Raw genomic sequence first — 43,997 nt, forward strand, 5'->3', positions numbered from 1 at the left:
CCTACTTTGGAGCGATCCCCTTCCTAAGCAGTGTCGATTGGTTCCAGCAGTGGCTAGGCAGTCGTCCTGACCCAAAGGTCGATCGCTCTGCTATCTCCTACGGCACTTCTGCAAAAAACGCTACCAGTTTCTTAACTGATCCCAAATTAGGCAACATTCTGGTCGTGGGTGCAGCCGCAGCGCTGGGGCAGCAGGTGGTGCAGCAGTTGGTCGATCAGGGCTACCGGGTGCGATCGCTGTTCACGCCGACTGAGGAAGTCCCAACTCCATCCCAAAATCAAATAGAACCTGTGCAAGCAGATCTTGCCAGCCCTGAAGCAATTTCCGATGTTCTGAAAGGCGTGAGCGCAATTATCTGTGTGAATGGACCAGAGTACTCTTTGCCTCGCCTGATTGATGCAGCCGCAGATAGTCTAAATCGGCCGGGTCAGCTTGTTTTCGATTTCACTAACCCCACCAGTGACCTTAAGGAAGTTTGGGGTGCGCTGGATGATGTTGTCATGGGCGGTGCGAGTCAAAGCAGCATTCGTTTAGATACTGACGGTGCCGTATTTTCTGGAACCGTCTCAACTGCAAACTCTGGCGGTTTTGTCTCCGTTCGTACGCGCAACTTTGAGCCGCCGCTCGACCTGTCTCAAGCAGAAGGAGTTGAGCTGTGCGTGAAAGGGGATGGCAATCGCTACAAGCTATTGCTGCGGAGCGAATCGGGCTGGGACAGCCTTGCCTACAGCTATTCGTTTGACACGATCCCAGATACCCAAATGCTGATTCGGGTTCCTTTTTCAGCGCTGATCCCGGTATTTCGAGCTAAGACGGTAAAAGACGCTCAATCGTTTGATTCCAGCCGAACCTATGCCTTTCAGCTAATGCTCAGCAAGTTTGAGTATGATGGCGCGCTCAATCCTCACTTCTCACCTGGACCGTTTCAGCTTCAAGTGAAATTTATCAAAACCTACAAAATCTCTGAGTTGCCGCAGTTTATTCTTGTCAGTCCTGTGGGCGCTTCTGATGCAGAAGCAGAATCAAGATTACGTCAAAGTGAAGTCGCTTACACGATTGTAAAACCGTCCTCATTAACGGATGAAGCAGGGGGGCGATCGCTCCTCTTTACGTCAGACAGTCTCCCAGAAAACCTTGACCAGCAAAACAAAATTAGCCGTGAAGATGTCGCAGCCGTTTGCGTCCAATCGCTTTCCCACTCTCAAGCTCGTAACACTACCTTTCTGGTTACAGAAGCCGAAAACAATTGCGCTTCCCGTGACTGGGATTGCTTGTTCTCTCAACTGAAACCCAATCCGTAAACACTCCCAAAAAACAATTTTTTCCCGTTTTCTCGTTCTAAGGCTTTGCCTTGTAGTGCCTATAAACTGGTTGACTGACAAATCTTCTGATGTAGGTTGGGTAAAGCGAATGCGTAACCCAACAGAATCCAGGTGGATGTTGGATTGCACGTTGTTTCACCCAACCTACGAGCTAACCCATAGTTTTGGAAGTTTTGTCAGTCAACCAGGTCTATAAATGAGGCTCCGTCTTGTGGGAGTCCCAAGAAGCAGAGCCTCACTATGAAACATCTCCAGGCTCTACCTGCGGACGACATTGACAAGAGGTTACAGGCTAAACCCATGTCCCCTACTAGAAGGCGATTTTCTCCAGAGATGCAATGAACTGTGTTTCTCCCGAAGAGGGTAGAAGATGCTAGTTGCCACCAAAGTGCTTAACGATCGCCTCTGCGAATTCTGAACACTTCAGCGGTGGGTCTACCGGAGGTTCCATCAGTCGTGCTAGGTCATAGGTCACTTCACGGTGCGAAATTGCTGCTCCAATTCCTTGCTTGATCAGGTCGGCCGCTTCCTGCCAACCCATATATTCCAGCATCATCACTCCCGACAAAATGACGGAACCCGGATTAATTCGGTCTAATCCAGCGTGTTTAGGAGCCGTGCCGTGGGTCGCCTCAAAAATCGCGCAGTTGTCGCCGATATTTGCTCCTGGTCCCATTCCTAACCCACCAACGATCGCCGCTGCTGCATCCGACAGATAGTCTCCGTTCAGGTTCATGGTCGCCAAAATCGAATATTCATCAGGGCGAGTCTGAATTTGCTGAAAAATGCTGTCAGCAATTCGGTCATTCACCATGATCTTGTCTTTCCACTGCCCGCTGCCGTGGGTTTCCCAGATAGCATCCAGTACTGCCTGTACCTCTTTGCAAACATCTGCTTTTTTCTCAGCCGTCAGAGCATCGTAGCCTGGTTCAATTTGACGGGCATTATCCTCCACGCTCAGATCCGGGTTGCGCTCCTTGTTACCTAAAATCCAGGATTCTCGCTCAGTCACGCACTCATTCCGAAACTCAGTTGTGACCAACTCATAGCCCCAGTCTCGAAACGCCCCCTCGGTGTATTTCATGATGTTGCCTTTATGCACCAAAGTCACCGTCTGCTTGGACTTGGGCAACCGAAGGGCGTGTTTCATGGCACGGCGCACTAATCGCTGAGAACCCGTTTTGCTGATGGGCTTAATGCCAATTCCCGAATCGAGGGGAATTTTCTTCTTGCCATGCTCAGGTGTAGCCGGGATCAGGTCTTCGTTGAGTAGCTTGATCAGGCGATCGCCCACCTCGCTACCCTGCCGCCATTCGATCCCCAGATAAATATCTTCTGTGTTTTCCCGATAAACAATTACATCTAGCTTTTCGGGGGTCTTATGAGGGGAAGGCGTACCTGCATAGTATGTGCATGGACGGACACAGGCGTAGAGGTCATGAATCTGCCGTAGGGCCACATTGAGCGATCGAATTCCGCCGCCAATTGGAGTGGTCAAGGGCCCCTTGATTGCCACGCCATACTCCCGGATGGCAGTTAGCGTATCTTCTGGCAAGTACTGATAAGTCCCGTAAACCTCACAGGCTTCGTCCCCAGCATAAACCTTGAACCAGACAATCTGTCGCTGGTCGCCATAAGCTTGTTTGACAGCAGCATCAAAAACTCGTTGAGCAGCAGGCCAAATATCTACTCCCGTGCCATCTCCTCGAATAAAAGGGATGATCGGGTTGTCTGGAACAATGGGTTCGCCATTCTCAAAGGTAATTCGCGATCCAACATTGGGAGGAACAATTTTTTCGTACATGGTTGCAGCAACTCCTGCTTGCTAGCGATTCTGTAGCTTCCCTGGCAGATTAGCAAACTTCCTGCCCCACAACGGTGTTAGACTTGATTTTTTCGTCTGCCTTTTTGCTGTATCACCAAAGCTGTAAAGCTAAAAGGGTACTTTTGCTCAGAATCAGTGGTTTGAATTAGAATTCAGATCTTTGACTAAGGTGAATATTGCCGCGTTGCTGTTTAAGAAAGACTAGAAAGAGAAGTTTTACGATTCGTGATCCTAAGATAAAAAAGAGTAAGGCTAGTTCTATCGCTCTGTGCTGTGACGGCTGTGTAAATCTGCATGAAGAAAATTCTGATTGTTGATGACGATATCACCTTAAAAACTGCCTTGATCCGCTATCTGGAGAATCGGGGATATTCGGTTCAAAATGCTAGCTCTGGCGTTGAGGCGATGGAGCTGTTTGAGCAAAATCCGCCTGATTTGGTCGTTTCTGATGTCATGATGCCAGAGATGGACGGGTTAGAGTTTTGCCGCCGCTTGCGAAATACTCGCTTTGGGCAGTTGGTGCCGTTCATTTTCCTGTCGAGCCGTAAAGATATTGACGATCGCATTCAGGGGCACAAGATGGGGGCAGATGACTATCTGGCAAAGCCCTTTGAGCCGCGAGAGTTAGTTGCCAAAATCGAAGCTCAGTTAGAGCGATCGCGTCGAATTCATTCAGAAATCGTGCGGTTGATGCAGCAGTCCGAAAATAATACTGCTGAGCAGCCCAGTGTCGCAACACCTTCTCCCCTGCCACTAACACCAGCCGAGGAAAAGGTGTTTTGGGAAGTGATTCAGGGCTTTACCAATAAGCAGATTGGCGATCGCCTATTTGTTAGCCCTCGCACCGTACAGACGCACCTCAGCAACATTCTTAGTAAACTCCACCTGGAAAACCGTTCCCAACTCATTCGCTTTGCCTTTGAGCGAGGCTACAGTTCTCCAGGCGAACAAACACCAGAGGAATAGCAAATTCCTTACCCCTAATGCATTTTAGGGGAGCTTATAGCTCGCCACCCGTAGCACTAGCTCTCCCTCCTCAGGATTGCGGCTAAAGACAAAAGCTCCTTCCTCAGTTTCACCACCAGAAAGAAAATCGATTTGTTGTTCACCCGATTCTTCAACTTCGCCATCAATGCGAAGTTCAGCAATCACTTGCACTGATTCAGCTGTTCCCCCGCCAACATTCTCAATTTCAAACGGCACGTAGAATTGTCCCGAAGCTTCTCGCACCGCACCCTGCCTAGAAACTGTAATGTCAGGAGGCTGCTGCTTTTGTTCATCAAACCAGATATACAGCACGAGTCCCACAATCATGGCTAAAATCAAACCAGCAATGCCAAACGTGGTCTGTTCTGCAAGCGATCGCGGACGTTTCTGTGGCGAAGCTTCAGAGGGTTGTTGGTCAGGAGAATGGGCTGGGGTTCGGGTCATACTGCTAACCTTCCCGCTGCACCCCCAACTGTTGCAGGCAATCCTAGGATGAGTGTGTATTGTAACCACATTGTCCAGGGGTCGCCAAAGCTCAGTTGGTGGAAGAACCACAGCATAAATGCTGCTGCTGCCAATGAAACTAAATAGCAAGCAAGCGTTTCACTCATTGGGCGCTGGAAGACACCCTGTTGCTGCATCCGTTTTTGCTGATCAGCAAAACCCGACTGAAACACAATGCCATAAGAAATGATCAACGAAGCCGCGATGATAGCAAGCAGCCTTCCTCCTGAGACGGCACTGGCTAACATTACAACTTCATCAGTGGGAGCAATATTCAAAGCAATCACAGCAGCACCGATTAAGGTCGCTCCAATGTCGCTAAAGGTGGCGTTGATTTCGCTTTTATAGGAGCGTTGCCCCTCATTACCACCTCGATCTCCCCTTAGAAATTGATTTGCTAGCGCCACCCCTAGTGTGAATGGCAAACTCTCGAATAGCACTTTGCCTAACATTTCATCTAGAGAGACATCAGAATTGATTTCACGGAGTAAAGTCAGCATTACCGTTGCACAAACGATGCCAATAGAAATGGCTTCAACACTGTTTCTAGCTGCATCGATCGCCCGAATTTTCTCAATTTTACGAAATCCTGCAGTGCGATTAAGTAGAAATATAACGATGTAGGTAATTGCGATCGCCAGTAGCATCAGGGGTGGCTCAACAACCGAGCCAATCCACCAAACTTCCATTGTATAGAGCAGTGGAATACCAAACAGAAAACCACCGCAAGCGCCGCGAATAATGTCGTCAAGCTCGTTGAGCCAGACATTTTTGCGGTGTTTTTTTGCTGTATCCATAACCCTTTCTTAACTGGTTTTCCTATTGTGTCATAGATAGGAAAACCATTTGATACTTAGTAATAGAGAAGCGATCGCCCTGTTCAGTTTCTACTAATCCCCTTCTCCTCCTTCCCCAGTTTCCCCCTCTTCAGCTTCTCCCTCTTCAACTTCTCCCTCCTCCGCTTCTTCCTCAATTTCCTCACCTAGTCCACCACCCTCTTGAGCTTCAGGTGCATTAGGCGCGCAGCCCACAGCAACAACCACTAGAAAGGCAGCCACAACCCAACCCATCAGGGCTTTAAAGGGACTGCGGGTAAAAGTGTTAATCATAATCGGTCTCTACATGCTAGCTAGAATGAAACGTTGCAGTTACATGAGCAATTTTGGAGGCAAATCCGTGCCCCCTTCATCTATCGTGAGTTTAGTTTCCTGATTATATGGAAACAAGCGAGCTAGCGCTTCTCGAACGTCCACTCCAATACCTCAATCGGTGCCTGTTGAAGTGCCTGCCTCAACTCTGTATTACTGTCAAACTTCACCTGTGACAACTTACAGGTTTCTACATTCACAGTAAACTCCCCATCCTCAAAGGGCCAAGGTCTAATCGTGACGCGGTTATCACGAAACTGAATCACGTCATACCGCTTTCCATCTGGACCTTTACTCACTTCCAATGCCCGCTCATCTTCAGGAAGCTTTTGCTGGCAGAGGATGAGCGAGAGGCGATCGCACCATTGCATAAAGGCGTAAGCCGCATCCACATCCTCCTTAGGAATTTCCAACTCCTTTTGATACTGCTGCTGAAGCTCAAGTTGTTCATCTAAGAACTTGTCTAGTTCTTTTGATGTTCCACGGCTCGGCTCTGTCAGCCGGCTGATGTGCATAGAAGTCATCAGAGTAACCCACCGCCCTCGATAGCGCGAACTTTCGATCTGCTCAGACAACTGCTCAACCGAAGTTCCCTGCTCAAGGGTAAAGTCCAACGGTGTGCCTGCTCTAGTTAGTTCATTTCCCTCCCATTCACGCTCCAAGTCATCGTGGTGAGAAATTGCTGCCACAGTTTCATACAGACGAGGAGGTGCATCTTTTCGTCGCCACTGCCCTGCTAGCTGTGCTGCCAGCAATGCATGGGCACGGTGATAAATCACTTGCCATCCGTCCTGCTCCAAATTCACAATCATCACTTCATCCTTAAAGCCGAAAGCACGCTCAAAAGGCACTCAAAAACTGCCTTTCAAGAACGTCAAGAAATATAAAGCACTGTTCAGAATAGCTTTTGTGTTTCAGTTCATCACTCCATCGCTTGGCTGAAATCTTTGAGTATTGCGGAATTTCCTGTTACTCCCCAAGCAAAATCTCAGTACGCACTTAGCTAGTATAAATTTATACTCTAATTGCGTAAGTAAAGCTTCCTGATCTAGAAGAGCAAACAGAAACTCAAGTATTTTTCTGGTTATTAGGAGGGGGGTGACTTTATTACCTTAAATACGAAGTTTCTAATTCCTGGTTAATTCCTATGGCTCGCATCAAAGGTAACTCTAAGAAGAACTCTCTCAAAGGCACTGAAGGCAAAGACAACCTTCGCGGATTCAGCGGTAACGATCGCTTAATGGGGCAAAAGGGAAATGATGTCCTTGATGGTGGCACAGGTAAAGATGCTCTCCTCGGTGGCTTGGGCAACGACACTTATGTCGTGGATAATAGTGGCGATCGCTCCATTGAATTGGCAAATCAAGGAACTGACATAGTTCAGTCATCTGCCAGTTACAGGCTGGGTAAGCACGTTGAACATCTCACTCTAAAAGGCAACAAGGCAATCAGAGGAATAGGCAATTCACTGAATAACTATCTCACTGGTAATGCAGGCAATAACCTGCTCAGCGGTTTAGCAGGAAAAGATCGTTTAAGAGGTGGTGCTGGTAATGACCTTCTTGATGGTGGAGCAGGTCAAGATGTAATGATTGGAGGAGTAGGCAACGATACTTACGTTGTCGATAACCTCAAAGACAAAGTCGTAGAGGGAGGCAATCAAGGGATTGATAACGTTCGCTCCTCGATCAGCTATGGTTTGGGCAATCATGTAGAAAATCTAGTTTTGACAGGTACTCAAAACCTGGATGGGAGAGGAAACAGCCTCGCCAACACCATCACCGGCAACAGCGGTCATAACGTGTTGAATGGTGGCGTAGGTGCAGATACTTTAACGGGTGGAATGGGCGATGACACTTACCTGGTTGACAACGTCGCAGATGCCACAATTGAACTTGCCAATGGTGGTATTGATCGGGTTAGAACAGCTTTAGCTGATTACAAATTAGCTGATAACATCGAGTATCTGGAATTCACGGGTACCAAAAACTCCAACGGCATCGGAAACGACTCAGCTAACACTATCATTGGCAACGTTGGCAACAACGTTTTGGACGGTGCAGCAGGAGCAGATAAACTGATTGGTGGACTTGGTGACGACCTCTATATCGTCAGTGATGCAGGAGATTTAGTCGTTGAAGCCGTAGGAGAAGGGGTTGATCTGGTTAAGTCTAGCCTCGCTGATTACACTCTCACCGCTCAGGTGGAAAACCTGCTTCTAGTTGGTAACGCTATCAAAGGTACGGGCAATGACCTAGTAAACACGATTACTGGAAACGCCGCTGACAATGTTCTAGATGGTGCAGCAGGAGCAGATAAACTAATTGGTGGACTCGGCAGCGATACCTATTTAATCGATAATGCTGGAGACCTTGTAGTGGAGTTAGTGAATGAAGGTATTGACGTAATTCGCTCTACTCTCACTGACTACACCCTGACCGAGCAGGTAGAAAACCTGGAGTTGCTTACTGGAGCAGTCAATGGTGCAGGAAATGATTTAGCAAACACGCTTATTGGCAATGCCGCTGACAATATTTTGACTGGCGGTGCTGGTGCTGACTCTCTTGTTGGCGGTGCTGGCGCTGACAAGTTAATTGGTGGTTTAGGCATTGATACGCTTACGGGTGGCGCTGGAATTGACACCTTTGCGCTCTTGGATACGAGCAACGATATCATCACGGATTTCAACGCAGGAGAAGACATTATTGCTCTGGGGCAAACTGCCTTTGGGTTGGTTGATCAGGTAGTTGGTTCAGTCTTAAGTGCAGAGCGGTTAGTAGTAGTTGATAGTGATGCATCAGCGTTGCAAGGTGCTTCTGGTGTTTTATCTAATTTGTTGGTTGGAGCAACTCGCCTCATCTATAGCACTGAGAGCGGCAAGCTGTTCTATGATGCGAATGGTACGAATGCACTAGGATCTGTGAATGGTCTTGGCGAGAATGGTGGGCTAGTTGCCACCCTTGATAAAGCACTTGGAACTGTACCAACTCTTACCAATGCTAGTTTTGTGGTTAGCTCAATCGTATAAGTAATAATGTTTCTCTAAAAAGAGGCTACAGATGGAAAGGTACCCTTCCATCTGTAGCCCTAATTTTTGAAATTGGTATAACAGTCATATACGACTAGATTGGGCTGAGTAAGTAAACATAAAGAGCCTCCATACCTGAAGGTATGGAGGCTCTTTATGTTTAAGAGGTCTGTTCATCTGGTGGGTCCCGTTTGTCCTAGCGTTTTAAGTTGATTGGAGTAGGGAACTCTATGATCAGGGGTCATTTCTTTAGGGAAAATTAGACACGGGCGATGACTACAATTCTTGTAATCGAAGATGAAGTATCACTTAGGGAGGAAATTTCTGAACTGCTCGAACTTGAGGGCTTCCAGATTACCAGTGCTGAAAATGGGTTGGCTGGTCTTCAGATGGCAAAGGAGCTACTACCCGACTTAATCGTTTGTGACGTAATGATGCCTGAGTTGGATGGGCATGGCGTCCTATCCCAGCTTCGTCAAGAACCGGCTACAGCTTTAATTCCTTTTATTTTTCTAACCGCTAGGAACACGGTTGAAGATTTCCGGCAGGGGATGAAGTTAGGAGCCGATGATTACATTGTTAAGCCCTTTAAGCGAACTGACTTATTAGATGCGATCGCCACTCGGCTTACCAAACAAAATTTAATCGTGCAACTACAGCAAAAGATTGCAACGTTGAACCAAAGTAATTTAGAGAAAGACGACTTCCTCAATACTGCATCCCACGAGTTACGTAACCCAGCCACCAACATTCTGATGGCAATTCAAATGCTGAAGAAAGCTCCCACTAAGGAGCGGCTACAGCGCTATCTGGAAGTTTTGCAAGCAGAGTCTAACCGTGAACTGGAACTAATTGATGACTTATTGGATTTGCAGCGCTTGGAAACTGATTCGCACCCTGCTAACGTTGAAACAATAAAATTGCAAGACTGGGTTCCAGCCGTTGCAGAACCTTTTCAAGTTCGTACTCAGGCTCGTCAGCAGACGCTGCAAATTAATGTGCCGCCTTACTTGCCTACGGTCACAGTAGATTCTGCCAACTTAAAGCGTATGTTAGCTGAATTACTCAACAACGCCTGCAAGTACACGGCTCCTTCTGGAAAAATTGCTCTAGAAGTTTATCGTGCGCCACAAGCTTCAGCGACGCTCAACTCTAGTTTAATTATGCTAGTCATCAGCAACGAAGCTGATATTCCTGATATTGCGCTGCCACGTCTGTTTGACAAGTTTTACCGAGTGCCAAATGCCGATCGCTGGCAACAAGGCGGCAGTGGTTTAGGGTTAACGTTAGTTAAAAAAATTGTTGAACGACTCGACGGCAATATCGAGGTCACGAGTGAAGCAGGATGGGCTCAGTTTACGGTTCAATTTCCCACTTCTTGAATACTAGTCAAGGGGCTGAAACAGTTTAAGCTACTCCATTTGAAGGAGGTATGATTGTCTCTGTTTTCCTAGCATTATGATAGAAAAGACAACCATATCAACTCATTAAAGCTTCTGTTATGGATAAGCAAAACAACAATCAAATTAAACAACCAACACAACCAGAAGACGTTAAACCAGAGCAGAAAAAAGCGATTAAGGAAGAGATGCGTAAGGGTGGAAAGCACCTGACAGCTAACCCTGGCGATCGCATTTCCGATGAACCTCAAACCATTGAAGAAAAAGCACAACAGGTCGCTGTAGATACTGCAGATATTACAGGTGATCACATCACCGTTCCAACTTATTTCATCGTAGATGAACCGGATGGCGAAAAGAAAGCTCTACATCATGTAAAAGATGCAGAAGAGATTTCAGATGTCATTCGTCAAGCTCGTGTCGATGAAGATGGTAACCGTGTCTGGTGGTAAGTAAAGACAAGTAGTCCTGAATTACTTAGAGTTTCAGTAGTGAGTTTAATTTGCACTACTGGAACTCTTAATTGGTGTGCATGCCAAAGTGAATGTTTGAATAAATTGCAGTTTAGTTCCCAATAGTTAGGATATAAAACAATGCCTCAGAAGCAGAAAACTAAGGAAAAAGCGCAGCAACCCCCTCAGCATCAGGAGCAGCAACCTGGAAGCGAGGAGGCAATGAATCCTAAACCTCAAGCTCAAGATCCAAGCTATCAAGGCAGCAATAAACTCAAAGATAAAGTTGCTTTGATTACGGGTGGTGATAGCGGGATTGGGCGTGCTGTTGCACTTGCTTTTGCTAAAGAAGGAGCAAAAGTCGCGATTGCCTACCTAAATGAACACGAGGATGCTGAGAAAACAAAACAGCAAGTTGAGCAGGAAGGTGCTCAGTGTGTCTCAATGGCGGGCGACATTGGAGACGAGCAGTTTTGTCAGCAGTTAATTCAGCAAACTGTCGACGAATTTGGACAAATCGATATCCTGATCAACAACGCTGCCGAACAGCATCCGCAAGATAGCATTGAAAAGATTAGTGCAGAGCAACTAGAGCGAACTTTTCGGACTAACATCTTCTCAATGTTTTATCTCACCAAAGCTGCTCTGCCTCACCTAAAAGAAGGCAGTGCGATCGTTAACACAACTTCTGTCACCGCATATAAGGGAAGCCCTGAACTGCTGGACTATTCTTCTACAAAAGGTGCCATTGTTGCGTTTACTCGCTCTTTGTCTCAAGCATTAGTCGAGAAAAAAATCCGAGTGAATGCAGTTGCTCCTGGTCCGATTTGGACACCTCTGATCCCTGCGACTTTCCCTGAAGATAAAGTAGAAAGCTTTGGGCAGCAGGTGCCGATGAAGCGAGCCGGGCAGCCAGAAGAAGTTGCTCCAAGTTACGTGTTTCTAGCGTCAGATGACTCATCCTATATTACTGGACAGGTGATTCATCCCAATGGCGGTACTGTGGTCAACGGCTAATTCATCTAAGGATTAGTAAATTTGCGAACTTAGGGTTTGACGGTGCAGTAGTTCGGTGAATGCTTCTGCTGACACTGGTGGACTAAACAAATAGCCTTGCGCTAGATCGCAATCATGTTGGCTGAGAAATGCTAGTTCTGCGGGGGTTTCTACGCCTTCTGCAATTACCTGTAGCTGAAGTTGGTGTGCCATTTGAATGATTGCAGTTGTAATTGCACCGTTTTTGGCATCCTGGCTAATGCTTTTAACAAAAGTGCGATCGATTTTTAGAGTATTAAAGGGAAATCTTTGTAGATAACTTAGGGAAGAATAGCCTGTGCCAAAGTCATCTACAGAGACTCTAATGCTTAGCGATCGCAATTGTTTTAAGGTTTCAATAGCGGAGTCAACATCCTGGACTAAAGCACTCTCAGTCAACTCCAAGTCCAACAGAGCAGGGTCAAGCCCAGTTCGCTGAAGTGTTCGGGCGATCGCCTCGCACAATTTGGGTTGCCCAAACTGATGTGCCGACAAATTAACAGCAATTTGGAGATTGTCAAATCCCTCAGCCTGCCACAACTTCGTTTGCTGGCAGGCTGTTTGTAGAACCCATGCCCCGATTGGAACAATCAGACCTGTAGCCTCAGCCAAGGGAATAAATTCGGCTGGTGAGATCATTCCTCGTTGAGGATGTTTCCAGCGCAGCAAAGCCTCTGCACCTGTGATCATTTTTGTCTTGAGATTAATCTGAGGCTGATAGTAGACTTGAAGCTCTGAACGTTTTAACGCATAACGCAAATCGGCTTCAATCGCAAGTTGGTCAGATGTAACTTTGGTTATTGGTCGATAAACTTTGAACTGACTACTGCCCTGGCTTTTAGCCTCGTGCATGGCAATGTCTGCATGGCGAATCAGGGTATCGATATCATTCCCATCTTCGGGATAGACCGCAATTCCTAAGCAACCTGTTAAGAAAACTGTTCGCTCCTGTACCGTAAAAGGCTGGCTCATGGCCCATAACAAGTTTTGAGCAACACGGGCGATCGCTGAATGAATGTCTTGGGTTTGAGATAATTCCAAGCCCATTGTCCCCAAAACGATGGCAAACTCGTCATCTCCCAAACGAACAACTAAGTTCCTAGAGCCAACAAAAGCTTGCAAACGTTCTGCCATCGTCCTAAGCAGATAATCGCCTAGTTCATATCCTAATGTGCTATTGACTCGGCGGAACTGACTGATATCTAGATATAAAACTGGAATGGGTAAATGAACTCCATCAGTTTCAGCTAATACCTGATGAAAGCGTTCACTTAGCATCAGTCGGTTAGGCAAACCCGTTAGGCTGTCATAGTAAGCGAGTTGGTTGAGAGACTCAGTTGCTTGACTTAAATCGGTTGCATATCGATGAGAAAAGGCTTTTCGTTTAGCCAAGCGTGTGGCGATCGCACCCAACAGTTCCGAACGAGTAAAAGGTTTAGTTAAATAATCATCAGCACCCAATTCCATACCATACCGCAAATCAGACTTGGTTGCCTTTGCTGTGAGAAAAACAAACGGTACTGTCTCTGTTATGGGCTGCTGTCGCAGAGCCGTTAGCACCTCATAGCCATCTAGCTCTGGCATCATGACATCGCACAGAATCAGATCTGGTAACAGTTCCCGAGCAAGCCGTATTCCCTCAGGGCTGGTTTCTGCGGCAATTACCTCAAAACCCTCTACTTCAAGTAGCTCAATGATGCAGGCTCGGACATCTAGTCCGTCTTCAATCACCAAAATTTTGGCCATAATCTTTATCCTGTTTACCTTCCAACTGATTGACCCAAAGGAAGGCGAACCGTAAATGTTGTTCCCACTCCTACCTCACTTTGTACCGCAATCTGTCCACGGTGCAAGTCTACACACTGTTTAACAATAGATAGCCCTAACCCAGTGCCGCCAATTTTTTCAACATTGGTTGCTCGATGAAAGGGCTCGAACAATTTAAGTTGATCTACTAGAGGAATACCAATGCCTGTATCCTGCACCTTAAAAACCGCTTCTTCTACTTGAGTTAAAAGTTCAAATCGAATCACTCCACCCTTCGGCGAGTACTTGATTGCGTTGCAGAGCAAATTACCAAAAATATGTTGAAGCAATTTTTCATCCATATAAACCTGCTCCCCATTTCCCTGACTTATGTAGGCAATGGAGTGTTGGCTACCCTCATCGGGTTGTAGCTCCTCTACCAAATTTTGGCAAAAGTGCCCTAAGTTCACCAATTGGGGATTAAACTCTAGTCTTCCCGATTCGGATTGTCCCAGGAACAACACATTTTCTAATAGCTGGGTAATACGTTGAGTAGAGTTTTGAATTCGCCGAAAATAAATTTGCCTCTTTTCCTCGGTACACCGTTGCCCATAGGTTTCTAGGAGCTCGGCTGACAAAACAATGCTGCTCAAAGGTGTACGAAATTCGTGGGACACCATCGAGATGAAGTCAGATTTGAGTCGATTCAGTTCTCTTTCTTTGAGCAGCGATTTACGAATTTCGCCTTCTGCCTGTTTGCGTTGAATGAATAAGCCCAACTCTGCTGAAGCAGAAATTAACTCAATGAGTCGTTGGTCTTCTTCACGTGCTTCAAACATGTAAAACACTAGAACTGCTAGCACGCGATCGTTTGCCACAATCGGGATACCTAGAGCAGCTTTGAGTCCTGCATTCAAAGCGAGCTTAGCCCGCAGATAAACGTTGCTAGCTTCAGTTGAAACATCCCGGCACCACTCTGGGTACTTGGCTGCCCAAACTCGACCTGGGAGACCAACTCCAAGTGGAAAAACAAACTCCCGACTTATAGTTCTAAACTCAGTCAAACCTTCTACTTTGCTGTACCAGACAGGACTACATTCGAGGACCGATTTTTCCGCATTGGGAACCCATGCTTCTCCAATAGCCCAAGTTGTTGCTTCACAAACTTTTTGCAGCGCTACCTGAAGCGCCGAGTGAAAGTCTTCTGACTCAAGAATCGCTTGAGTCATAGTTTGGAGTAACTTAGACTCCTGCTCTGCTTGCTTCCTTAAGGTAATATCTTCTGCAATACCAGCAAAGCGATAGACTTCACCTAATTCATCTCGAATGGGAAAGGCGCGATCGCGGATCCAACGCACAGTCTGGTCAGGGCGAACCACGCGATATTCTGTTTCCCAGTCCTGTAGTTCTTGCTCTTGAACTAAGTTTGCTACGTGCTCACGATCTTCTGGGTGGATAGACTCTATCCAAGTCTGCGAGTTAGCGTAAAGGCTTTCACAGCTACGTCCCCAAATCATCTCGTAAGCAGGACTGACATAGATGAGTTGGCTGCGATTTGAGCTAGTGATCCAGAAAACTTCACCGATATTCTCAGCGAGCTGACGAAACTGTTCTTCACTTTGGCGGAGGGCTGATTCTACCTGTTTTAGGGCGCTGACGTCGCGACAAACCGTAAGGACAAACTCAACCTTGCCTTGGCTATCAAACTCTGGAACTAGACGAGACTGGTGATATTTTGTACCTACTGGTGTAGAAAACTCAAATTCAATAGTTTTGGATTGCCCTGTTGAGAAAACGTCCCTCAAGGACCTCTCCCACATCGCTATAGTGTTCTGAGATCCCCATACTTCTCGGTTTGTACGACCAATCAAGCAAGCGGGCAACAAGCCAGTTGCTTGAGTGACAGCAGGATTAATGTAAAGATGTCGCAGGTCTCGGTCAAAGCGAGCAATCACATCGGGGGAATGCTCAACCAAAGCTCTAAATTCTTGCTCTCGCCGACGTAGCGCAATTTCTGTTTGCTTACGCTCTTCGCTTTCTCTCAGGGCTATTTCTGTTTGCTCTGCTTGTTCTAAACGCTTGTGTAATTTTGTTTGATAGAGGGCGATCGCCATGTATTTTGCAGCTAGCTGCACTAAATCTAATTCTGCTGCTGTCCATTGACGAGGACGGTTGCACTGATAAAGGCTGATTTCTCCTAGATAAGATTGATGACAGACCAGCGGGACTATAACTGTGGCACCAATCTCACTAGTTTGAATAAATTGCTGAATTTCTGGGGAAAGGATGGTGTCGAGGCGATCGCACACTACTGCATCTCCCTCAGTTAGCTGTAGCTGAAAATGAGATTGGAGGCAGTGGGTATCCGCAAAAAGATCGGTTTTTGGGGTGGCTTGACTAATAATTACTTGTCCAGCACCCGGTCTAACTAACAGACAACAACTAACATTTAGAGCTAGATGTAGTTGATTGACGGTAGCTTGCAGTGCCTCGTCTGTTTTTCGTAAACCCTGAAGAGCTTGAAGAATAGGTTGAGTAATTGCTGTCTGTTGTGTCTGGTTCATAACCGGATCAAAAGTAAAGCTGCCCTGTTAGGGAAGTTCAGAAAAATTGAACAGGTTTTGAGTGCCATTGAGCATTTCTACTTAGACCTCTTTGCACTTGAGCATCTGGAAACCGACAAAACTTGTTGAGTCCTAATCCTTCACTTAGTTATCCCAAATATTGAGCAAAGCTAACCTCTGAGCTCTGCACTAACTAGATGACTAATCACTATGTTGAAGAATGTCCTAAAACGGAATCTGCTCGTAGTTTGGGGTTAAGAATTTTTGGATTAAAGACTTAGAAAAGACCTGGACGGAACGAAGGCAGCGATCGCCCATCCAGATAGCCAAAACTTACTCTTCCACCTGTACTGAACTGATGTGCGAGAAGGATGTGACATCTATCACAAAGTCTCATATTTTTAGACGTTTCTCTTAAACAAACTTTTTTGATGTGAGGGGTAATTTTGCTAGGCAATATTCGTATCAGAACAAAAAGCTGAGAAATTTTAGAGTTTCTTTAGAAATGTGCTGAACTAGCTTGGTTTTATGAACGAAAATGTACTAACTTTTATAAAGTTCCTTAACCGCTCTTAAATGCTTTATGAGTCTAGATATCCCTGAGTCTATTAAACCCTGGCTTAACTTTGTTCACCCTGTGATTATGTGGGTGCTGTTGGCGATCGCCATCTATGCGCTCTACTTAGGCTTTCAAATCCGTCGTACTCGCAAAGCTGAGGGAGATGCCAAAAAAGAACTGATTAAAGGAAAATTCAACATTAAGCACTACCAAATCGGTTCTGCTTTACTTGCCTTTATGGTCATCGGTACGATTGGTGGGATGGCAGCAACTTACATCAACAACGGAAAGTTGTTCTTTGGACCCCATCTACTGGTTGGTTTGGGAATGACGGGTTTAGTCGCTACCTCTGCTTCACTCTCTCCTTTCATGCAGAAAGGGCAGGATTGGGCACGCTACACTCATATCCTGCTCAACGTTGGGCTGTTAGCTTTGTTTGGCTGGCAGGCTGTTACAGGAATGCAAATCATTCAGCGCATTTTGGAGAACATGACGGCATAGAGCATCTCTAGCGTTCTATCAGCGCTGGCGATACCGATTTAAACCGATTCCGCGACACATTAATCTCTCTAGGGGCGCACTACGGTGCGCCCCTCCCGTATCTGCAGTATCTTTAAATCAAATCAGTATGAAAACGAAGTCCTTAAATTCTTGAGTGAAGAAGTGAAGGCAGCTGTGTCTCCACTTTTTAATGGCAGATCACTCCAGAAATAGGAGTTTCAGGTAGTCGGGGTCAAGGCTGTACCGATTAGACAAGCTCCTGAAAAGCTAGTGCCGCTCAAGTTCGTTCCCTCTAGGTCAGCACAAAGCAAATTTGCCTCAGTTAAATCAGCACCAGCTAGATTAGAACCTCGCAGATCGGCCTCTTCTAAATTGGCTGCACTTAGGTTTGCACCGCGCAGGTCAGCTTGATTGAGATTAGCACCTTGAAGATTTGCGTTACTTAGGTTCGCGCCCCGTAGATCGGCACTCCGCAGATCAACTCCTTGAAGGTTGACACCCATCAGGTTTGCGCCACTGAGGAACGCTCCGGCAAAGGTTGTTCGGGCTAGCCGAGCTTGCATTAGATTGCAACCACGCAGATTGCTGCCCCGTAAATCGGCTTCGGTCAAGTCTGCTTGCATCAGGTTTGCGCCCAGAAAGTTTGCTCGCAGATCCGAGCCGATGAGCTTAGCGCCAACCAGATTTGCTCCGTCGAGCCGCCCTCCTCTGAGATCAGCGTTGCTAAAGTCAGCGCCTACGAGATTAGCACCTGCCAAGTTTATCCCGCTCAAGTCGGCACGAGTCAGGTCTTCATCTTCCAGATCAACTCCTGCTAGCTGTTTAAGTTTTCCTATACGAACTGCTTCAATATCCATGGCTATTTACACTTTGCTATTCACAGGAACTGGGTTGACAGGTAGGTTAATGCAGGGAATGCATCCGTAATCTATTGACTGACTTTAAGGGAGGCATTCTGTTCTGCTTCGCTGTAGCTGTCTAAGTTGAGCAAATTTTCTTCAGAGTGGGAATCTAACATCCACAGTCCTGCAGCAATTTTAGGTAGAGAGATGGGCAGGTCTATGCCTTGATGAAGTCCACTGACTAGAAGCTGCAAGGCTTCCACAATTTTAGGGTCCCAGCGATCGCCCTGTTGGGTCTGACATTCACTCAATGCCCTCGATAGGCTGTCTGAGCTATCCTCTGCTCGAAATCTTGCTAGGTAGTGCTGAAATTCTGCTACCAGTCCCAAAATTCTGGACTCAACCGGAATTTCGTCTCCAGCTAGTCCGGCAGGTTGACCAGAGCCATTCCACCACTCGGTTTGATGCGTAATGATAGTGGCGATCGCTCTGAGCCGCTGCATTTTTCTTAGCACCTGTGTTCCAGGCACGAGTGGACAGCTAAGCGGTACGCCAGGAGCGTCATCGTAGTGAACTGTTCCAGATATCAGGTCACTCTCAAAGGTTTGTAGAAAGGCCATTCGATGCAGCAACCCCGCTAGACGTAGTCGGTGTAGTTGCCATGCGGGAAGATCTAATAATTGACCCACTACTTCTGCAAGGGTCGCTACCTCTGCTGCTGCCATGGGATTATTCACATCTGACTGGTCGATCAGTTGTGCAACCCGCAGGTAGGCCTGCAATTCGTTAGAAACTAGATTGTTGTCTAGCCCCTGCTGGGCATTTAGAGCATAGCTAGTGGGCTGTGACAAGTTTTGCTGGCTAGTTTGCAGATAGTCCACTACCCGGAAAACAATTTCACCCAAGTTGTCAGCGGATGGCTGGTTCCAGCGTGCTTCCTGGTTCTGAGCCAAGGTGGCGATGGCTTCAACTTGACTGGCCAGAGCTTGCTGTAGCTCTGGATCGTAGCGGTAAATGTGAGCGATCGCTAGCTCTGCTGTTTCTAGCACCAAACTCGGCTCAAACGTCCAAAACCCATAAAACTTGCGCTCTAGATCGTTCTGGGGCACTCCAGCAGCACCATAGTCTGCCTCGGATAACTCCTGACACAGCACCATCGCTGTGTAACTGGGCGACAAAATGATCAGGTGCCATTCTTGCGCTACTGGGTCGGTTTTGTCTAGGTCTACCAGAGCGACGTTCGATCGCTGGCTAGTCGGGTGCTCCGCAAAACCTGTGCCAGCCGCCGCCATAATTACGATTTGACTGGCTTGATCGGCAATTTCGCCGTAGCGATCGGCTTCTTGTAAATACCACTTTCCTTGCTGAAACGCTGTAATCACTAGGGGCGCAGAGTCAGAATCAAGGATGGCATCTTCCAACGCATGGCAGAGTGCTACCAGTGTATTTTTGTAATACACGCCAAAATTGAGTGGTCTTTTCCCGGTTTTTTCAGATTGGTGGGCCGATCCTAGCTTTTGTAAAATTGAGCCTTGTAACATGCCAGCGGTTAAATGAAGGATTTACAACGTTGAAATATCTCTTGATCTACGATATGGCAGCTAATTGTCGATCGGAAGTGGCGATCGGTGCACTCAAAGCCTCTTCTAGATCAGCAACTCCTAACCGTTCTTCTAAGATTTTCATGACCTCTCGTCCAAAATCATTAGGATTGCGCCGCCAAGCTTGCAGGCAAACTTCCCCGAAAAAAGAGCCAAGTGGTTCTGGGTTCCAGAGTAGCTTTTTGGCTACCCAAGGTAAATGAATTGCCAAAGGGTCATAGCCTTTCTTAAGGATGTCGTGTTTAAAGGCGTAATCTTCTAAGTGAGTGTGAGGTTGGAGTCCGATAAAGAAAATAGCAGGCTCTACTTTGTCTACTCCGAAAATGCGCTCTAGCTCACGGTGATAGGCGATCGTCTGCCGAATCGTGTCAAAGGTTTCGTCGATCACATTAAATGAGTAATTTACAGAAACCAAATCGTTGAATCCGGCCGCTTTCAGGTCACGGCAGTTTTGCAGCACAGTTCGCAGGTTGTAGCCCATCCGCATCTTCCGAACAAGCTCCTGAGAACCGCTGGTGATGCCGATCTCAAAGTAGTTCATGCCTGTTCTTGCCATCAGGTCGCACAGTTCTGGGGTTAGGTTATCTGCTCGAATGTAAGCAGCCCAATGAATATCTGTCATACCCGCATCCAGGATCTTTTGCAGTAGCTCGACTGCGTCATCCATAAACCGTCGTGCTGGAATGAACTGAGCATCAGTAAACCAGAAGTTTCGCGCACCCCGGTCATAAAGCTGGCGCATCTCCTTTACCACTTCATCGGCAGGATTGATCCGCACTTGCTTTCCTTCAACGACGGTATAAACGCAGTAGCAGCAGTTGTGGGGACAGCCACGCTTGGTTTGTACGCCGACGTAGAAGTCGCTTTCTTGCAGGTAGTATTCAAACTCTGTCCAGATGCTTGCGATGTAGTCGTAATTACAAGCAGTTTTCTCAATGGGATCAGGCTGCTCGTGAACCATCCGTTCACGGGGAGTTGTCTCGCCGACGACATAGCAACGCTGATCGGAAAAGTCTTGACCTTGCAAGAGCCGCTCCAGCAGAACTTCTCCTTCACCGACTGAGATGATTGAGCCTTTTGGCAGCATTGTACCTAGCTGCTCATAGAAGACACTAACAGCTCCGCCACCCACGACTATACGAACGTTGCTCTGGTGTTTCCTGGCTCGCTGTAAGCCCCGCCTGATCAAGTTTGAGTTGCGCTGAAGCTCTACAAGATAGGAGGTTGCCATCCGTAGCCCGCCGATCGCCCCTCGTAGCCTGAGTAGCGGGTTACGAGCGTAATAAAACTCAAAAGCGTTTTGCAACGGGTTTCCGCCCCGCCCACCTACGGGAGCATAGATCTGGATGTCTCGCCAGGAGAATACCAACAGCGTTGGCTGAAACTCATCGATGCAAGCATCTAGAGCGGAGCTGAAGTCTAAAGGCGGTACAGTGCCTAAGTCAAAAATTCGCTGGGCGACGGTTGGAAACAGTTTGTGAACGTGGTCAGCTAGGTAAACTACACCAACCGGAAAGATTGGATTACAGGGTAGCCGCACGTACAGAATTCGATCTTCTGAGAAAACTTTGCTTAACGGTAGCTCTTGCGGGTTCATTAGCAGTCTAAGGCGCTATTGACAGTAAACAGAGGAGAAATCAGCAATGGAGAAAAATAACCAGGATCTGAAAAGTTTGGATCAAGTGAGAGCTGAAGATTTTGATTGGTGAGTCTAGCCTAAGAGCGATCGCTTCCCATCTTCACGACCAGAGTTTGTTTTGGTAAGATTCTGAAAACTAATTTATATAACTTTACGATACCACTGACTCTCGGCTGTTGCATGATGCTCAAAAATAATCCCGAATTGGAGTATGCTCATCCTCGGAGGCAAATTGCAGACTCAGCCAAAGCTCAGACGAATTTACCCTTATTAGATAGTTGGTTCGCGTCTGGGTCGAAAGAATAGCCGAAGATCGTTTGGAACCGCCAAACTCAAGCACTTTAGGTAACTTGACTTGAATCTGATCTGTGGAGCATCAGGCACTGGGGGGTTGGTAGTCGGGTTTACAGCAGCAGGGATCGCGGAATGTTAATGTTCCGATACGACCCTTAGTTCCGGTGCAAAGCTCCTCCCACAGTCATGGCACAAATCTTTGATCCCCTACCTTCCGATAGCTCAAGCCAAATCCTTTGCTGCTACGTGAATGCAACGAACAAGATCCAGATTGTCCGCGTGACCAACGTTCCTAACTGGTACTTTGAGCGCGTAGTTTTTCCAGGACAGCGTTTGGTGTTTGAATCCCTACCTCACGCTCATTTGGAAATTCATACTGGCATGATGGCTAGTGCGATTTTGTCTGATCGCATCCCGTGCGATCGCCTCCAAGTCGAAGAAGAAATAGAAGAGGAACCTGACCTAGTAGAGACAGAGGCGATCGCCACCCTGGCGATTGAAGAGCCTTTGGCAAAAGTTACGTGTTGATGAAAAAATCTAGAAAGCCAGTAGAGATTTAAGCAAACGTATCCCTACAGTGGGTTTTGAAAGGTCTGCTTAGGTTAGGTGTGCTTTCGCAATTTTTTTAGGATCATTATCTATAAAAGCAGGCAGAAATAGCAGTTTCCTATGCATGTGAGGTGTTAGGGTATCCATCCTCCAAGATTCATGCTTCGGTTTTAGTGCGAATACGAACCGCTATAAGATTATAGGAAGCTGTCTCTCGAATCCGTCCCTTGAATCTACCCTCCTTCCTTTGGTTGTGGCGCATTGCAGCTTGGTCAATGGGATTATCCCTGTTGGCTTATGTTCTGCTAGCGGCAACTGGAACCTGGCTTTTTTACAGTCGTCAGCAGCGGCAAGGACGACCTAAGTGGCTGCGCCCTCTCCATTACGGAATAGGAGGGACGATGGTTGTGCTAGTCTTGCTGCTGCTGGCGGTCGGTTTAGTTGGTACAGTTGGTTACTACGGCAATCTAGGACATTCTGTACATTTACCAGCCGGACTGACTGTGGTGGCGTTAACACTGCTCTCAGCTTGGAGTGCAACGCAAATTAGTCCAAAACACCCCTGGGCACGCCCGCTCCACATCGGTACTAACATCACTCTCCTACTAGGTTTCGTTGCCGTTTCGCTGACGGGCTGGAACGTTGTGCAAAAGTATTTACCCTGACCCGGATCTCAAATGGTTGAGGGCGAGACGATTAACCTCTCACCCTCAATCACTGAATGTGTATATAGGCTTTATTTGCGGCGAAAGTGTTTTAATACCCCTGCCATTTCTAAGACAACTTTGACTTGAGGGCTAACCCCGCGTAGCGTCATTCGAGCGTGACGCGCCCTAGACTTGATCAACCCTTCAAGCAAAACATTGGCGCTACTGGGTTCAATGAACTGGGTTTGAGTCAGGTCAAGCACGATGGAGATGCCTTCTTGAATCTTCTCTTCCAAATCTTGTGCAAGAAAAGGAGCTGTCCAAGCATCAACCCGTTTTGGTACACGAACTGTCACTAATGCATAGGTAGAGGTCATAGGAGGAGTAAATAGGTAATGAGGTTAGATAATTCGATATAACTGGATGGACCGCTGATCTAGCATCGGTGAGATTCTGTCTTTCTTTGCTGGGTGAAGTAGGGTGTTCTGGTGAAAATACTAGTTCGTTAACATCAGAACTCCGTAAATCTGCTCGTTGAGTTTCGGAGTCTTGTTAAAGTTTGCTCTTTTTTCCTCATTGTGTTGTGCTTCCATGAATCAGCCTCAGCTTGATCCAACTCAACCCCCTAACCTTCAAACCTCTCGCCAAACTGCGGCTAATCAACAAGCCGAATTAGTGCTAAGAATTTCACCATTAATTCGGCTGACGCTAACGTTGCTATACCTGGCACTCACCTTACCGCTGCCGTTTTTAGCACAGGTAACAGCGTCTCCTGTGCCGCCCCAACTATTGATAATAGGGCTGGTAATCGGCTGGCTAGGACTCTACGCAGCCTTGAGTGAGGGCGTGATTTTGAACGATCAGGGGATTCAAGTTGCATACCCAGGCTGGGTCCCCAATTTTTGGCGAAAGGGATGGTCTCTGCCTTGGTCAGAGGTGAAAGCGTTAAAGCCTCGTTCTACCGGGCAGGGTGGGCTAGTTTATTATTTCTTGAGTCAGTCGGGAGAAGCCTATCTACTGCCTATGCGAGTGGCTGGATTTGCCAAGCTAGTTGAGCGAGTGCAAGCTGAAACGGGAATTGATACGACGGATGTTCGCCCTCTGGCGCAACCCTGGATGTACCTAATTTTGTTGGTATTTACGCTGTTGTTGCTGATAGTCGATGGCTGGACAATCTGGACTGCCTTGCTTCAAGGAAACTTAATTTAATCGCAATTATTACGGATGCCCAGTTCAGCTCGTTCAGGTTCTACTCAACTGCGACTACAGCAAGTCAGTCTGGTATCTGGCATAGGTTCACAATGTCTTTTACAAGATATTTCCTGTGAAATTCTTCGCGGCGATCGCATTGCTTTAATCGGCCCGTCCGGGGCAGGCAAAACGTCTTTGCTGAAGTTGCTCAATCGGCTAAGTGAAGTTACTCAAGGGCAAATCTATTTTGGCGATCGCGAGATTCGACAGATCCCGGTCTTACAGTTGCGGCAGCAAATTATGCTGGTGCTGCAAGAGTCTAAACTTTTGGGAATGACTGTGCGAGAGGCGCTGATGTATCCGCTGCGGCTGCGGGGCATGGAGCGCTCCCAAATGCAGCAACGGGTTGATGAGTGGACTGAGCGCTTGCACATTCCTCTAGAGTGGCTAGACCGGACGGAGCTACAGCTTTCTGTAGGGCAACGACAGCTTGTAGCGATCGCCCGGGCTATGGTCGCTCAGCCTGAAGTGCTGCTGTTAGATGAACCTACCTCTGCCCTGGATGCGGGTCGAGCGGCTTACGTGGTTAGCGTTCTATCAGACTGGGCTAAATCTGGTCAAATGACGATTTTGATGGTGAACCATCAGCTAGAGTTAGCTGAGCAGTTTTGTACCAGAGTGCTATATCTGCAACAGGGCAACTTAGCTCAAGACTTGGATGCCGAAAAGGCAGACTGGAACGACCTGAAACAGACTTTAATTCAAGCCGAGGCTGAGATAGCTAAAGAATGGGAGTAGTCCTGTTTCAGCGGCTTTCCACTACTTTTGATAGCGGACGTATGGCATTCTTTGAGACGGAGTGGCGATCGCCCGGTATTCCGTTGGAGCCCACTACTTCGACGTTGAACCGATAGCCCACGTTACGAACTGTCTGGATCAGGTTAGGCTGCCTGGGATCGACCTCAATTTTTTTGCGTAGCGAAAGAACATGGGTGTCAACCGTACGATGGTTGTCGATGGCGTCAGGCCAGGCTTTCCGCAACAGCTCTGAACGGCTGAGCGGCAAACCTCCTGCCTGGGCTAAAACATAGAGCAGACTAAATTCCTGAGGAGTTAACTCAATTAGATCGCTTTTAAAGCGAACTCGACGCTGGATCAGGTCTATCTTTAAATCGCCGTAGTCAAGCAAAGCTGGAGCAGCAGTTGTGCGGCTGCGTCGAGTCAGAGCTTCGACTCTAGCTAAAAACTCCTGCATCCCAAAGGGCTTGGTTAGGTAGTCATCGGCACCCGCACGTAGCCCATTCACGATGTCTGCTTCAGTATTTCGGGCAGACAGCATCAATATTAATGCCTGCTGCTGCTGTTGAAGCCAGCGACAAAACTCTAACCCATCTCCGTCCGGCAGCTCAGAGTCCAGGATCACCAGCGTTGGTTGACGATTGTGAAACACCTCTCGGGCTTGATGAATGTCAGCCGATTGATGAACCCAATAGCCTACTTGCTGCAAGTGCCAGCCGAGCAGCGATCGCAAATGAGGATTTCCCTCAACAATTTGGATGCAAACAGATCCCACAATGCTAAGCTTTCCTCGAAGTCAGCGGATTTAAGGTTATCAGAGCAACTGTCAAGGTTTTGTAACTGCTGCTACCCTACCCGTCACTGTATCTCCGAGCTATTACGTTCTGTAGCTTAAATATTTGAGCTGGAGATGTAATGTCCATTTGGGCATAATCCAATTGAGGGACGGTGGATAGAAGCACCTGAGGTTAGAATGAATTTAGTGGATTAGCTCTACCAAGGTTACTTAATCTCCGTTTTGCTGGCGCTCGCGCCTCACAACTCATCCTACTAGCTGTCAAAAAAGTGTGTTTCTACCAGTCCGCCAATCCCTGTAGTTTAGATAGTAAAAAATCAGCTTATTAGCGGTTACTTGTTTACGATTGCCTATTTACGATACATTCAAAGGACCAAGTCAGTGCCCGCCCTATACTCTGACCTCTGCTCCGTCAAGACCTGCTTAAGTATCTGTCTGAATAAATTTTGTGTTTACAAGGTATAAGAATCCTCACCACTAACTATGCTTCGAGACACTCAAACTATTCGCTACTACCAGAGAATCACTGATGCTCTGGCTGAACAGTGGAACCGGGGTTATCGTTTTGACGACCTGCGGCTCTACCTAGACGGCTACCTGGCTGCCTTACGTCATAGCAACGCAATTGAGCCTTATTTAATTCACCGTTTAGAAGAAGAAGCCACTCGATATCTGTACGATCCGTCTAATTTTGAGGTTCCACAGTCAGAGCCAGATTATTACTAAAAAGGTCCTCAGATCCTAAATCTGCAAAAATTAAGCGGGAGTGTAGCACTGCTACACTCCCGCTTAATTTTGCGGCAGAATCTAAGGCATTTGTAAAGTAGTGAAAACAAACAGTAACTTTTAAGTACTTCCTTTACGTATTCTCTGGATGTCATCGCATAATTTGATCACAGCTTCTTAAAAAGTTCAGCAAAAGTTAACTTACGCTCTAAGAAATTCTCAAGCAATCCTCTTTCAAAGAACGGTCTTCTTAAATAGATTCTTTGTAAACGAACTTTGATGGCTAAGGGGCTGAAGGAGCTGCTCACATTGGCAAAAAGCAGTCTATTTAGGAATTACAGGTGGGTGTGGGAGTGAGGAAATGTAAATTGTTTCCTTCCTTTTTAGGAGTGCTTGGTTAAGGTTACGTCTCAGTATCACAAGCAACATTCGGAAGCAATTTTATTGGCTTAACCCCATTTGATTTGGAGTTGAAAGATGAGTAAAACAATCGTCAATTTAACTTTACCTGTAGTAGTGGAAGAAGCTGAGGATGTACTTGATACTTACCCTTATCATCCTTATCAGCAGGCATTTTCAATTCCTGATTTACGGAAGAAGCTAATTTCTTACGTACTCTGTCGGGTACCTGGAGTGTACACAGTAGTTGAAGAAGCCGACCAAGCAGCGATGAATCCTAAGTCCTTGTGCAATTCTTTGGAACAGCGAACTCAGATCGAGAATTTGGTTCGTCAAGGGATTGAGCACATTCTCCAGGAGAATATGGATTGGATCGAGCGTCATATTCCCCAGGAGACAAATTCTGCTTTTGCCCCGTCTAATTGGTTTGGTTGAGGTTTTGCTGAAGCAAATGTAAATTAAGTGCAGGAGATAGTTCGCTTGCACGGGGATTGCGACTAACTCAGTTCGGTTTTGCGGGTACACCTAATCAGCACATGCCGTTATTGTCGTAACAGAGGACAACGTAATGCATTTATGTGTTCCTAACGACTATCTGGGTAAGTCAGGTGTATAAGTGGTATTTGCCAACTCTAGGTGAAATTTTAGCGGTGAGTGGATCAGCTCAAACCGCTGAAAGATCTGGTTTTGAGGCACAGCGACGAGTTAGAGCAGAACGAGAGTGGTGTGGTGCGATCGCCGCTCTCAACTCTTTGCTCCAATCTAGATCGGTAGCTACTCCTGATGGTTTAGCTGCTTCAGCTAATTCAGCTAATTTAGAAGAGACAGCTTCCCTTAAGCAGAAGGAGCAAGGGCTAGTTTTGTCGGGTCCTTTGCCTGTACTAGACCAGCCAAATCTGGTTTCAAGTTTCTCAACCTGGACATTTACAACTGAGCCCATGGGCGCTTTGAGCCTGATGCCGTTTCAGTTGCTTCCGGCGGCTGGCAAGGTGACTCAATCTCGCCCTACTTCTTCGACGCTGCCTCTGTTGCCCAATGATCCGCTGGCAGCAGAGCAGTTTTGTCTGGTCTTGACTTCTGAGTTTAGCCTGGTGATGGTGTTGGGCGAAGATGCAGATGCCAAGCCAGCCTTTTTGTTTTCGTTTGAACCTGAAGTCGTCTGGCAGTCTTGGCGATCGCTGCAATCACGCTTGCTGCTGACTAACCCTCAATCTTTTGAACATCTGGATACGTTGGTCAAGCAATTTTTGCCTAAGCCACCGGACTACCGATTGGTGATGCAATTTAGCCAACTGATGTTGGCACACCTGCCTGAGCCGCTGGATTGGGAGATGGGAGGCGATCGCGCTGGCGTACCGATTCGACAAGTTTCTTACACCCTGTCTTCTGCCAACCAATCGTCTACATCTCAGGGGCAGAACGACAATCTGACAGTCGGGACAAAGCCAAATACTCGTCATCCTCTGTCAAAACCAAATCAGCCCTTGAAGATAGCTACTAAAGGGCGACCGTATGATTCTTCATTAGAGAAACTGGCTCAAGCGAAACTTGGCTCAGACGCAGAGCTGTTGCAGGCGATCGCCCATGAAGTTCGCACGCCTCTGACCACCATCCGCACCTTGACTCGGCTGTTGTTAAAGCGAAAAGACCTCAGCCCAGATGCGGTTAAACGGTTGGAAGTCATCGACCGGGAATGTACGGAGCAGATTGACCGCTTTAGCTTAATTTTCAGGGCGGTCGAGCTAGAAACATCCGCTGTTAAGCATCCGTTAAGTCCGTTGGCAGCAATTTCCCTGACTCAGGTGTTTCAGGACAATGCACCTCGCTGGCAAAAGCAGGCGAGTCAGCGAGGATTGACGCTAGAAGTCATCTTGCCGCAAAAGCTGCCACTGGTGGTCAGTGATCCAACCATGTTAAATCAAGTGCTGACTGGGCTAATGGATCAAATCACCCATAGTCTGCCGTCTGGAAGCCACATTCAGGTGCGAGTTATGTTGGCGGGACACCAGCTCAAGCTACAGCTTCAGTCTCAGCCTAAAGACGACGTAGAAAGCTCAAACGGAAGAGGCTCTAGGAAAACGGTACAGTCGAGCTTTGCAACTGGGCTTAAATCTGTGGGTCGATTGCTGATGTTCCAGCCAGAAACAGGTAGTCTCAGCTTAAATATGTCGGTTACCAAGAATCTGTTTCAGGCATTGGGCGGTAAGCTGATTGTGCGACAGCGTCCTGAGCAGGGAGAGGTGTTGACGATCTTCTTGCCTTTGGAGACTAAAAGGCTTGAAGAGTGAGAAGTCCAAAATTTAGGGCTACAGATGGAAGGGCACTCCGCTCCGCGGAGTGCCCTTCCATCTGTAGCCTCTTTCTAAAGCAACGTTATAACTTTTCCCAGAAATTGCTCTAGCAAGCACCAGAGCGACGAGAGAATAGGATTTGAACCGTTTTCCAGATGATCACCAGGTCATACATTGGGTTCCAGAGGCTCTGGTAGCGCAGATCCAGGTCTACGATGAGCTCAAAATCTTTGATTGAAGAACGACCGCTGACTTGCCATTCGCCCGTCAATCCGGGTTTGACGTTAAGGCGCTGCCAGTGGCGATCGCCATAATGCTTAACCTCATCAGAAGTAGGAGGACGAGTTCCTACAAGGCTCATTTCGCCAACCAGCACATTCCAAAACTGGGGCAGCTCATCCAGGCTGGTCTTCCGTAAAAACTTCCCAACTTTGGTAACTCTGGGATCTTGTTCGTTTTTGAAGATCATTCCCTTAGCTTCGTTAGCAACCTGTGCCTTGAGGAGGTCAGCATTGTCAACCATTGAGCGAAACTTGCGGATTTTGAAGCGGGAACCCTGCAAGCCAAAGCGCTCTTGCTCATAAAAGACTGCACCGGGGCTGTCTAGCTTGATGGCTATCGCAATTGGAACAAACGCTACCGCCAAAATTAGCAACCCCACCAGGCTACCTACGATATCAAGCAACCGCTTGAAAACGGAATAAGCTGACGGATGAACGTCTCTTCCCAACTGAATGGAAGGTGCTAGAGAATTTGAGAGGGTTGCCTCTGAGACTGTATATTGGGTCATCCTAACCTTCCTGCCATCAATGCTTGAAAACAATGACCGTGTAAATACTTAAGAAGCTATCCAAAGAATATAGTCTGCTCTCCAGAACGGAGGAGAGGGTGACACCCAGTCTTTGCAGAAACTTGTCATTGAGAATCAAGATGGCGGAAGTTTGTGAAGTTTATGTAAAGCTTAGGAATCAGATTGGTATCATTCAATCCAATTAGAAGTTAGAAGAGCCCTTAGAAGATTCGTGCTTTTGGCAGGAAGTCTTTTACGCTATTACAGGAAGTCTTCTACGCTATTAAATGAAGCGTTCTTGATTCTCAAGCTTTTTCATATCGGATTAACCTCATGGCTGAACCCATTTCCCCTCAGTTTTCGGCAGACTCATCAGAGCAAATTCAGGACAGCCCCCTTGATGGCGTAGATCCGAATTCACCCCTAGAGGCTGCTACACCCGCTGCTGTAAACCGTAGTGGCAAAGCCCGTCAGCTTTTAGGCATGAAGGGTGCAGAAGCTGGAGAAACTTCGATCTGGAAGATCCGGCTGCAGCTAATGAAGCCGATTACCTGGATTCCATTAATTTGGGGCGTAGTTTGTGGGGCAGCTTCATCGGGTGGCTATACCTGGACGCTAGAAAACGTGCTGCTGGCTGCTGCCTGTATGCTGCTGTCTGGACCGCTGCTGACCGGTTATACTCAGACGCTAAATGATTTCTACGATCGCGATATTGATGCGATCAATGAGCCTTATCGCCCCATTCCTTCTGGTGCAATTTCCGTGCCCCAGGTGGTGGTTCAAATTCTTGTTCTGCTGGGTGCTGGGTTGGGTGTTGCCTACCTCCTTGACGTATGGGCAGGTCATGAATTCCCTACAATCGCAGTGCTGGCGCTGGGAGGATGTTTCATTTCTTATATCTATTCTGCTCCGCCGCTCAAGCTCAAGAAGAATGGCTGGTTGGGCAACTATGCATTGGGAGCTAGCTATATTGCGCTACCTTGGTGGGCAGGTCATGCTCTGTTTGGCGATTTGAATCCGACAATTGTAGTGCTGACGCTGTTTTACAGCTTGTCGGGGTTGGGCATTGCGGTTGTGAATGATTTCAAGAGTGTGGAAGGCGATCGCCAACTCGGTCTCAAATCCTTACCCGTGATGTTTGGCATTGGTACGGCTGCTTGGATTTGCGTCTTGATGATCGACGTATTTCAATCTGGGGTTGCAGCTTATCTAATCAGCATTCACCAAAATCTCTATGCTGTCATCCTGATTTTGCTGATCATTCCGCAAATTACGTTTCAGGATATGTATTTCTTGCGGAATCCCGTAGAAAACGACGTAAAGTATCAAGCTAGCGCACAGCCATTTTTGGTTTTTGGCATGTTGGTCACGGCTCTAGCACTTGGACATGCAGGGGTTTGAGGGCGTTGGGGTGCAATTCATACCATCAGTTCTGGTCAAATTCGCTTGTGGAATTCAGGCTTTAGCCCTTAGACTTTAGACCGACTAAATTCTAGTTTCCAGGTTTCATTGATCCGAGCCAATTCTGAGCAGCTAAGGATGAATTCATTTGTTGATGCACTAGACTTAACGATAATTCGTCCGGAGGAACCAGGAAATTGTGCTGTAGCTGTGAAGGGAGCGATCGCCTTCCAACCCAAAGCTGCAACCTGGAACGGACTAGATACACTGGGGTGTAGATTCTTCCCAAGCCCTATAGATCGACAGAAGCGGCTTGGCTTGTGGTGGTGCGAGAGGAACTGAAGTGGCAGATTTTATTTCCAAGCTCAAAGCCATGTCGGCTAAGTTCAACAATTCTGGTTCAACTCAATCTAATAGAGCATCTGACAAGTCTGGCAGTTCGCGTCAAAATCCTTCTGCTAGACGAAGTAGGCGGCGCTCAAAGTCTCCTACCGCGCCGTTGTTTGCAAAATTGCAGTCAATGACCAACTCTAAACTTCGTCGCCGCTCGGAGTCTCCAGGGCAGGGTACTCCCCAGCCTGGGCACAAAAAGCCGCTCTATCGGCGTTGGTGGCCCTGGGTATTGCTGGGACTTGGCGTCGGCGTTGTTGGTAGCGGAGTTTATGCCTATCGAACGGTGCAGGCTGTTGATCAAAAGCTGCCTGACACAGGCAACATCTTGACCTTTGTCCGCGATGGAACGATGACCATCAAAGCAGCGAATGGCACTATCTTGCAGCAGCTTGGTCCCGCAACTCGCGATAAGCTGACTTTTGACCAGATTCCGCCGCAACTGATCGAGGCATTTTTGGCGGCTGAGGATCAGGATTTCTATGAACACAACGGGATTGATTATCAGGCGATCGCCAGAGCGGTTATCGCCAACGTTTCAGCAGGGGAATTAGTAGAAGGTGGTAGCACCATCACCCAGCAGTTGGCCCGAATTGTTTTTCTCTCTCAAGAACGCAGCTTTCAGCGAAAACTGCGGGAGGCCTTACTGGCCCAAAAGATTGAGCGCGATTTAGATAAACAGCAGATCTTAGAGTATTACCTCAACCTGGTTTATCTCGGATCTAGTGCCTATGGGGTAGCGGATGCAGCCTGGGTCTATTTCAGTAAAACTGCCGATCAGCTAACGCTGTCAGAGATGGCGATGATTGCAGGCATGGCTCCGGCTCCTAGCGTTTATTCTCCGTTGGTTGATCCGGTAGCGGCCGAGCAGCGGCGCAACGTGGTGCTAGCCCGAATGCTAGATTCAGAATTCATCACGCAAGCTGAAATGGATGCGGCGATCGCCACTCCGCTAACGGTTAACCCCAGTATTCCAAAGCGGCTTTACAGCGAGATTCCCTACTTCACCTCTTATATTCAGCAACAGCTTCCCCTGCTTATTCCCGAAGAAGAACTGAAAGTTGGCGGTCTTACCGTTGAAACAACCGTGAATCTGGAATGGCAAAGAATTGCTCAAAATACGGTGAGAAATGCGATCGCCAACTACGGTCCGGGGCAAAACTTTGAGCAAGCAGCCTTGGTTTGCATCGACCCACGCAATGGCGAAATCAGAGCCCTGGTTGGGGGTGATGATTTTGCTGAAAGCCAGTTCAACCGAGCGACTCAAGCGCAGCGGCAACCTGGTTCTACCTTTAAAACCTTCGTTTATACAGCGGTGATCGCCTCTGGTTCTTCTCCATACAAGAGTTATGTAGATGCCAAATTTGTTGTAGACGGCTACGAACCGCAAAACTACAGCAGGGGTTATAGAGGCAGCGTTTCCATTCGAGATGCTCTAGTTTCTTCGATTAACATCGTTGCAGTCAAAGCCCTGATCGATGTTGGGTTTGACCCCGTGATCAGGATGGCAAGCAACATGGGGATTAAATCAGAATTGTTGCCCACCTATTCGCTGGCTCTGGGAGCCTCTGAGGTTAACCTGCTAGAGCTAACCAGTGCCTATGGCACCCTGGCAACGCAAGGAAATCATGCTGAACCACATGGTGTTGTTAGAGTCATCAATCGCTCTGGCGAAGTGATTTATGAATCGGAGGTTGAACCCAAGCGCGTGGTGGACGAAACCAGTGCAGCCATCATGACCTGGATGCTGCAAGGAGTCGTCCAAAATGGAACTGGAGCACGAGCTCAACTGGGTCGCCCGGTCGCTGGAAAAACGGGCACTTCTGAGGAAAGAAGAGATCTCTGGTTTGTCGGCTACACACCTCAGCTTGTAACTGGCGTTTGGTTAGGAAATGACGACAGCCGCCCAACGTACGGAGCCAGCAATACGGCTGCTCGTACCTGGCGGGACTTTATGGGTACGATTGTGCAATGGCTACCGGTTCAAGAATTTCCTGAACTACCTCGATTAGAGGGGCGCAGGGGCAGTATTGAAGCTGACCCTGTGCGACCGGGACGCGTTTCGGCGAGTAGTGCTAGGAATAATAATGATGACGACGAGGGCGGCGATCGCACCGAGAGACGATCTGAGCCTTCGCGGAGAGAGCGATCGCGCAGCAATGAGGAAGAGGAGAAGACCGAGGATTTGCGAGAGCGCTTGCGAGATAGTGGCGATTCCGGTGACTCTGGTGGTGACTCAGCTCCTGCTCCCGCTGCTCCGCCAGAGGCTGCTGCCCCTGAACCTGCTCCCGCAGCAGAACCCGCCCCACCTGAACCATTACCTCCTGTAGTTGTGCCAACTGAGCCCGTCTCCGAACCTGCACCGCCACCAGAAGCCGCAGCAGAGTAAGCGTATCGGTGGATACCTAGAAAGGTGGATGTATTCTTTAGCGTTTTTTTGTATGGTTATCTAATGTTTTATAGAGGAGCTGATAGCCAATGACTTTAATGACGGAAGTTGCCGGACCTCATTTTCCAATTTCCGCTACGCTAGTTTACGTCGTCGGGTTTATTGCCGCTGTGACCATTGGTTCGATCGCCTGGTATAACTCGAAGCGTCCTCCTGGCTGGGAAGGCAAAGAGCGTCCAGACGTTGTACCTAAAGTTGACAAAGACCAAAACCCTGGTCTCTAAAGTCGGTTTCGCAACCGACGGCTAAGTTCGTAACTTATATCAATTTTTAATCGAGGAAGCAGTGGCGGAAGTGTACATACTTCCGCTTTATTTTTAAGTCACACTCACGTTATACCAATTCCAAGAAGGGGCTACAGGTGGAAGTCACCCTGCCAAGCGGGGTGCCCTTCTACCTGTAGCCCCTTCTTAGAGAAACGTTATTACGGATAAAGTCCTCGGTCGATCAGAGCTTGAGCAACCCGCCCTACCCCTAGCATGTATGCGGCAAGCCTGATTGGCACCTGTCTCATCTGGGACTGCTCCATTACCTGCTGGAAGGCATGGACAATCAATCCTTCCATTTCTCGGTTAACTCGTTCTTCATCCCAAAACACGTAGGAAAGTCCTTGCACCCACTCCAGATAACTCACCACTACTCCGCCTGCGTTTGCCAGGATATCTGGAAGAACGGTTACTCCTCGTGCTTCTAGCGCCCGGTCTGCTTCTAAGGAAACTGGTCCGTTTGCCGCCTCTGCAACGATGCTGGCTTTTACCTGGTCAACATTGTCCGCAGTAATTTGGTTTTCTAGAGCGGCTGGAATGAGAACATCGCACGGTAAAGCCAGTAACTCAGCATTGCTAATGGGAACGGAGCCAGGAAAGCCTTTCAGGTTTTTGTCATGTTCTGCAGAGTAGGCCTTGAGCGCTAGAATGTCGAGCCCATCTGCCGCAAAAATTCCGCCAGAGCCTCTAGATACTGCCAGGATTTTAGCTCCAGCTTGATGTAGCAATAGAGCTGCGGCACTGCCAACATTTCCAAAACCCTGAATGACAATCCGGGAATCGGCGATCGCCCTTCCCTGTTTTGCCAACGCTTCCCGTACCACAATCATCACTCCCCGTCCGGTAGCCATTTCGCGCCCACGCGACCCACCAATCGAGATGGGTTTACCCGTTACTACTCCTGGCACCGCATGTCCCACATTCATCGAGTAGGTGTCCATCATCCATGCCATTTCGCGGGCTGAGGTTCCCACATCAGGAGCCGGGATATCAACAGATGGGCCAATGTCTTTAATTAACTCACTGGTATAGCGGCGCGTAATCCGCTCCAATTCATTCACACTATAACGATTGGGGTCGAGCGCAATTCCTCCCTTGGCTCCACCATAAGGAATGCCTAACAGCGCACACTTCCACGTCATCAGCATGGCCAGCACCGAAACCTCTTGCAACGTTACGGCTGGGTGATAGCGAGTCCCGCCTTTATAAGGTCCAAGAATATCGCAGTGCTGAACGCGATGTCCCGCAAAAACCCGCACTTCGCCATTATCTAACTTGATGGGAATGGAGACAGTGACGACCTTACGCGGATTGCTCAGAATAGTTAGAACACCTTGATCTAAATGCAATTCTCTAGCTGCCGCCTCAAGATAGCTACAGGCTTGATCGGCTGGGCAAATGTGAGCTGGAGAAGGTGCTTCTAACGGTACCAGCGGTGATAAAACCATAAATCTTCTCGCAATCGTGGAATTCCACGAACTGAATGTCTATTTATTGATCCCTATGGCCAGACTAGCCGTTTTTCTAAAAAATATTCTATTTTGTAATCTTTGTTACTGTTTATTTTTTCAGTTTGTCCATTTGTGGTCGTGGTAGACCTTCAGCATGAATGGTAGCGCAGCGGAGCCGCGCTACCATTCACGCCTTAAGAAGTGATTCAGAGGTCTACTGAATACAGAGTGAATACAGAACAGGGCAAAAAAGGGGCTACCCGATCAACAGTCAGAACAATGATATTTGTGGGATATCAAACTTCCTGGATAGATTGAGAAGGTGCTTTTGACAATTGTTCGATCGTGTTCCACCAGCGATCGCGCCCATTTTGTTGATGCCAGTACCAGTATTCGCACCCCCACAGCAAAATAGTGCGATAGCCTAAATCCACTAACAGGTTTACAAGCCCAGAAGTTTGTTGGGGAGATGAACTGGGATACTGAACAGCATCCAGGGCAACAAGGTGATTCGGTTCCCAAGGTTCCGCTTGTGCTTCCGAAACCCATGCTTCTTTGCCGCTCGTAGACAGTTGTTGTTGCCATGCATTGAGTTTGTACCAGTATGCAGGGGATGGTTGTAGGTAACTAGATAGATTGCCATCTGGAACCTGTGTGTAAACATTGATTCCAACTGCATCAGCAAGCGATAGGCTTTCCTGGAATGCTCGATCGTCCTCATTCGAGCCTGCATCGGGTAGTGTAATTGCATTAGTTAGCAACAGTTTCTGTCTCGGCAGCGCTAGTGTACGGGCTAACTCAACCTCTTGACGCACAAATTCATAGCTCAAATAACGCCCCGATGTAATGGCTAGTCGAGTGAACGGTTCATTCTCAATCTGCCAGTATTTAAGATTGGGCGCATCGCGGGTATGTTCAATGACTTTTTGAATGAAGCGTAATGTGTAATTGGCGATCGCTGCATTGTGATCAACAGGTTGAGAAGTGATAGAAGTATCCTGTTGGGCAGCTAGCCAACTGGGGAAGTGAAACTCTGGCCAGCGTGGTGCTTTCATGCCAACTGTAAGTATCACTTCGATTCCGTGTCTGTGGCTTTCATCAAGTAACCAATCAAGAGTCGTGAAATCAAACGAGTTCTCTAATGGCTCAATCTCATGCCAGTAACTACATAAGCGAATTCTCTTAAGTCCAAGAGAGCAAATCTGACGAAAGGCTTCTTGATAGTTCAAGTTAATGTATTGGCACTGAAGTTGGCTAAACGTTGTTCCAACTTGAGTTTGACTTTGAGTTAGCAATTGCTGCAAATAAGGCAAGGCAACTACTTTACCTGTATCAGATACTACGAACCCAAGCAGAGTAGACACCGAGAGTGCCATAAACTGTCTTCTATAAGTCAAGTTGAACTACCTCACTCTCGAAGAAATATCTTTTATAGATACTCACTTATGGATACTCATTTGCAATCTGTGCCCTGTTGACTGCTCTTCTACTGAATGGCTTTATGATAAGGGATAATTCTGAGCAGGAAACCGCATTTTCGTGCTCAATTAAACGCAGCGACCGAAGAGCACAACAGATGTGAGACAGACGTTTTACGGAGCCTGAAGTAGACCTGTGAAGAACTAAGTTGAACCAATTTTTGCGACTTCTCTTAGCCGCTCCACATCGCGCATTGGGGGTGCACCGAACTGCCGCTTATACTCTCGGTTAAAGTGTGAAGGATCGTCATACCCCACCTGGTACGCCGCAGTGGTCGCGTCCAGATTTTGCCCCAGCATTAGACGGCGAGCCTCCTGAAGCCGCAGTTGCTTTTGGAACTGCAAAGGACTCATGGCAGTAACCGACTTAAAGTGATGATGAAAGCCCGAAACACTCATGCCAAGCTCTCGTGCAATGTTTTCAATCCGAAGCGGCTGGTTAAAGTCTTTACGAAGGCGATCGACCGCTCTGGCGATGTGGTGCGTGTAGCCACCGAGAACGGCAATCTGACGCAGCCGAGCCCCTTGCTCTCTCATTAGAAGTCGATAAATCGCGACGGATAGTTATAGTCAGTGATCTCCACGTCGAAGGTTCGGCTTGCCAAGCAGATTGTAGAGTGATGCTTTATTTGTCTAAATAAAGCATCACTCTACAACCTTAAAGCCGATGGCGGGATTTGAACCCGCGACCGCTCGATTACGAATCGAGTGCTCTACCACTGAGCCACATCGGCATAGACAGTAGACAAGTATAGCAGTCTTCCTTGCCAAGTTTCTACAAAGCGCGTTGAGAGATTGAAGAATTTGTAGATGAAGCTTCCATAACAGTTAGTCAACGTCCGATGACCCACATCTTTGTCTATGGTGCTATAGTACGTATGTACTGATGGGGACAAACCTGCACACCTGGAAACAGGGGGAGACATATGACTATAGGTACCAGACAGAGAAGAGTTAGTAAAGATCCAACTCCTGTGACGGCGACTCGGACCCTGGCACTGGATGCGGGTAACTATGACCTTAAGTTTTATGACGGCACGGGGCATCCAAAAGCGATTCGATCTGTACGTTTCCAGTTACCTCAAGGTCGAGATGCTGTTCGTTATTCTGAAGCCTCGCCTCTCATTGCGCTACCTGATGGTACACGGTACCACTTTGGCGCACAGGCTTATAAATACAGAAGGCAGCAGCAAACTGTAGTCGAAAATAAGGTTGAACTGGCAAAGCTACACTTGTACGCTTGTCTCGAACCTACAGGTGCAGAAGTTTCTGAGTTCCCCTTAAACCTTTACGTTTCTACTCCTGAACCTGCTAGAAACGAAGACGCGATTCGAGAGCAACTTTTAGGACTGCATGAGTTTGTTCGGAATGGCGTTGAGTTTCGGGTCAATGTAGAGCAGGTTGAGGTTGAGCGGGAAGGCATGGGGGCTTACCACTACGCGCGTAAGCAGGGACACATTCCCAACAACGGATACACGATTGTGGTTGATATTGGGGGAGGAACTTGGCTAACTCGTCTGGTTGATGCAGAAGGTGACGTGATTGATGAAAACGTCATGGATCGGGGCGGAACTTATGAGTTAGCTGCGTCGATTAGCTTCGACAGACGATTGACCGATATTCTCGGCACAACCGCAGACCCCAGCATTGTAATGGATGGCTTTCGGGTAGGACATACCTATGCAGATACCGAGTTAACTTGGGCACCCTGGCTGGAAGAGCATTTAGATTCCTGGTTTAAAGGAATTTTTCAAACCATCAAGGCTCAATATACGCCCTACATGGCGAGAGTGACCCGATTTTTGGTGACAGGGGGAGGTTCTCACCTGATCGCAGAGCGGTTGGCAGGGCGGAAATTGTTTGCTGTGATGGGTGATCCTCAGTTTGCAAATGTTCGTGGTTTGTTTCTTTTATCTAACGATACACAGCTATGTATGACAACAAAGTAAGGCTAAGCCAGGATGTCCTTGATAAGGCTGAACTCATTGCTGCCGAGTGGGGACTCAAAAATGCCCGTGCTGCTGTGGAAGCAGTCTTCCGTCGCTACTCAGATGAGTATCTGTATGGACGCGGGAAGTCCATGGATGAAGCGTCAAATGTTCACTTTTTGGACTCGACTACGTTTAACCAAGGACCGAGCAGCGGATGTGAAGCACTGAATGAGTTAGAAGACTTATTGGCAATGTAAGCCACAATTTTCAATTTTGTAGAGACGTGATTAATCTTTGCCTTTGGATTAATTGCGTCTCTACAAGAGGATTAACTGGTGGCAACTGAACCGTTTCGACGGCGATCGCCCGCTCCACTAATTGTTCCATCAGGGTGTTGCATCACAGTATGTACTCCACCAAAAAACATATTATGGTTTTCCCATAACACCAGTTCTCCATTGAAAGGAAAAGATGTTTTCTCAAAGTCTGAGTGATGAAAGCCAGGCTCTAGGCTGAGCACATCGTTCTCCCAATGCATCCGAGAACTGTTGACTGCATCATCTACCGACATATCAAAATCAATGATGTTGGAAATGACTTGAAGGATAGCAGTCCTGATTCGATTGGAACCACCAGAACCTAAAACAATCTCAGGCTGGTTCTGTTGTAGCACCATTGTAGGTGCCATCATTGAAGAGATTCTTACATTGTTTTGCCACTGATGAAACCCAGTGGGATGTAAATCTGCTTCGCCCAACATGTTGTTTGTCATCACTCCAGTTCCAGGAATGACATGAGAAGAGCCTTCCCCATTGGATGAGGTGACGCTAGCGGCATTTCCCTCTGCATCAACAACACTCAGGTGCGTTGTACTACCCCACTTATTGGTTACAGGAGTGAGTTGGTTAGCGTATTGGCTGATATGTTCAGAAGACAGAAAGTTTTGTGCTACATCGGGTTGATATAAGTTGGCATCATATCCATCTGTTCGAGCTTGATTGGTCAAGCGTATTGCATTGGATAGAATCTTCAGGTGTTCGGTTGTGCCAAAGCCAACGGTAGATAAATCTAACTGAGATAGTAGTGATAAGGTAAATGCGATTAGGCTACCGCCAGAACTAGGGGGAGGATTCGTTAAAAGTGTGTTGCCTCGGTAGCTAGTCTTTAAGGGTTTCCGTTCAATCACCCGATAATTTTTGAGATCTTCTAAAGTTAAATATCCTCCGTTTTCCTGACAATCCTTAACTAGTTGTTGAGCAATTTCGCCTTCGTAGAAGGCTTCAACTCCTTCTTCAACCAAACAATTTAAGGTGTCTGCCAGATCTGGAATTGCAAAGGTTTCGCCAGCTTGAAGTAACGCTCCATTAGGAGCAAAAATCTCCCGCGCTCCTGCGGTACGCAGCAAAATCGGTTCTAAAATTTTTAGACAGTAGGACTGAAAATCATCTAACAGGACACCCGTTTTAGCGTAGTGAATTGCAGGTTCAACAATTACCTCAAGCGGTAGTCTGCCCAATCGTTTATGAACGTGGAAAAGCCCTTTCGCAGTTCCAGGGACGGCGATCGCCCCTAGTCCAACATGAAACTCTTGAGCAACGCTGCCAAAATTGACTGAAACAGGACAAAAATCAATGTCTTTAACGTCTCGCTTTTGACCTGGAGTTTGAGTGAAAAAGTCAAATAAAATGTTTTCGTTGTGCTGCGTATGAGCAAGTAGAAAACCACCACCTGCCAAAGAAGTGAGCGTTGCTTCTGTGACACATGAGGCTAAAACTGCGGCGACTGCAGCATCAAACGCATTTCCACCTAACCGCAACATTTCTATTCCCGCTTCAGCCGTTTGCAAATTTCCGGCCGCGATCGCCCCACGAGTTTTCTGAATCATATAGCTGTACTAAGTAAGTAGACCTCATTAAACACTGTTGAAAAAAATGGGGGAGTACCCCGTTCCTTGTATTTGTCCATTTACTTAAATTTCTTAGAAAAACTGAAAAATACTAAAAATGTACGTTTCGTAAGGTTGAGGCGCAATTCTTAATTTAAATTAATATCTGACGAATGGGTAGCTAAAAACCAGCGATATTGCGGAGTCAATATCGAGTTGAATGCTGAGACGCAATTGCCCCAAAGTTTTTATAACAGCTACATAGCACTTTTAAAGTGAAAACCCTTGAGATTTTCTGACCATTTCTGGGTAAAAAAGCTTAAGGATCAACCAGAAACCCCCTTTCACTTTTGTGGAATTTGGTGAGCTACCCAAGGAGCAAAACTTAAATGGAAATTCTACGTGTTGTTGTTACAGGCACCACGGGAGCCGGAAAAACAAGCTTTATTCGTGCGGTTAGCGAAATCGATGTTGCTAGTCTAGAGCGGCAACCCACGAATGTTGATTTGCAGAAGCAAAGTATGTCAACGCTCGATTTTGGTCGGCTGACCTTCGGCGATTATCAAATGCTGCACTTGTACGGTATTCCCGAAAGTCCTCATCTGGATTTTATGTGGGACATTTTACTGCGTCGAGCCCATGCCTGTGTGGTTTTGATGGATGCTCAGCGTCCCCGAGATTTTCGCTCGACTCGTCGTATTCTGAGTAACTTGAGTCGGCGGAGCAAGGTGCCCATGATTGTTGGTCTGACTCATGCAGATTGTCCGGATGCGTGGACACTTGCTAATGCAGAGCTGGCCTTGGGTCTTAAGAGCGATCGATATTGCTCCCCTCTGGTCATCGTTAATGCAACGCAGCCAGAGTCAGTCCTGAGAAGTTTGTTAATTCTGACTCGTGAGATGATCAATGTTCCAGCTTAGGAACGAAAGCTGTTTACTTTCGCCGATCGCCGTGTCTGTCTTGCCTGAAGATCTTCTAGCCGAGTATCGGGAATTGCCTGGATCAGTTGGCGTGTGTAGTCCTGCTGAGGTGTGTTGTAGATTGCGTCAGCGGCTCCAATTTCCTCGATTTTGCCCTGGTTCATCACCATAATGCGATCGCTGACGAATTTCACCACGCTCAGATCATGGGAAATGAAGATATAGGTCAAGCCAAAATCTTGCTGCAAATCTTTCAACAAGTTGAGTACCTGCGCCTGCACAGACACATCCAGGGCAGAAACCGACTCGTCGCAGATAATGAAGCGTGGCTGGCAAACCAGGGTGCGGGCAATGCAGATTCGTTGCTGTTGCCCACCAGAGAATTCGTGAGGCATCCGGTGCATAGCGCTGCCGTCTAGTCCAACTCGCTCCAAGAGGGCGATCGCCTGCTGCCAGCGATCGTCTCGCGAGTCGCCAATGTTGTGAATCACCATTGGCTCAATCAGAGCAGCACCAATGCTCTGACGCGCATCCATTGAGCCAAACGGATTCTGAAACACAATCTGCATTTCCCGTCGCAGTCGCCTCATTTGAGTGGCATTCAGGTTAAACACGGATTGTCCGTCAAAGATGACTTCTCCTGAAGTTGGTTCAATTAGCCGGAGCAGCACTCGACTCAGCGTCGATTTGCCGCAGCCCGATTCACCAACCAAACCCAACGTTTCTCCGGGGTACACGTCAAAACTGACATCATCGACTGCATTGAGCATGGTTTTGCGACCAAATAGCCCCGTTCTAATCGGGAAACTTTTGGTCAGGTTGCGAACCGAGAGCAGCGGTTTTTGTTGAAGTAGACTGTGATATCGGTTGTCACGCTCGGTCGTGGGCACTTCCGACCAGAGCGTTTCTGTCTGTGCCGGATCAAGCGTTTTAGCGAGAATTTCGAGTTGTCCTGCTGGGTTAGTTTGCACCTGCATGAAGTCCGCGACCGTAGGCAACCGTTTTAGCTGCTGATCGGGGCGGGGACGGCAACTGAGTAGCCCTTTGGTGTAAGGGTGCTGAGGATTGGCGAACAGGTCATAAACATTCGCAGTTTCTACGATTCGACCGCGATACATTACCATGACGCGATCAGCGATTTCGGCGACTATGCCCATGTCATGGGTAATGAATAGGATCGACATACCTCGGCGATCGCGAATTTCCCTTAGCAACTCTAGAATTGTGGCTTGAATGGTTACATCTAGTGCTGTGGTTGGCTCATCTGCAATCAGCACTGCCGGATTGCCGCTCAGCGCCATTGCGATCATGACTCGTTGCTGTTGCCCGCCTGAAAGCTGATGCGGGTATCGGTTCATCATCGCTTCTGGGTTGGGCAGCTTGACTTCTCGAAACAGATCGAGCGCCCGCTTTTGGGCTTCCTCCTGGGAAACTTCCGCATGAAGCAGAATTGCTTCCACCACCTGATCGCCGCAGGTAAAAACTGGATTCAGGGAAGTCATCGGCTCCTGAAACACCATTGAGATTTGCCCACCCCGATAAGTGCGGCGATCGCCTGCTGGCAAACCCAGCAAATTCACAGGCTCCGCTGATACGGAGCGAGGATCGTGAAACCAAATTTCTCCATTAACCTGAACAGATTTGGGCAACAGCCCGATCGTTGCCAGGGAAGTGACTGATTTACCTGAGCCAGACTCACCCACAATTCCCAGAGTTTCACCCGCTGCCAGAGTAAAAGATGTGTCTTGCACCGCTCTCACAATGCCTGCATCGGTAGGGAAACTGATAGACAGATTGCGGACATCCAGAACAGGAAAGTTCATAAACTTGGAAGGCGATCGCGAGGGGTGAGTATCTTCACAATAGCCGCTATCAATACTAGAGCTAGAACAGTTGCTTCATTTATGACAACTGATACAGTTTGTTGCCAGTTCATCCCTCTAGCATTGTCCGGTGTAAATTGAATTTCCAGCTAGATCCGCCAAAAAAACGGAATCTTTAATAAAAAACTTTCAACTAAGCGAGGACAGCATGATCAGACGATGGAAACGATGGAGGCGGTGGCAACCCGTGCTGCTAAGGGACTTGCGGGAAAATAGCATACCCGTCACTCTAGAGATGTAGAGTACGGGAACAACTCTGCTATTATGCTAACCCTGCTGACTCTGGAGGGCCTGAAATGCTGTTAGACG

Annotated in this window: 37 protein-coding genes, 1 tRNA gene and 1 pseudogene (1 of these 39 only partly in view); 20 read left to right on the forward strand and 19 right to left on the reverse strand. The window is 47.6% G+C overall.

Annotation, left to right across the window (positions count from 1 at the left end; translation table 11 throughout):
• On the forward strand, positions 1-1,301 hold the 3' portion of the coding sequence (locus H6G00_RS18275) for a CIA30 family protein (protein ID WP_190797846.1). The gene continues 55 nt to the left of window position 1, outside the view; the window shows 1,301 of its 1,356 coding nt (coding positions 56-1,356); its start codon lies beyond the left edge, outside the window; the stop codon is at positions 1,299-1,301.
• A gap of 394 nt (positions 1,302-1,695) precedes the next feature.
• On the opposite strand, the gene H6G00_RS18280 is transcribed toward H6G00_RS18275, so the two are convergent.
• On the reverse strand, positions 1,696-3,126 hold the full coding sequence (locus H6G00_RS18280; protein WP_190797847.1) for an NADP-dependent isocitrate dehydrogenase: 1,431 nt from the start codon (positions 3,124-3,126) through the stop codon (positions 1,696-1,698).
• 315 nt (positions 3,127-3,441) lie between these two features.
• Between H6G00_RS18280 and H6G00_RS18285 the strand changes: the two genes are divergently transcribed.
• The gene (locus H6G00_RS18285) at positions 3,442-4,113 is read left to right on the forward strand and encodes a response regulator transcription factor (protein WP_190643298.1); all 672 of its coding nucleotides are present in this window, start codon (positions 3,442-3,444) and stop codon (positions 4,111-4,113) included.
• A gap of 24 nt (positions 4,114-4,137) precedes the next feature.
• Here H6G00_RS18285 and H6G00_RS18290 read toward each other — a convergent pair whose 3' ends face one another.
• The 4 genes from H6G00_RS18290 to H6G00_RS18305 all read right to left on the reverse strand — a co-directional run bounded on the left by H6G00_RS18290 (position 4,138) and on the right by H6G00_RS18305 (position 6,598).
• The gene (locus H6G00_RS18290) at positions 4,138-4,578 is read right to left on the reverse strand and encodes a TIGR02588 family protein (protein ID WP_190797848.1); all 441 of its coding nucleotides are present in this window, start codon (positions 4,576-4,578) and stop codon (positions 4,138-4,140) included.
• Positions 4,575-5,435, reverse strand: a complete 861-nt coding sequence (locus H6G00_RS18295; protein WP_190688501.1) for a TIGR02587 family membrane protein — start codon at positions 5,433-5,435, stop codon at positions 4,575-4,577. The genes H6G00_RS18290 and H6G00_RS18295 overlap by 4 nt, the downstream gene beginning before the upstream one ends.
• 93 nt (positions 5,436-5,528) lie before the next feature.
• Positions 5,529-5,747, reverse strand: a complete 219-nt coding sequence (locus H6G00_RS18300) for a hypothetical protein (RefSeq protein ID WP_190797849.1) — start codon at positions 5,745-5,747, stop codon at positions 5,529-5,531.
• A 122-nt stretch (positions 5,748-5,869) separates the two neighbouring features.
• Positions 5,870-6,598, reverse strand: a complete 729-nt coding sequence (locus H6G00_RS18305; RefSeq protein WP_190643385.1) for a DUF3891 family protein — start codon at positions 6,596-6,598, stop codon at positions 5,870-5,872.
• Between the two features lie 335 nt (positions 6,599-6,933).
• Here H6G00_RS18305 and H6G00_RS36155 point away from each other — a divergent pair, with 335 nt between their 5' ends.
• The 4 genes from H6G00_RS36155 to H6G00_RS18325 all read left to right on the forward strand — a co-directional run bounded on the left by H6G00_RS36155 (position 6,934) and on the right by H6G00_RS18325 (position 11,683).
• Complete coding sequence (locus H6G00_RS36155; protein ID WP_190797850.1) at positions 6,934-8,814, forward strand: calcium-binding protein; 1,881 nt, start codon at positions 6,934-6,936, stop codon at positions 8,812-8,814.
• A 272-nt stretch (positions 8,815-9,086) separates the two neighbouring features.
• Entirely contained in the window at positions 9,087-10,196 is a 1,110-nt protein-coding gene (locus H6G00_RS18315) for a response regulator (protein ID WP_190797851.1), read from the forward strand.
• 119 nt (positions 10,197-10,315) lie between these two features.
• On the forward strand, positions 10,316-10,666 hold the full coding sequence (locus H6G00_RS18320) for a hypothetical protein (protein ID WP_190797852.1): 351 nt from the start codon (positions 10,316-10,318) through the stop codon (positions 10,664-10,666).
• Between the two features lie 141 nt (positions 10,667-10,807).
• Positions 10,808-11,683 (forward strand): SDR family oxidoreductase, encoded by an 876-nt coding sequence (locus tag H6G00_RS18325; protein WP_190688513.1) that lies wholly within the window; start codon positions 10,808-10,810, stop codon positions 11,681-11,683.
• A gap of 12 nt (positions 11,684-11,695) precedes the next feature.
• On the opposite strand, the gene H6G00_RS18330 is transcribed toward H6G00_RS18325, so the two are convergent.
• Positions 11,696-13,447, reverse strand: coding sequence for a GGDEF domain-containing response regulator (locus tag H6G00_RS18330; protein WP_190797853.1), 1,752 nt, complete (start codon positions 13,445-13,447; stop codon positions 11,696-11,698).
• A gap of 14 nt (positions 13,448-13,461) precedes the next feature.
• Complete coding sequence (locus H6G00_RS18335) at positions 13,462-16,011, reverse strand: PAS domain S-box protein (RefSeq protein ID WP_190797854.1); 2,550 nt, start codon at positions 16,009-16,011, stop codon at positions 13,462-13,464.
• 583 nt (positions 16,012-16,594) lie between these two features.
• On the opposite strand from H6G00_RS18335, the gene H6G00_RS18340 reads away from it, so the two are divergent.
• Entirely contained in the window at positions 16,595-17,071 is a 477-nt protein-coding gene (locus H6G00_RS18340; RefSeq protein ID WP_190643308.1) for a DUF4079 domain-containing protein, read from the forward strand.
• A 218-nt stretch (positions 17,072-17,289) separates the two neighbouring features.
• Here H6G00_RS18340 and H6G00_RS18345 read toward each other — a convergent pair whose 3' ends face one another.
• The 3 genes from H6G00_RS18345 to H6G00_RS18355 all read right to left on the reverse strand — a co-directional run bounded on the left by H6G00_RS18345 (position 17,290) and on the right by H6G00_RS18355 (position 21,111).
• Complete coding sequence (locus H6G00_RS18345) at positions 17,290-17,928, reverse strand: pentapeptide repeat-containing protein (RefSeq protein WP_190797855.1); 639 nt, start codon at positions 17,926-17,928, stop codon at positions 17,290-17,292.
• Positions 17,929-17,999: 71 nt separating this feature from the next.
• Positions 18,000-19,454: a DICT sensory domain-containing protein gene (locus tag H6G00_RS18350; RefSeq protein WP_190797856.1), complete on the reverse strand. Its 1,455-nt coding sequence runs from the start codon at positions 19,452-19,454 to the stop codon at positions 18,000-18,002.
• Positions 19,455-19,500: 46 nt separating this feature from the next.
• Complete coding sequence (locus H6G00_RS18355) at positions 19,501-21,111, reverse strand: photosystem II high light acclimation radical SAM protein (RefSeq protein WP_190797857.1); 1,611 nt, start codon at positions 21,109-21,111, stop codon at positions 19,501-19,503.
• 522 nt (positions 21,112-21,633) lie between these two features.
• On the opposite strand from H6G00_RS18355, the gene H6G00_RS18360 reads away from it, so the two are divergent.
• Complete coding sequence (locus H6G00_RS18360) at positions 21,634-21,975, forward strand: DUF1830 domain-containing protein (RefSeq protein WP_190643312.1); 342 nt, start codon at positions 21,634-21,636, stop codon at positions 21,973-21,975.
• 248 nt (positions 21,976-22,223) lie between these two features.
• The gene (locus H6G00_RS18365) at positions 22,224-22,661 is read left to right on the forward strand and encodes a DUF4079 domain-containing protein (protein WP_190643313.1); all 438 of its coding nucleotides are present in this window, start codon (positions 22,224-22,226) and stop codon (positions 22,659-22,661) included.
• Between the two features lie 71 nt (positions 22,662-22,732).
• On the opposite strand, the gene H6G00_RS18370 is transcribed toward H6G00_RS18365, so the two are convergent.
• Positions 22,733-23,020 carry an STAS domain-containing protein gene (locus H6G00_RS18370; RefSeq protein WP_190643314.1) on the reverse strand — a complete coding sequence of 96 codons (288 nt, stop codon included), beginning with the start codon at positions 23,018-23,020 and terminating at the stop codon, positions 22,733-22,735.
• Positions 23,021-23,234: 214 nt separating this feature from the next.
• Between H6G00_RS18370 and H6G00_RS18375 the strand changes: the two genes are divergently transcribed.
• Both H6G00_RS18375 and H6G00_RS18380 read left to right on the forward strand, forming a co-directional pair.
• Positions 23,235-23,852, forward strand: a complete 618-nt coding sequence (locus H6G00_RS18375) for a hypothetical protein (RefSeq protein ID WP_242042338.1) — start codon at positions 23,235-23,237, stop codon at positions 23,850-23,852.
• A gap of 15 nt (positions 23,853-23,867) precedes the next feature.
• Entirely contained in the window at positions 23,868-24,632 is a 765-nt protein-coding gene (locus H6G00_RS18380) for an ATP-binding cassette domain-containing protein (RefSeq protein ID WP_190643315.1), read from the forward strand.
• A gap of 7 nt (positions 24,633-24,639) precedes the next feature.
• Here the strand turns inward: H6G00_RS18380 and H6G00_RS18385 are convergent, their stop codons facing one another.
• Positions 24,640-25,407, reverse strand: a complete 768-nt coding sequence (locus tag H6G00_RS18385; RefSeq protein ID WP_190643316.1) for a response regulator — start codon at positions 25,405-25,407, stop codon at positions 24,640-24,642.
• A gap of 504 nt (positions 25,408-25,911) precedes the next feature.
• On the opposite strand from H6G00_RS18385, the gene H6G00_RS18390 reads away from it, so the two are divergent.
• From H6G00_RS18390 to H6G00_RS36715, 3 genes are all read left to right on the forward strand, one after another.
• Entirely contained in the window at positions 25,912-26,154 is a 243-nt protein-coding gene (locus tag H6G00_RS18390; protein WP_190643317.1) for a DUF6761 family protein, read from the forward strand.
• A 477-nt stretch (positions 26,155-26,631) separates the two neighbouring features.
• Complete coding sequence (locus H6G00_RS18395; protein WP_190643318.1) at positions 26,632-26,988, forward strand: hypothetical protein; 357 nt, start codon at positions 26,632-26,634, stop codon at positions 26,986-26,988.
• Positions 26,989-27,131: 143 nt separating this feature from the next.
• On the forward strand, positions 27,132-28,841 hold the full coding sequence (locus H6G00_RS36715; RefSeq protein ID WP_347278198.1) for a HAMP domain-containing sensor histidine kinase: 1,710 nt from the start codon (positions 27,132-27,134) through the stop codon (positions 28,839-28,841).
• Positions 28,842-28,950: 109 nt separating this feature from the next.
• Here the strand turns inward: H6G00_RS36715 and H6G00_RS18405 are convergent, their stop codons facing one another.
• On the reverse strand, positions 28,951-29,634 hold the full coding sequence (locus H6G00_RS18405) for a sugar transferase (protein WP_190797858.1): 684 nt from the start codon (positions 29,632-29,634) through the stop codon (positions 28,951-28,953).
• 333 nt (positions 29,635-29,967) lie between these two features.
• On the opposite strand from H6G00_RS18405, the gene chlG reads away from it, so the two are divergent.
• The 3 genes from chlG to H6G00_RS18420 all read left to right on the forward strand — a co-directional run bounded on the left by chlG (position 29,968) and on the right by H6G00_RS18420 (position 34,098).
• Positions 29,968-31,035 (forward strand): chlorophyll synthase ChlG, encoded by a 1,068-nt coding sequence (gene chlG / locus H6G00_RS18410; RefSeq protein WP_190797859.1) that lies wholly within the window; start codon positions 29,968-29,970, stop codon positions 31,033-31,035.
• Between the two features lie 343 nt (positions 31,036-31,378).
• Complete coding sequence (locus H6G00_RS18415; protein WP_347278199.1) at positions 31,379-33,814, forward strand: penicillin-binding protein 1A; 2,436 nt, start codon at positions 31,379-31,381, stop codon at positions 33,812-33,814.
• 89 nt (positions 33,815-33,903) lie between these two features.
• Entirely contained in the window at positions 33,904-34,098 is a 195-nt protein-coding gene (locus H6G00_RS18420) for a hypothetical protein (RefSeq protein ID WP_190643322.1), read from the forward strand.
• A gap of 200 nt (positions 34,099-34,298) precedes the next feature.
• Here the strand turns inward: H6G00_RS18420 and H6G00_RS18425 are convergent, their stop codons facing one another.
• The 4 genes and pseudogenes from H6G00_RS18425 to H6G00_RS18440 all read right to left on the reverse strand — a co-directional run bounded on the left by H6G00_RS18425 (position 34,299) and on the right by H6G00_RS18440 (position 37,803).
• Complete coding sequence (locus H6G00_RS18425) at positions 34,299-35,588, reverse strand: Glu/Leu/Phe/Val dehydrogenase (RefSeq protein WP_190643323.1); 1,290 nt, start codon at positions 35,586-35,588, stop codon at positions 34,299-34,301.
• 299 nt (positions 35,589-35,887) lie between these two features.
• Positions 35,888-36,967 carry a beta-galactosidase gene (locus tag H6G00_RS18430; protein ID WP_190643324.1) on the reverse strand — a complete coding sequence of 360 codons (1,080 nt, stop codon included), beginning with the start codon at positions 36,965-36,967 and terminating at the stop codon, positions 35,888-35,890.
• A gap of 246 nt (positions 36,968-37,213) precedes the next feature.
• Positions 37,214-37,621: pseudogene (locus tag H6G00_RS18435) on the reverse strand (AraC family transcriptional regulator); the annotation flags it as partial.
• 110 nt (positions 37,622-37,731) lie between these two features.
• Positions 37,732-37,803, reverse strand: a tRNA-Thr gene (locus H6G00_RS18440).
• A gap of 240 nt (positions 37,804-38,043) precedes the next feature.
• Between H6G00_RS18440 and H6G00_RS18445 the strand changes: the two genes are divergently transcribed.
• Positions 38,044-39,018, forward strand: coding sequence for a ParM/StbA family protein (locus H6G00_RS18445; RefSeq protein WP_347277700.1), 975 nt, complete (start codon positions 38,044-38,046; stop codon positions 39,016-39,018).
• A complete protein-coding gene (locus H6G00_RS18450) occupies positions 39,000-39,257 on the forward strand; it encodes a hypothetical protein (protein WP_190643396.1) in 258 nt (85 codons plus the stop codon). Before H6G00_RS18445 ends, H6G00_RS18450 begins: the two co-directional genes overlap by 19 nt.
• A 71-nt stretch (positions 39,258-39,328) precedes the next feature.
• Here H6G00_RS18450 and ggt read toward each other — a convergent pair whose 3' ends face one another.
• On the reverse strand, positions 39,329-40,885 hold the full coding sequence (gene ggt / locus H6G00_RS18455) for a gamma-glutamyltransferase (protein WP_190797860.1): 1,557 nt from the start codon (positions 40,883-40,885) through the stop codon (positions 39,329-39,331).
• A 389-nt stretch (positions 40,886-41,274) separates the two neighbouring features.
• On the opposite strand from ggt, the gene H6G00_RS18460 reads away from it, so the two are divergent.
• Positions 41,275-41,805, forward strand: coding sequence for a GTPase (locus H6G00_RS18460; RefSeq protein WP_190643327.1), 531 nt, complete (start codon positions 41,275-41,277; stop codon positions 41,803-41,805).
• Here the strand turns inward: H6G00_RS18460 and H6G00_RS18465 are convergent.
• Positions 41,802-43,628: an ABC transporter ATP-binding protein gene (locus tag H6G00_RS18465; protein WP_190797861.1), complete on the reverse strand. Its 1,827-nt coding sequence runs from the start codon at positions 43,626-43,628 to the stop codon at positions 41,802-41,804. The genes H6G00_RS18460 and H6G00_RS18465 overlap by 4 nt on opposite strands.
• Positions 43,629-43,997 lie beyond the last annotated feature (369 nt).

The sequence above is a fragment of the Leptolyngbya sp. FACHB-541 genome (genome assembly GCF_014695875.1).
Classification (GTDB): domain Bacteria; phylum Cyanobacteriota; class Cyanobacteriia; order Elainellales; family Elainellaceae; genus JAAUTN01.

Bases quoted from the DNA above. Each gene is read 5' to 3' on its own strand.
- H6G00_RS18350 (WP_190797856.1), bottom strand. From the start codon at position 19,454: ATGTTACAAGGCTCAATTTTACAAAAGCTAGGATCGGCCCACCAATCT.
- H6G00_RS18360 (WP_190643312.1), top strand. From the start codon at position 21,634: ATGGCACAAATCTTTGATCCCCTACCTTCCGATAGCTCAAGCCAAATC.
- H6G00_RS18370 (WP_190643314.1), bottom strand. From the start codon at position 23,020: ATGACCTCTACCTATGCATTAGTGACAGTTCGTGTACCAAAACGGGTT.
- H6G00_RS18305 (WP_190643385.1), bottom strand. From the start codon at position 6,598: ATGATTGTGAATTTGGAGCAGGACGGATGGCAAGTGATTTATCACCGT.
- H6G00_RS18460 (WP_190643327.1), top strand. From the start codon at position 41,275: ATGGAAATTCTACGTGTTGTTGTTACAGGCACCACGGGAGCCGGAAAA.
- H6G00_RS18285 (WP_190643298.1), top strand. From the start codon at position 3,442: ATGAAGAAAATTCTGATTGTTGATGACGATATCACCTTAAAAACTGCC.
- H6G00_RS18375 (WP_242042338.1), top strand. From the start codon at position 23,235: ATGAATCAGCCTCAGCTTGATCCAACTCAACCCCCTAACCTTCAAACC.
- H6G00_RS18320 (WP_190797852.1), top strand. From the start codon at position 10,316: ATGGATAAGCAAAACAACAATCAAATTAAACAACCAACACAACCAGAA.
- H6G00_RS18280 (WP_190797847.1), bottom strand. From the start codon at position 3,126: ATGTACGAAAAAATTGTTCCTCCCAATGTTGGATCGCGAATTACCTTT.
- H6G00_RS18395 (WP_190643318.1), top strand. From the start codon at position 26,632: ATGAGTAAAACAATCGTCAATTTAACTTTACCTGTAGTAGTGGAAGAA.
- H6G00_RS18335 (WP_190797854.1), bottom strand. From the start codon at position 16,011: ATGAACCAGACACAACAGACAGCAATTACTCAACCTATTCTTCAAGCT.
- H6G00_RS18330 (WP_190797853.1), bottom strand. From the start codon at position 13,447: ATGGCCAAAATTTTGGTGATTGAAGACGGACTAGATGTCCGAGCCTGC.
- H6G00_RS18345 (WP_190797855.1), bottom strand. From the start codon at position 17,928: ATGGATATTGAAGCAGTTCGTATAGGAAAACTTAAACAGCTAGCAGGA.
- H6G00_RS18325 (WP_190688513.1), top strand. From the start codon at position 10,808: ATGCCTCAGAAGCAGAAAACTAAGGAAAAAGCGCAGCAACCCCCTCAG.
- H6G00_RS18340 (WP_190643308.1), top strand. From the start codon at position 16,595: ATGAGTCTAGATATCCCTGAGTCTATTAAACCCTGGCTTAACTTTGTT.
- H6G00_RS18300 (WP_190797849.1), bottom strand. From the start codon at position 5,747: ATGATTAACACTTTTACCCGCAGTCCCTTTAAAGCCCTGATGGGTTGG.
- H6G00_RS18390 (WP_190643317.1), top strand. From the start codon at position 25,912: ATGCTTCGAGACACTCAAACTATTCGCTACTACCAGAGAATCACTGAT.
- H6G00_RS18295 (WP_190688501.1), bottom strand. From the start codon at position 5,435: ATGGATACAGCAAAAAAACACCGCAAAAATGTCTGGCTCAACGAGCTT.
- H6G00_RS18450 (WP_190643396.1), top strand. From the start codon at position 39,000: ATGTATGACAACAAAGTAAGGCTAAGCCAGGATGTCCTTGATAAGGCT.
- H6G00_RS18405 (WP_190797858.1), bottom strand. From the start codon at position 29,634: ATGACCCAATATACAGTCTCAGAGGCAACCCTCTCAAATTCTCTAGCA.
- H6G00_RS18420 (WP_190643322.1), top strand. From the start codon at position 33,904: ATGACTTTAATGACGGAAGTTGCCGGACCTCATTTTCCAATTTCCGCT.
- ggt (WP_190797860.1), bottom strand. From the start codon at position 40,885: ATGATTCAGAAAACTCGTGGGGCGATCGCGGCCGGAAATTTGCAAACG.
- H6G00_RS18425 (WP_190643323.1), bottom strand. From the start codon at position 35,588: ATGGTTTTATCACCGCTGGTACCGTTAGAAGCACCTTCTCCAGCTCAC.
- H6G00_RS18315 (WP_190797851.1), top strand. From the start codon at position 9,087: ATGACTACAATTCTTGTAATCGAAGATGAAGTATCACTTAGGGAGGAA.
- H6G00_RS18430 (WP_190643324.1), bottom strand. From the start codon at position 36,967: ATGGCACTCTCGGTGTCTACTCTGCTTGGGTTCGTAGTATCTGATACA.
- chlG (WP_190797859.1), top strand. From the start codon at position 29,968: ATGGCTGAACCCATTTCCCCTCAGTTTTCGGCAGACTCATCAGAGCAA.
- H6G00_RS36155 (WP_190797850.1), top strand. From the start codon at position 6,934: ATGGCTCGCATCAAAGGTAACTCTAAGAAGAACTCTCTCAAAGGCACT.
- H6G00_RS18465 (WP_190797861.1), bottom strand. From the start codon at position 43,628: ATGAACTTTCCTGTTCTGGATGTCCGCAATCTGTCTATCAGTTTCCCT.
- H6G00_RS18355 (WP_190797857.1), bottom strand. From the start codon at position 21,111: ATGAACCCGCAAGAGCTACCGTTAAGCAAAGTTTTCTCAGAAGATCGA.
- H6G00_RS18290 (WP_190797848.1), bottom strand. From the start codon at position 4,578: ATGACCCGAACCCCAGCCCATTCTCCTGACCAACAACCCTCTGAAGCT.
- H6G00_RS18380 (WP_190643315.1), top strand. From the start codon at position 23,868: ATGCCCAGTTCAGCTCGTTCAGGTTCTACTCAACTGCGACTACAGCAA.